The following is a 55,087-nucleotide window of genomic DNA, read 5'->3' as shown; positions in this document are numbered from 1 at the left end:
CGCCGACAAGGCGATGCGGACCTTCGTCGGTCCGCAGGTACAGCTGCACCTGGGCTACATGGAAAGCGAACTGGGCAGGGCGCCGTGGTTCGCCGGCGACCCGTTCAGCGCAGCCGACATCCAGATGAGTTTTCCGGTCGAAGCGGCGGCGGTACGCGCCGGACTGGAGGCCTATCCGAACCTGGCCGGATTCCTGCAGCGCATCCACGCCAGACCGGCCTACCAGCGTGCGCTGGAACAGGGCGGGCCGTTCGACCTGCTGGGCTAGGCGGGATGCAGCATCCCATGCCACCGGGTGGAACCGGATCGCCTGCGTCCCCATGACGATGGCATCGTCATTGCCGGTGTCCCCATGATCCCTTACTCGCTCCTCGACCTCGCACCTGTCTGCGAGGGCAGCGATACCACCCAGGCGTTCGTGCACATGCGCGATCTGGCGCAGCATGCCGAGCGCTGGGGGTATACCCGCTACTGGCTGGCCGAACACCACAACATGCCGGGCATCGCCAGCGCCGCGACGGCGGTGCTGATCGGGCACGTAGCCGGTGCGACATCCACCATCCGCGTGGGGGCCGGCGGCATCATGCTGCCCAACCACTCACCGCTGCAGGTGGCCGAGCAGTTCGGCACGCTGGCGTCGCTGTATCCGGGCCGCATCGATCTGGGCCTGGGCCGTGCGCCGGGCACCGACCAGGCGACGGCGCGCGCGTTGCGGCGCTATTTCGACAGCGCCGAGCAGTTTCCGCAGGACGTACAGGAAGTGCTGCGCTACTTCGAGCCGGTGCAGGAGGGCCAGGCGGTGCGTGCCGTACCCGGTGCGGGCCTCGATGTGCCCGTGTGGCTGTTGGGCTCGAGCCTGTTCGGCGCGCAGCTGGCCGCCGCCCTGGGGCTGCCGTACGCGTTCGCTTCCCATTTCGCGCCCGATGCGATGGACCAGGCGCTGCTGCTGTACCACCGCGACTTCCGCCCGTCGAAGCGGCTGGCCAAGCCGCATGCGATGCTGGCCCTGAATGTCGTGGCGGCCGAGACCGACGAGGAAGCACGGTACCTGTTCACCACCCAGCAGCAGGCGTTCGTCAACCTGCGGCGTGGGCGTGCGGGCCTGGTGCCGCCGCCGATCGACGACATTGAAGCGTTCTGGGAGCCGCACGAGAAGGCCGGCGTGGCCCAGGCACTGGCCTGCGCCGTCGTCGGCAGCCGCGTTACGGTGCGCAAGGGCATCGCCGACTTCATCCAGCGCCACCGTCCGGACGAACTGATGCTGACGGCCAACATCTTCGATCACGGCAAGCGCCTGCGCTCGTTCGAGATCGCGGCGGACGTCATGCCATCGTAGGGTGGGCCCCGGCCCACCGTCGTACGGGGTCGGATGCGACAAGAGGGTGCGCCAAGGCCCACCCTACGCGGTGCCTCGTTGGACGAACGGCACACGCTCGTAGAGCCTGCGCTCGCCGCCGCGTGGATCGTCCTGCATGCCGGATGTGTCGTCGAACACCATCGTCTGCCGCCGAGGCAACGTGTACGGCGCCCATGCGGGCAGGCCGGCGTGGTTCGGATCGCCGTGACGGGCGAGGGCGATCAAGGCTTCGCTCATGCGCGCGGCCATCGCACGCGCCCGTGCGTCATCGCCGGTCTTCGACCCATCGGCCGCCACGTTGTCGAACACCAGCGGGATGTCGAGCGTGTGGAAGGCGCGCAGGCGTCCGTCTTCGGCCGGCGAACGCCAGTCCAGCTGGTAGACCCAGGCAGGCGCTCCCTGCTTCGCCCGCTCCTCGGCCTCGATGATGGCGCCGCGCCAGGAGCGGCCCGCGGTGGTGGCGGCGAAGAACACCTCTGACGGCGTGTAGTCGGGATACAGCCGGCGATACTCGGCGATCACCACGTCCGGCGACAGGTCGACGTACTGCTGCTCGCGCAGCTTCTGCGGCAACTGGTCCCAGGCCAGCGCGAAGTTCGCTTCGTCGTTGCCCAGGAACGCGCGCGTCTCATCGCGCGTGTTGCCGATGACCATCGGGATGCGTGCCGACTGTGCGGGTGCATCCGGATAGAACGGATGCCGCGGCAGGTTGTGCGTGTCCAGAACGGGCCCGAAGTAGAGCGAGGTGTCCTCCACCCGCGACGGATCGCGCACGCGCGTGGCCTCCAGCAGGCGCGCCATCGGCAGCGCCAGCAGCGCGGCGGTGTCGCGCGGGCCCAGCCCCAGTTCGGCGAGAAACAGCGCAGTGCGCTGCGCGGCGGCACGCGGGCCGGCCGCGGTGACCTGCTGGCCGCTCATCGTCATCGCCCTGTGGAACAGGCCATCGGCGCCCGGCATGGCCATCAGCGTGGCGATCTTGGCGCCGCCGCCCGACTGGCCGAACACGGTGACGTTGCCCGCGTCGCCGCCGAACTCGTGCGCATGCTCGCGCACCCAACGCAGGGCGTCGATCAGGTCCAGCTGGCCGACGTTGCCGGCGTCGTGCAGGCGTTCGTCGCCGCTCTCGCCGAGATACAGGTAGCCGAACGCGTTGAGCCGGTGGTTGACGGTGACCACGACGACATCGCCGCGGCGGCACAGGTTCACGCCGTCGTAGAGGGCATGCGAACCGGAGCCGTTGTTGTAGCCGCCGCCGTGGATGTAGAACAGGATCGGGCGCTTGCCGCCGTCGCGCAGGGCAGGCGTATAGACGTTGAGGAACAGGCAGTCCTCGCTGACGGACTGTCCGTCGGCATCGCCGCGCTGGGGGGCCGAGGCGCCGAAACGGGTCGCATCGCGCGTGCCGGTCCAGGCGGCCTCACGCACCGCTCGCTGGAACCGCCGGCGGGCGGTGTCGCCGCCGTACGGGACGCCACGGAAGACGTGGATGCCGCGTTCCACGAACCCGGCGATGCGCCCGCTGCGCGTGGTCGCGAGCGGCGGTCCGGAAGCCGCTCGGGCAGCGTACAGGCCGGGGCCGACCAGGCCCGCCATCGTGGCGGTGCCGGCGAGCTGGCGCAGGAAATCGCGGCGCGGCTGGGAAGAAGGCGGTTGCAGCGGCACGGAACACCTGTGATGACACCGGTTTCCAAAGGCTAGCAAAGGTGGCCCTGCCAGGAACGCCGCACTGCGTCAGACCGCCATGCCTGCCGCGTGACCCGAGGCCCAGGCCCACTGGAAGTTGTAGCCACCCAGCCACCCGGTGACGTCGAGAACTTCGCCCACGAAGAAAAGGCCGGGCACGTGCCTGGACATCATCGTGCTGCTGGACACGCCGTCGGTGTCCACGCCTCCGAGCGTCACCTCCGCCGTCCGGTAGCCTTCGGTGCCGCTGGCGACCAGGGGCCAGCCGGCCAGCAACGCGGCGGCTTCCTTCAGCTGCGGCGCGTTGAACTGCTTCATCGGCCGGTTGGGCAGCCAGACCTCGCACAGGCGCTGGGCGAAGCGGCGCGGCAGCGCGTCGGACAGGACCGTCTTCAGTTCGGCGTCGGGTCGCTGCCTCTGCTGGGCTTCCAGCCAGTCCAGCGCATCGCGGTCGGGCAGCAGGTCCAGTCGCAGGTCGTCGCCCGGCTGCCAGTATGACGAGATCTGCAGGATCGACGGCCCGCTCACGCCCCGGTGGGTCAGCAGCATGAAGTTGCGGAAGCGCACCTTGCCGCAGCGCGCTTCCACCGGGAACGACACGCCGCTCAGGTCGGCCAGCCGCTCATGGTGCTTGCCGCTCAGGGTCAGGGGCACCAGACCGGCGCGGGTCGGCAGCACGTCGTGGCCGAACAGGCGCGCCAGTTCGTAGCCGAAGCCCGTGGCGCCCATGCTGGGGATCGACAGGCCGCCGGTGGCGACCACCAGCGAGGGCGCCGCGAAGCGGCCCAGGCTGGTGTCCAGCCGGAACACGCCGTCGGCCTGTTCGACCTGGTGCACGCTGCAGCCGGTCTCGATGCGCACGCCGGCGGCCTGGCACTCGTCGACCAGCATCTTCACGATCAGCTTGGACGAGACATCGCAGAACAGCTGGCCCAGTTCCTTCTCATGGTAGGCGATGCGGTGGCGCTCGACCATGTCGATGAAGTCGCCGGGCGTGTAGCGCGCCAGCGCCGATTTGCAGAAATGCGGATTGGCCGACAGGAAGTTGGCCGGCGTGGTGCCGGTGTTGGTGAAGTTGCAGCGCCCGCCCCCCGACATCAGGATCTTCTTGCCGACCTTGTTGGCGTGCTCGACGACCAGTACGCGCAGGCCGCGCTGGCCGGCCGTGAGCGCGGTCATGAGACCGGCCGCGCCGCCGCCGATCACCAGGACGTCGTGGGTGGGCCCCATGCGCTCAGGCGGCCCGTGCGAGCCCTGTCTGGCGGATCGCGGGAATGACGCTGACGACACGGTCGTCGGTCATCCACTGCATCTCGCCGTCCTGGACCATCACGTTGAAGCGCATGCTGCGGACCATCAGCGCCGTCAGGGCGTCGATCGCCTCGGGCGCGATGTCGAGCACGGTCAGGTTGCGATGGCGCGCCAGCAGCGCCGCGTTCCTGTCCCACCAGAGATCGGCCGCGCGGCCGCCGTAGTTGACCACCACGACCTCGCGGGCGCGCCCGCAGGCCTTGCGGATCCGCGATTCGTCCGGCTGGCCCAGGTCGATCCACTGCTCGATCAGGCCGGTGTAGTCCTTGCGCCAGAGGTCGGGTTCTTCCTCATTGCTCAGGCCCTTGCCGAACTCCAGCCGGTCCTCGGCCATCAGCGCAAAGGCGATCAGGCGCACCATCAGCCGCTCATCGGTCTCGGAGGGATGCTGGGCCAGCGTCAGGCCGTGGGTGCCGTAGTAGTGGCGGTCCATGTCGCTGATCTGCAGTTCGGCTTTGACGACAGTGGACTTGAGGGCCATGGCGGGGGTTCTGCGAAAGGGGCGCCATCATACGCCGGGAGCGCTGGCCGGCCGGTTGCAGGCGGTTTTGCCGCAGGCCGGGGAGACCCCTGTTCAGCTCCCAGGAGGCCGGGATTCGCTTTTACGCGAAAACCCCGGTAGAGTGCGCCCCACTGTGCTTGCCAGGGTCACCGTGAATCGTGAGCCTGATGCGGTAGATACATCTGCTACATCTTCCCGCTTTACCAACGCCTGCAAACCCAGTCCCGATCCGGTCCATGCCGGCATCGTGGTCCTTTCATCCATGTTTCAGGAGTTAGTAAAGATGTCTGATCGTCAGACCGGTACCGTCAAGTGGTTCAACGACGCCAAGGGCTTCGGCTTCATCACCCCGCAGAGCGGCCCCGACCTGTTCGTGCACTTCCGCTCGATCCAGGGCAATGGCTTCAAGTCGCTGAAGGAAGGCCAGGCGGTCTCCTTCGTCGCCGTGCAGGGCCAGAAGGGCATGCAGGCCGACCAGGTGCAGGCGCTGTAATCCAGCCCTGAACCCTTGGTTCAAGAAAACGCCGGTGCGCAAGCGCCGGCGTTTTTGTTTGTGGGCCATTCGCACAACGTGTAGGAGCGCCCCATGGGCGCGATGCTTTTCCCGGATCAAAACGGCAACGGCATCGCGCCCATGGGCGCTCCTACGCGATGCGGCTCAGATGTCAGAGCTTGCGCACCCGGAAGCTGCGCCCCTTGATCCTGCCGGCGTTGAGCCGCGCCAGTGCCGCGCCGGCCTTGTCGCGCACGACGGCCACGTAGGTCCGCGTGGCGAAGACGTTGATCTTGCCGATCGCGGACGCGGACAGGCCGGCCTCGCCGGTCAGGGCGCCGAGCACGTCGCCGGGGCGTAGCTTGTCGGTCTTGCCCGCGTCGATGCGCAGCGTGGTCATGGTGGCCGGTGGCGCGGTGTTGGCCTTGGGCGCTGACGGGACGTTGCGGTCCCATAGCAGCGGCGCGCCCAGGCGTTCTTCGATCACCGCAGCCCGCGGCAGCTCGCGCGGCGTGCACAGGCTGATCGCCACGCCTTCGCGGCCCGCACGGCCGGTGCGGCCGATCCGGTGCACGTAGGTGTCGGCGTCGCTGGGCATGTCGTAGTTCACGACCAGCGCCAGGTCCTCGATGTCCAGTCCGCGCGCCGCCACGTCGCTGGCGACCAGCACGTTGCAGCTGCGGTTGGCAAAACGCACCAGCACCTCGTCGCGGTCCCGCTGCTCCATGTCGCCGTGCAGCGCGAGTGCGGAAAAGCCGAAGTGCTGCAGCGAGCCCGCCACCTCGTCCACGTCCTTGCGCATGTTGCAGAACACCACGCACGATTCCACGCCGCGCTGCGCCAGCAGCCCGGCCAGCGCGGTCTGCTTGCGTTCCGGCTCCACGCGCACGAAGCGCTGCTCGATGACGGCCTGCTGCTGCGGCGCGTCCACCGTGACTTCAAGCGGGTCGCGCAGGGTATTTCGGGCGATGTCGCGGATGGCATCGGTGAAGGTGGCCGAGAACAGCAGGCTCTGGCGGTCCTTCGGCGTCTTGCCGGTGATCTCGCGGATCGGCTCCTCGAAGCCCATGTCCAGCATGCGGTCGGCCTCGTCCAGCACCAGCGTGCGCACGCCAGCCAGATGCAACACCTTCTTGCGCAGCAGTTCCTGGATGCGGCCCGGCGTGCCGACCACTACGTGCGGGTCGTGCGCTTCCAGCGAACGGATCTGCGGCTCCAGCGGCAGGCCGCCGCACAGTGTCAGGACCTTGAGGTTGGGCAGGCCCACCGCCAGCCTGCGCAGCTGCTGCGCCACCTGGTCGGCCAGTTCGCGCGTGGGGCAAAGCACCAGCGCCTGGGTGCGCACGGTGGCCAGGTCCAACCGATGCAGCAGGCCCAGGCCGAACGCGGCGGTTTTGCCGCTGCCGGTCGGTGCCTGCGCGATGACGTCGCGGCCGTCGAGGATGGCGGGCAGGCTCTGCGCCTGGATGGGGGTCGGTTGCGTGTAGCCGAGCGCGTCGACGCCCTGCTGCAGGCCGGGCGCCAGCGGGAGATGTTTGAAATCGAGCATGCGGCATTTTCGCAGATCGGCGCCACCGCCGCCCGTCGCCTTACTGCAGGTCGGGGAACTCCTCGTCCGGCAGGGCGATGAAGGCCCAGAACGGCACCTCGTCCGCCGCCCACGCCTGCGAGGCTTCGTCCAGGATGTCGAGCAGGGTGTCGAAGTCGGTCTCGTTGCGCTCGCGCAGCGCGTGGGCTTCCTCGAACAGCAGCACGTAGCCCGGCGCGGGCAGCCAGGACAGATCGCGCAGGCTGTCCGACAAGGCGTCCCAGTTGCGACCGGAGGTGTCCGGGAAGTCCAGCACCGTGGCGATGCGCAGCAGCAGCGCGGCCTTGCCGTCGCAGCCGGACAGGTCGATGCGCCGTGCCAGCAGGCCGGCATCGCGACCGACGGCGGCCAGCGGGCCCAGGTCGTCTTCGGTGACGAAGAACACGCCCGCGTGCGCGGGGTCGGCCAGGCCGGGGTCGAAGCCGGAGTCGCTCATGGCGTGGTGCCCTGGCCGATCTCGAACCGGCGGAAGCTCTCGTAGTGATCGTCGGTGTAGTAGTACTCGCGGGGCGGATCGCCGCCGGTGACGATGCGGCGCGCGCCACGATGCGTCAGTCCGGGCGTGCCCACGGTGTACTCGCGGTAGTAGCCGCGCCCCTGGCGAGGCAGGCGCCCTTCGCGGTTCTGGAAGACGGCGCCGTCCTGCCGGTGCGGGTAGGGACCGCCGCGGGCGATGAGCGTCAGCGTCGCACGCGCCTCGGGCGGCAGGAAGGCGGGCAGGGCGCGGGTGGGCGGTGCGCTGGCCGGCGGCGTGGGCACGTCCCCGGCAAGGCCGCCGGGTCGCGTGTCCTCGACCGGAGGCAGCGAGAGTGTTTCCTTGATGCGCTGCGGATCACCGGCTTCGCGCGCGGCGACGGCCGGCGTCGTATCGGGCGCGTCGTCGCGCTGCGACCACCACCAGGCGCCGCCGATCAGCAGCAGCGCCACGAAGGCGATCAGGGGCAGGCGCAGGCCAGAGGACGGGCGGCGGCGGGAGCGTCGACTCATGCGGGCCTCATTCGGTCAGGAAGCGGCCGCAGCCACGGTAGGTCCTGCCGCCCACCGTAAGCGTCACCGACGCCGGATAGGTGTTGTCGCTCATGCCGTCGTTGCACGCTTCCCGCTGGGTGGTCAGCGAAACGGCGATGCCCTCGGCGGTGCTGCCGACGTAACCCGCCCCGGTCCGGTTCGCCTGCGCCACTTCGATCCTGCGTTGGCCGTAGTCCAACTCGGCCAGCAGGCGCGGCGTCGGGCCGGCCCCGATCTCCACGGTCCAGCCCGGCTCGGTACCCAGGCCGCGGAACACACTGCCCCGTGCCTTGGCGACATCCCAAGGGGAGTCCTGGCCTGCCTGGCGACAGGTGACGGCGGCGCGTCCGGCGAGGGCCAACGTGGCCTCATCCCCTCTGTTCCAGAACGTATTGCCGGCGTCGTCGGCATAGCGCGCGCCCGAGGCGGCAGGCGACTCCGGCAGGGTCACGGTGTTTCCGTCGATCTCAAGCGCCACGCTGCGTGCTGCCGTATCGAAACGCGCGTCGATGCGGCGATCCCCGCACTGCCACGAGGTCGAAGTGCCGGGCTCGCGGGTGGCCCGGACCATGCGGAATTCGACAGGGGTGTCCGCACTGGGCGTGATGGGTACCTGGGTATCGGTGACGAACCACAGGCGCCCCTGCGCATCGCGCAATCCGGCGTGCAGTCCGTATCGTCCGTTCGCTCTGAGCTTCGATGGATCGTAGGGCAGGGTGAAGGCGAAAGGAGGCCCCTGGAGGTCCCGGACGTCGGCGCTGGCGATCACGGCGGCGGGCGTGTCCGCCAGCTGCAGGTCCACCAGCTGGACGCTCAGGATCGCGCCAGGTGGTGGCGCGATACGCTCGAGATAGGAGGCCCGGCCCTGGATCTGCGCGGCCGGTCGTGGCGTCGATGGCGGGTCGGCAGGCGGTGGCGCGGTGATCGGGGACTGGCATGCCGCCAGCCCGAGCAGGCAGGCCGTGGTGAGCAGGGGGCGTAGCATCGCGCAGGCTCCTTGGGGGGCGGTGGACGCGGCCAGCTTAACGGCGTTTCCTGTAATGAAGCGTCAACATGCGCTGGGTGCAGGCGCGACTGCGCGCAGCAGGGAGGGTGCAGCCGCAGCTTGCCGGGTTGACCCGGTCGCGGGGACTGCGCACCCTGCACTGCACTCGGACGGAGCAGGGACATGGCGCAGACGCTGACGGTCATCGGCAACTACCTCTCGCCGTACGTGCGCAAGGTGCTGGTCTGCCTCGAACTGAAAGGCGTTCCCTATCGCATCGATCCCATCGCGCCGTTCGTGGGCGACGAGAACTTCAGCAAGCTCAGCCCGCTACGCCGCATTCCCGTGTTGATCGAAGGCGACCTGGTGCTCAACGACTCCACCGTCATCTGCGAATACCTGCAGGACCGCTTCCCCACGCCCTCGCTGTATCCCGCCGATCCCGTGGAGCGCGCGAAGGCGCGCTGGCTGGAGGAGTACGCGGATTCCTATCTCGGCGATGTGGTGATCTGGCGGATGTTCTTCCAGAAAGGCGTGCGCCGCTTCCTGTTCAACCAAGGTACGGACGAAGAAGTGGTGCGCAAGGCGCGCGAGGAGGAGCTGCCGGTCGCGCTGGACTATCTGGAACCGCGATTGCCCGGGGACGGCTGGATCTTCGGCGAGCTGTCCATCGCCGACATCAGCATCGCCAGCTTCTTCCGCAATGCGGCGTTCGTGAGGTATCAGGTCGATCCGACAAGGTGGCCGCGGACGGCGGCCTTCGTGGAGCGAACGCTGGCCTTGCCGGCCTTCGCAGGACTGGCGGCGTTCGAGGACCGCACGCTGCGCACGCCATTGGCGGAACAACGCGCCGTGCTCGCGCAGATGGGGGCGCCGCTGACCGAGACGACGTACGGCGACGCCGCCCCACGCTACGGCGTCATGCGCTTGGGGTGATGGGGCCTTCGAGCGCTTCCACGGGAACGGCGTCGGTCGCGATCCACGCCGCTCCCATGGCGCCGAGATCGGTCAGGGCAACGTGTCCAGACGCAGCACCGGGTACAGCTGGTAGCGCTCGTCCCACGAGGGATGACGGCGGTAGAAGAACTCCAGGCGTGCGGCAGGACTGTCCGCGAACGCCGTGTCTTCGCGCAGCCGGCGCTCGAACTCGGCCTTCACCGCCGGGTCGCGCAGCATCTCGCGTGCGACGGCTTCGGCCACGTAGTCCTCCATGTACTCCTTGCGTTCGAAGGCGTTGTTGAACCGCCCCCACGCCAGCAGCGAGTCCGGCGCCTTGGGCTCCAGCAGGGCCATCAGCAGGCGCGCCTTGGGCTGGGCGATCGGGACGAACAGTGCGCCCGCGGACGTGGCGCGGGATTCGCGCGTCCAGTCGCCCTCGACCGTCAGGCGCTGGTGGGTTTCCACCGACGCACTCCCGAAGCTGCTCTTCGTCGCACGGAATACCTGTGCGTCCCCTCGCCAGGGTTTGCCCAGCAGGCGGTACTCCACGCCATGCGTCTTCAGCACGGCCGCCACCCAGGAGGCTTCAGCGGCTGGCACCAGGTAGCCCGCGCCGGGCGCTTGGACCACGATGCCCGGACGGATCTCGTCCTTCAGCGGCACCTTCCAGACCTGTGGCGTGGTCTCGTCGTAACGCGTCATCAGGGCGCCGGACACGTCCGACGTCGTGCGCGTGTAGGCGTAGCCACGGAACTCCACGGTGCGCGCGTCAGGAGCTGCGACGTAGGTCAGCGGTTCCTGCCGACCGCCCAGGCGGGCCGCGGCGATATCCGCCTGCTTCGCCGTGCTCAGCCATGACGCTCCATCGCGGGCGACGTGCTCCAGCACGGACACCACCGTGTGGCGGGTGATGCGCACGCGCACCGGATACTCCTTCCAGGAGTGGGTTTCCACCAGCATCGCGATGCGGTTGCGCAGCAGGAAGTAGCCATGCGAGAAGCGCGGTGGCGGCACACCGTCCTCGAAGCCCGAGGTGGGATCGTCCTGCACCACGAAGGAGGGGTAGTAGGGCAGGGGTAGAGATCCCTGCCTGGCCAGATCGTCGATGACGCCTGTGCGCAACGCCAGGCCGGCCTCGCGCAGTCCCTGATCGCCGGCATGCACGGGTTCGACCTGGATCGAGATGTCGTGTTCGAACTGGGCGCCATTGGTCGCGTGCAGGTCCACGGTCACCAGCGGATCCCACCGCTGCACCAGCTGCAGCATCGCCTGCATCTCGGGCGTGTCGGCCTTCAGGTAGTCGCGGTTGAGGTTGTAGTTCTGCGCGGTGGTGCGCCAGCCCATTTCCTTCGGCCCGCGCTGGTTGGGGCGGTTCCACGCGCCGAACCGCTCGTGGCCGTCCACGTTGAACACGGGGACGAACACCCAGACCAGCTTGTCGAGCGCATCCGCCGCCGCCTTGCCTTCCAGTACTTCGCGCAGGGCGAGGAAGCCCGCGTCCTTGCCATCGATCTCACCGGCGTGGATGCCGCCCTGGATCAACACCACCGGCAGGCCACGCCGCTGCGCCTGTTCCGGTGTCAAGGCGCCGCTGGTGGAGGCGACCAGGGCCTTCATCGGGCGTCCTTCGGGCGTGGTGCCGAAGGTGGTGCAGCGCACGGCCTTCGGATACTGGCGGGCGAAGGCGTCGCACAAGGCCACGACTTCCTCGTAGCGGCCTGTCTCGACGAAACCCGAGCGCTCCGACACCGTGGTCAATGCGGACTGGGCATGCGTCAGGGGTGCCAGGGCCAGCAGCAGGATGGCGCAGAGGGATCGCATCGTGGGGAAATCCTGAACAGGGCAGGGGCGCATGATGCCCGGCAATCGCGGTCAGTCCCAGTCCCCGTTCGCCAGCGCGAGGCGTTCCGGCGGTTCGACCCTGCGCGGGCGGATACGGTAACCTTCCGGGACTTTTTCGCCGGAAGATCGGATGAGCACGACCGCAGAAGCCAGCCAGGGCCGCATGCCCCGCCAGATCCCCTACATCATCGGCAACGAGGCCTGCGAGCGGTTCAGCTTCTACGGGATGCGCAACATCCTGGTGCCGTTCCTGATCAGTTCGGTGCTGCTGGCGTACCTGCCGGAAGCGGACAGGGACGGCAAGGCGAAGGACATCTTCCACACGTTCGTGATCGGCGTTTATTTCTTCCCGCTGCTCGGCGGTTGGTTGTCGGACAGGTTCTTCGGCAAGTACAACACGGTCCTGTGGTTGTCCTTGGTCTACTGCGCCGGTCATGCGTGCCTGGCGATTTTCGAGGAGAACCGGACCGGCTTTTACACTGGATTGTTTCTCATCGCGCTGGGCTCGGGGGGCATCAAGCCCCTGGTGTCCGCATTCGTCGGGGACCAGTTCGACCAGAGCAACAAGGACAAGGCGAAGGTGGTGTACGACGCCTTCTACTGGACGATAAATTTCGGTTCGTTCTTTGCATCGCTCCTGATGCCCATCTTCCTCAGGAACCATGGGCCCAGCATCGCATTCGGCATCCCCGGCATCCTGATGTTCGTGGCAACGGTGATCTTCTGGGCCGGACGCAAGAAGTACGTCCATGTGCCGCCTTCGCCCCCCGACCCGGATTCCTTCCTCAATGTGGTGCGCAGCGCCCTCATCGGCCCGGCACCCGGAAAGGGCGCGGGGACGATGTTGGCTGCGGCAGGTGTGGTGCTGGCAGTTGCGTCACTCGCGCTCATTCCCTCGATGGGATTCGTGAAGGCGGTACTGATCGGTTTGGGAGTCCTGATGGGCCTGGTGGGCGTAGGCGCCTCGATGCAGTTGGATCGCGCACGTGCGCGCCATCCTGATGTAGCGATCGAGGGCGTGCGGTCCGTCCTCAGGATCCTGATCGTGTTCGCGCTGGTCACGCCGTTCTGGTCGCTGTTCGACCAAAAGGCGTCCACGTGGGTGCTGCAGGGCCAGGCGATGCATATCCCGCATGAAGCCTGGTGGTGGCCGAGCTGGCTGGTGGTAACCGCGGGCCAGATGCAGGCCTTGAATCCCATCATGGTGATGCTGCTGATTCCATTCAACAATCTGGTGCTGTATCCGTTGCTCCGCAGGATGGGCTATGAGCCGACGGCGCTCCGGCGGATGGGCTTCGGCATCGCGTTCTCCGGCCTTGCGTGGATCGTCGCTGGCGTGATCCAGTTGTGGCTGGACGGTGGCGACCCTGTGACGCTTGCCTGGCAGATCCTGCCCTACCTGCTGTTGACCTTCGGCGAAGTGCTGGTGTCGGCGACAGGTCTCGAATTCGCCTACAGCCAGGCGCCGAGGGCCATGAAGGGCGTAATCATGAGTTTCTGGTTGCTGTCGGTGTCGTACGGCAACCTGTGGGTCCTGATGACCAACGCTGCCATCCGCAACGAATCGGTGATCGGGCAGATCGCCAGCACCGGATTGAGCGAGAACGCATTCCTGATGTTCTTCTTCGCCGGGTTCGCGTTCGTGGCGGCGTTGGCGTTCGCGCTGTACGCCAGGACCTACCCGATGCAGGACAACTACCGCACCGCGGCCTGAGGATCACGCATGAGCGCGCCCATCACCCTGCTGCTGATCGCCGCCACCTGCGTGGTCAGCCTGGTCGCCTTCCGCACGCCCTCGCTGCTGATGCGACTGATCCTGTGGCCACCGGCGATCGACCGCCACCGCCAGTACGACCGGCTGGTGACGTACGGCTTCATCCACGCCGATATCTGGCACCTGTTCTTCAACATGTTCACGCTGTTCTTCTTCGGTCGCCAGATCGAGGGCTGGATGGCGGCGCAGAAGGGGCCGTGGGTATTCCCGCTGTTCTATTTCTCGGCGCTCGTGGTGTCGATCCTTCCCACCTACCTGAAGCACCAGAAGGATCCCAACTACCGCAGCCTGGGCGCGTCCGGCGCGGTGTCCGCAGTACTGTTCGCCTTCATCCTGCTGGCGCCCTGGGCCACGATCGGCGTTTTCTTCATCCCGATGCCGGCCATCGTGTTCGCCGTGCTGTACATCGCCTACAGCATCTGGATGGACAAGCGCGGCGGAGACAACATCAATCATGGCGCACACCTGGCCGGCGCGGCTTACGGCGTGCTGTTCCTGGTGGTGATGGATGCCGGCGTGATCGGCCATTTCCTGGAAGAACTGTCGCAGCCCTCATTCGGTTAAGCGGTCCTTGTGGTTTCGCTCACCTGCGCTGAAGGTGAGCCATGCTATCCCGACGCCATGTCCCGTCCCAGGAGCAGCGCATGGCAACGGCACGCAAGGCGGTCCGCAGTCCCCAGGGCAAGAAGGCCGCCAGCAAGGCGGTGAAGAAGACCACGAAGAACGCCGTCCGCAAGACGGCGACGACGACCTCCAAGGGCACGCCGAAGGCGGCCGGTACCGCGGCCAGGAAAGCCGTGAAGAAGGCGACGGCCGGCAAGGTCGCGAAGAAGACAGCCGCGAAGAAAACAGCCACGAAGAAGACGGCTGCGAAGACGACGGTGAGGAAGACCACCGCCTCGCGAGATGATGCGCTGAAAGCCACGGGCACCCGGGTCGCCGGGAAGACTGCCCGCAAGGCGGCGAAGAAGGCGACAGGCAGCGCCTCCCGGGCGCCGGTCGCGAAAGCGAAGAAGAAAACGGCGAGCAAAGCCTCGTCCGCGGCCCGCAAGACCGCAGCGCGCAAGCAAGCAGCGAAGAAGATCACGCCCGCGCGGGCGCTGGCGACTGCGCGGGCGTTGCTGGAACAGAAGCAGGAGCACGACCGGCAGCCCGCGCCCTGGCAGCAACTCGACGACCACGATCACGGGACTGTGCAGGGCGCTGGCTTCGCATCACCGGAGGCGGCGGGCAAGGCATTGGAGCTGCACGCGGCCGAGAGTCGGATGAAGGCCATCCAGGGCAGCCTGGGAACGCAGGACCGGCGCAACCAGGGCAAGCGCGATCATCGGGGCGAATGAGAGGCGTACCCAGAAGGACGCCCATGGACCCTCCGGCGTGGCCAGGAAGGGACGGGACTCCGGCGCGGCAGTCGCGCCCTAAGGCGGACCCCTGCGCCGCGCCGGAGCACCCGATGGGAGGAGGTGTCTTGCGGCTCAGTCCACCAGCGTGTGCACGGCGTGCACGCTGCCGACTTCGGCACTGGAATAGGTGGACATCAAGCGCTCGTACACGGCGTTGTTCAGGCGCTCGAACTCCCAGTCGCTGGTATGGCCGGTGACGGTCAGCTGGTACAGGCCTTCCAGCAGGGTGAAATCGCTGGCGCTGGCGACGTCGGGCAGTGCTTCGATCAGGCTCATGGTGGAACTCCCAAGTGAAGTCTATGAGCCTGCAGACGCAGCAATCGTGCCAACCCGTATTTCGCGAAACCCATCACGTTTCAGGTCCGCGTAGAATCCCTTCACAAGCATGAATGTGACGCGCAGCGTCAGTTTTGCCCGGTCCGCCCTGGGCATTGGGTCACAATGCCCATGAGCCCCCTGCCACGGAGATCCCATGACCCACGACGCGCCCGCCCTGGATGTGCATCACGACCCTGCCGCCCGCCGTTTCCATACCCGGCTGGAAGGTCGTGAGGCTGAACTCCTCTACTCGCTGCGTGACGGTCGGATGGTCATCGACCACACCGGTGTGCCTGACGCGATCGGAGGCCGGGGCATTGCCGGCCTTCTGGTAAAGGCCGCGCTGGACCTGGCGCGCGCCCGGGGCTGGCGGGTGATACCGGCATGCTCGTATTCCGCCGCCTACGTCCAGCGGCATCCGGAGTACGCCGATCTGATCGAGGGCTGATCCCGCTGGAGGAGGTCAGTGGGGCGGCCTAGAATGACAGCCATCACACGCGGAAGGAGCCCGAAGTGTCCCCCAGCAAGTCCCCCCCCATCCTGCGAACCGCCTGCCTGGCCCTGGTGGTCGCCAGTTCGCTTGCGGCATGCAAGCGCGAATCCGCCCCTGGCGCGCCGCCGACGCAGGCCCCCGCCGCATCGTCACCCGCGGCCGACGCGCCGGCCGATCCGGTAGCCCTGAAGGACGTCATCGAAACGACCGACCGCTACGTGGTGGGCATCAGTTTTCCGGCTTCGGCCAATCGCTACCCTGGGCTGGCGAAGGCGCTGTCCGACTACGCCGCCACCGAACGGGCCGAGTTGATGCAGGCGGTCGAAGCCTTCGGCAACGACAAGCCCAGCGCACCGTACGAGCTGTCGCTGGCCTTCGAGCAGGTGGTGGATACGCCGCATATCGTCGCCATCGCCGCCGATGGCAGCCGCTACACCGGGGGCGCGCATGGCCAACCGCTGATCGCACGGTTCGTGTGGCTGCCGCAGCAGGACGCACGCCTGACGTCGGCCGCGCTGGTGCCCGACGCCAAGGGGTGGCAGGCCATCAGCGATTACGTGCGCGAGCAGCTGCATACGGCCGTGGTGACGCGGGCGGACGAGGACGAACTGCCCGCGGCCGATCGGGCGGCGCTGATCAAGAGCACGTTCCGGATGATCGACGAGGGCACCAAGCCGGAAGCGGGCAACTTCAGCGAGTTCGTGCCCGTGCTGGACACCGCAGGCCGCATCAGCGCGCTGCGCTTCGTGTTCCCGCCTTACCAGGTGGGCCCTTACGCGGATGGCACGCAGACCGTCGACGTGCCAGCGGCCATCCTGCTGCCCCACATCGCGCCGGAGTACGCGGGGCTGTTCGCCCGCTGAGTCCGCCATGCCGCACGTCCGCTTCGAGCACAGGATGCGATCCCTGTTGGCCGAAGCGGATGTGCGGATCGGTGGCGACCGGCCGTGGGACTTCCAGGTCCGCGATCCTCGCGTGTACGCACGCGTGCTCGGTCAGGGCTCGCTGGGTCTGGGCGAGAGCTACATGGACGGATGGTGGGACGCCGAGGCGCTGGACGGCCTGCTGACCCGCCTGCTCGATGCGCATCTGGACGAGCGGGTGCATGGGGCCGGCGAACTGTTCGATGCGCTCCGCGCCCGCCTGACCAACCTGCAGTCGCGCCGTCGCAGTGGCGAGGTGGGACGGCGCCATTACGACCTGGGCAACGACCTGTATGCGGCCATGCTGGGCCGCCGTCTGGTGTACAGCTGCGCCTATTGGCGGAATGCGCAGGATCTGGATGCCGCACAACAAGCCAAGCTGGACCTGGTGTGCAGGAAGCTGCGGCTGGCCCCGGGCATGCGGGTGGTCGACGTGGGATGCGGCTGGGGCGAAGCGCTGAAGTTCGCCGCCGAACGTTACGGGATCACCGGCGTCGGCGTGACCATCTCGGTCGAGCAGGCCGACTACGCGCGTCGCCTGTGCGCGGGGCTGCCCATCGAGATCCGCCTGCAGGACTACCGCGATCTGGACGAGCGGTTCGACGCCGCGTTCTCGTTGGGCATGTTCGAACACGTGGGGGTGAAGAACTACCCGACCTTCTTCGACGTCGTCCGCCGCTGCCTGCCGGCCGATGGCCTGTTCCTGCTGCACACCATCGGCACGAACCGCTCGGTGCAGCGGACCGATCCCTGGATCGCGCGCTACATCTTCCCCAACTCGATGCTGCCGTCTGCGGCGCAGATCAGCCATGCGCTGGAAGGGCGGTTCGTGCTGGAGGATTGGCACGGTTTCGGTGCCGACTACGACCGCACGCTGCAGGCCTGGCGCCACAACGTGGAGGCCGCCTGGGAGCATCTGGATGCGCGCTACGACGCGCGCTTCCGCCGCATGTGGCGGTTCTACCTGTGCGCGTCGATGGCCACGTTCCGCAGCCGTCGTTCGCAGCTGTGGCAACTGGTGCTGTCGCCGTGCGGCGTGCGGGGCGGCTACATTGCGCCGCGCTGAGGGGCTGGAAACGGAAAGAGCAGGCCAAGGCCTGCTCTTCGTACGTACTGCGCGGCCTTCCTGTCAGGCTGCGGGCGGCGAGGGCAGTTCGCGGGCGTTGAAGATGCGTTCGATGACTTCGGCCAGCTCGTCTTCCGAGAACGGCTTGGTCAGGTAGGCCTTGGCGCCCTGGCGCAGGCCCCACATGCGGTCGGTGTCCTGGTCCTTGGTGGTCACCAGGATCACCGGGATGTGCTTGGTGGTGGCCTCGCGGCTCAAGGTGCGGGTGGCCTGGAAGCCGTTGAGGTTGGGCATCACCACGTCCATCAGGACCATGTCCGGCAGCTCGCGCTTGGCGACTTCCACGCCCGCGGCGCCGTCCTCGGCGGTGATGGATTCGTGCCCCAGTTTCTCGACGATGCGCTGGATGCCCAGCAACTGCGAGGGTGAGTCGTCGACGATCAGAATCTTTGCCATGGAGTTCCCCAGTTGTCCCCGGCGTCGATTGTAGAACGTGTTCGGGACAAGACAAATGGCCAAGGCGGTCAGGCGGTGACGCCTGTCGTGCCGCGACCGCCGTTCATCCCATTCGCACGAGGGTGCGACCGAAGGAGCCACCGGCCAGCATGGTCCGGAACACCTCAGGCAGCCCTTCCAACGTGGTTTCCCGGGTGCAGATGGTGTCCAGGTGCGCGGGCTTCCAGTCGCTGGCCAGCCGTTGCCACACCGTGTCGCGGATGTCGCGGGCGGTGCCGGCCGACGCCACGCCCAGCAGGGAGACCCCGCGGATGATGAAGGGCATCACCGTGGTCGCCAGGTCCGCGCTGGCGGCCAGTCCGGCGGTGGCCACGTTGCCGTAGGGAACGGTCTGCGCCAGCAGGCTGGCCAGCATGGGGCCCCCGACGTTGTCCAGGCCGCCGCCGAAACGGGCGGTTTCCATCGGGCGGCTGGTGGCCAGCGCGTCGCGCGGCAGGACCTTGCGCGCGCCGATGGCAGTCAGATAGCCGGCATTCTCCGGTTTACCGCTGATGGCATGCACCTCGAACCCGGCCTTGCTGAAGATGTCCACCGCCAGCGACCCCACGCCACCGGTCGCCCCGGTGACCGCCAGTGGCCCGAGGTCCGGGGTCTGCCGGTTCTCGCACATGCGGAACAGGGCCAGCGCCGCGGTGAAGCCGGCCGTGCCCAGGATCATGCTCTCGCGCAGGGTGAGGCCGGACGGGAGCGGGATGATCCACTTGGCCTCCAGCCGCGCGTACTCCGCGTACCCGCCGTCACGGGTCTCGCTGAGGCCGCAGCCCGTGACGAGCACGGCGTCGCCTTCCTTGAAGGCGGGATCGGTGGAAGCCACCACATGCCCTGCGACATCGATGCCACCCACCAGCGGGAACCGTCGCAGGATCTTGCCTTCGCCCGTGCCGGCCAGCGCGTCCTTGTAGTTGACGGACGAGTAGGCGGTCTTGACGACCACTTCGCCGGGGTTCAATCCGTCGAGCGTGAGCGTTTCGATGCCAGCACGGTAGCCGGCGTCGTCGTTGTGGATGCGGAAGGCGTTGAAGGGGGTGGATAGGGTCATGAAATGGCTCGTTCAATCAAAGAATGTCGGGATATAGATCGCGCCATATCGGGCTCGCATCCTCGATGAGTCGGATCTTCCAGACCCGTTTCCATGCTTTCAGGGCCTTCTCGCGCAGGATCGCAGAATCCATCACGGCGTGGACCTCATACCAGACCAAAGTATGGACGTGGTAGCGCCGCGTAAAGCCATCCACATAGCCCTGCCTGTGCTGCCAGACCCGCCCCGGTAGATCAGACGTGACGCCAATGTAGAGGGTGCCTCTTGGCTGGCTCGCCAGCATGTAGACACAGGGAATCCTTTCCCGACGCATTGCAGGCTCTCCGTGGCCCATCGTGTTTCCTGCCGGGCACTATAAACCGATTCTGTTGGGCACCACCCGGCTCGTCATTCCAGCGCATGCTGGAATCCATGGTCCTTGAGTGCCGCAATCTGCCGGCAAGAGCAAGATGGGTCCCAGCTTTCGCTGGGACGACGGTGATGGTTACACGGGTGGAGATGCCCCGGCGGGTCATTCCAGCGCATGCAATGGAATCCATTGCCTTTGAGTGCCGCAATCTGCCGGCAAGAGCAAGATGGGTCCCAGCTTTCGCTGGGACGACGGTGATGGTTACACGGGTGGAGATGCCCCGGCTGGTCATTCCAGCGCATGCTGGAATCCATTGCCTTTGAGTGCCGCAATCTGCCGGCAAGAGCAAGATGGGTCCCAGCTTTCGCTGGGACGACGGTGATGGTTACACGGGTGGAGATGCCCCGGCTGGTCATTCCAGCGCATGCTGGAATCCATTGCCTTTGAGTGCCGCAATCTGCCGGCAAGAGCAGGCTGGATCCCAGCTATCGCTGGGACGACGGTGATGGCTACACGGGTGGGGCGTGCCTCGGCTCGTCATTCCAGCGCATGCTGGAATCCATTGCCATGAATGCCGTGATCTACCTGCAAGAGGACAATGGTTTCCGGCTCTCGTCGGGACGAGGGCGCCATTACCGCAACGACTTCCGCCGCTTCTCATCCATCCACTTGTCCGCCTGGGCCGGGGTGTAGGCGCTCATCCAAGCGACCATGGCATCGAGATCGTCGCCATGCCACAGGTCGTTGCGCTGTTCCGGGTGCAGGAAGCGTTCTTCGACCATGCGGTCGATCATGCCCATCAGCGGCGTATAGAAGCCTTCGACATCGAGGAAGGCGCAGGGCTTGTCGCCGATGCCGAGCTGGCGCCAGGTCAGCATCTCGAACATCTCGTCCAGCGTGCCGAAACCGCCGGGCAGGGCGACGAAGGCGTCTGACAGGTCGAACATGCGCTGCTTGCGCTCGTGCATGTTGGCGACGACTTCCAGCCTGGTCACGCCCTTGTGCGCGACTTCCCAATTGACCAGTTGCTCGGGAATCACGCCGACCACTTCGCCGCCTGCGGCGAGCACCGCATCGGCGACGATGCCCATCAGTCCGACGTTGCCGCCGCCATAGACCAGTTGCAGGCCTTCCTTCGCGATGCGGTCGCCCAGGGCGATCGCGCGTTCGGTGTAGGCGGGCTTGCTGCCGGCGTTGGAGCCGCAGTAGACGCAGATGCTCTTCATGGTCGGGGTCCTGTGTTGCCTGTTGTCTGAAACGCAAAACGCCAGGCTTGGCCTGGCGCATGCGGATCACGGCGGCGGCCTCGCCGCCGTGCGGGCCTCAATTGGCCTTGTGGATCGCGCGCTTGTGCACGGCCATCGCGGCGTCGTGCACCGCTTCCGACAGCGACGGGTGCGCATGGCAGATGCGGGCCAGGTCGTCGGCGGAGCCCTTGAACTCCATCGTGAGCACGCCTTCGTGCACCAGCTCCGACACGTTGGCGCCGACCAGGTGCATGCCCAGCACGCGATCGGTTTCGGCGTCGGCGATGACCTTCACGAAGCCTGCGGGCTCGGCCATCGCCACGGCACGGCCCACCGCGGCGAACGGGAAGGAGCCCGCCTTGTAGGCCACGCCTTCGGCCTTGAGCTGCTGCTCGGTCTTGCCGACCCAGGCGATCTCGGGCGAGGTGTAGATGACCCACGGAATGGTGTCGAAGTTGACGTGTCCCGGCAGGCCGGCGATCAGCTCGGCGACCGCGATGCCTTCCTCGAAGCCCTTGTGCGCCAGCATCGGCCCACGTACGCAGTCGCCGATCGCCCACACGCCGTCGACGCCGGTGTGGCAGTGCGCGTCCACTTCCACCTGGCCACGCTCGTTGAGCTTGACGCCGGTGCCGTCGGCCAGGAGGCCCTTGCTCGCGGCGCGGCGGCCCACGGCGACCAGCAGCTTGTCCACGGTCAGCGTCTTCTCGCCTTCGGCGTCGCTGTAGGTGACCACGACTTCCTTTTTCTTGCCCTTGCCCGTGACTTCGGTCTTCGACACCTTGGCGCCAAGGCGGATGTCGAGGCCCTGCTTCTTGAACTCGCGCGCGGCGACCTTCGCCACTTCACTGTCGGCGACGGCAAGGAAATCGGGCAGGGCCTCGAGGATGGTGACCTCGGCGCCGAGGCGCTTCCATACGCTGCCCAGTTCCAGCCCGATCACGCCTGCGCCGATCACCGCCAGGCGCTTGGGAACCTCGGTGAAGTCCAGTGCCCCCACGTTGTCGACGATGTACTCGTTGTCGAACTTGGCGAACGGCAGTTCGATGGATTCCGAACCGGCGGCGAGGATGACGTTGGTGCCCTTCAGTTCGACGTCGCTGCCGTCGTGCTGCTTCACCTTGACGAGGTTGCCCGGCTGCAACTGTCCGAAGCCGTAGTAGGCGGTCACCTTGTTGGCCTTGAACAGCTGCGCGATGCCGCCGGTGAACTGCTTCACGATGGCGTCCTTGCGGCCGACCATGGTGCCCACGTCGATCTTCGCGTCCTTGACGCTGATCCCGTGCTGTTCGAACTGGTGGGTCAGGTTGTGGTACTGGTGCGAGGAATCCAGCAGCGCCTTGGACGGGATGCAGCCGACGCGCAGGCAGGTGCCGCCCAGCGCGGGCTTGCCGTCCTTGCCCAGCGCCGCATCGATGCACGCGACCTTCATGCCCAGCTGCGCGGCGCGGATGGCGGCGTGGTAGCCGGCCGGACCGGCACCGATGACGACGACGTCGAATTGTTCGGTCATTTCATTCGCTCAAAAATAGAAGTGAGTGGAGAGAAGTGAGGAGTGAGGAAGAACAAGAGCCATCGCTCTCACTCCTCACTCCCGATCACTCGCTCCTCGCTCTTACATGCCAAGCAGCATGCGGTGCGGATTTTCCAGCTGGTTCTTGATGTCCACCAGGAACAGCACCGCGTCCTTGCCGTCGATGATGCGGTGGTCGTAGGACAGCGCGATGTACATCATCGGCGCGGCGACGACCTGGCCGTTCTCGACGATGGCGCGGTCCTTGATGGCGTGCATGCCCAGGATGGCGCTCTGCGGCGGGTTGACGATCGGTGTGGACATCAGCGAACCGAAAGTGCCGCCGTTGGTGATGGTGAAGGTGCCGCCCTGCAGGTCTTCCAGGCCCAGCTTGCCGTCGCGCGCCTTCTTGGCGTACTCGGCGATGCCCTTCTCGATGTCGCCGAAGCCCATGCGCTCGACGTTGCGCAGCACCGGCGTCACCAGGCCTTTGTCCGTGGACACGGCGATCGAGATGTCGGCGTAGCCGTGATAGATGATGTCGTTGCCGTCGACCGAGGCGTTGATGATCGGATGGCGCTGCAGCGCGTTGGCGGCGGCCTTGGCGAAGAAGCTCATGAAGCCCAGCTTGATGCCGTTGGCCTTCACGAAGTCGTCCTGCAGCTCCTTGCGCATCTCCATGACCTTGGCCAGGTTGACCTCGTTGAACGAGGTCAGCATGGCGATGGAGTTCTTGGACTGCATCAGGCGCTCGGCGATGCGGGTGCGGATGCGGGTCATCGGCACGCGCTCTTCCGGACGCGCGCCGCCGGACACGCCCGCGGTCTTGCCGCTGGCGTAGTTGACCAGGTCTTCCTTGGTCACCGCGCCGCGGCGACCGGTGCCTTCCACGGCGGCCGGATCGATGCCCTGGGTGATGGCAGTGAAGCGGGCGCCCGGGGGCAGCGCGTCGGCGCCGGCCGGTGCGGGCTTGGTGCTGGCCGGGGCGGCCGCGTCGGCCTTGGCGGCGTCGGCCTTCGGCTGCACTTCCTGGGGGCCGGCGGCCGGCTTCTTTTCCTCTGCGGCGGGGGCGGGAGCCGCGGCGGCCGCGCCTTCCTCGATGATCGCAAGCAGCTGCTGGCTGGTCACCGTGTCGCCTTCCTTGAACTTGATCTCCTTCAGCACGCCGTCGACGGGCGAGGGCACTTCCAGCACGACCTTGTCGGTTTCCAGGTCCATCAGGTTCTCGTCGCGCTTGACCGCGTCGCCCACCTTCTTGTGCCAGGCGGCGATGGTGGCGTCGGAGACGGACTCGGGAAGAACCGGAACTTTGACTTCAGTGGCCATGGGATGGGGCGTCCTGGTGATGTTGTTGTTCGTTGTAAAGGGGCGGGCTTATTCGGCGACGTGGTCGGCGCCGAGCTTGTTGACCAGTGCGTCGGCGACCAGCTTCAGCTGCTCTTCCACATGCTCGGCGAAATGGCCGGCGGCGGGCGAGGGCGAGCGCGGACGGCCCGCGTAGTGCAGGGTCTGCTTGTCGGCCAGGCAGGCCTGCAGGTGATGCTTGATCTGGTACCACGCGCCCTGGTTCTGCGGCTCCTCCTGGCACCACACGACCTCGGTGGCCTTGCCGTAGCGCTTCAGTTCCGCGGTCAGCTGCTCGCGCGGGAACGGGTAGAGCTGCTCGACACGCAGCAGGGCCACGTCGTCCTGGCCGCGCTTCTGCGCGTCCTCGAGCAGGTCGTAGTAGACCTTGCCCGAGCACGCGATGACGCGCTTGACCTTCTTCGCATCGGCGGTCGCGTCGGGGATCAGGTGCTGGAATTCGCCGTTGGCGAGTTCGTCCAGCGTGGACACCGCCAGCTTGTGGCGCAGCAGCGACTTCGGCGTCATCACCACCAGCGGCTTGCGGGTGGTCATGCGCATCTGGCGGCGGAGCATGTGGTAGGCCTGGGCCGGCGTGGTCGGGACGCACACCAGCATGTTCTCCAGCGCGCAGAGCTGCAGGAAACGCTCGAGGCGCGCGGAGCTGTGCTCCGGACCCTGGCCTTCGTAGCCGTGCGGCAGCAGCAGGGTCAGGCCGCTGATGCGGCCCCACTTGGCTTCGCCGGCGGCGATGAACTGGTCGATCACCACCTGCGCGCCATTGGCGAAATCGCCGAACTGCGCTTCCCAGATGCACAGGGTGTTGGGATCGGTGGTGGAGAAGCCGTACTCGAACGCCATCACCGCCTCCTCGCTGAGCAGCGAGTCGATGACGGTGGCCTGCTCGGGCTGTTCGACCAACTGGCGCAGCGGCAGGTAGTAACTGTCGGTCTTCTGGTCGTGCAGGATCGCGTGGCGGTGGAAGAACGTGCCACGGCCGGCGTCCTGGCCCACCAGGCGCAGGCCGTGGCCTTCGGCCAGCAGCGTGGCGTAGGCCAGGTTTTCGGCGAAGCCCCAGTCGCCCGGCAGTTCGCCGGCGGCCATCTTCACCCGGTCCTCGTAGATCTTGGCCACGCGCGGATGCAGCGCGACGCCGGCCGGGATGGTGGTGATGATCTTGGCCAGCGAATCCAGCGCCTTGCGCTTGACCTTGGTGTCGACCGGATCGCTGAGCTTGCCGGACACGTAGCGCGACCAGTCGATCGCCAACTCGTCGCTCTTCTGCTTGGCCAGCTCGGTCGTGTAGTCGCCGGAATCGAGCTTGTTGCGGAACGCGTCGGCCAGCGCCTTGCCGCCATCGGCGGGGATCACGCCCGCCTCTTCCAGCTTGGCGGCATACATCTCGCGCGTGGTGGCATGCTTGCGGATGGTCTGGTACATGACCGGCTGGGTCGCGGCCGGCTCGTCGGCTTCGTTGTGGCCGTGGCGGCGGTAGCACACCAGGTCGATCACCACATCCTTCTTGAACTGCTGGCGGAAGTCGTAGGCCAGCTGCGCCACGAAGACCACCGCTTCCGGATCGTCGCCGTTCACGTGGAAGACCGGCGCGCCGACCATCTTGGCCACGTCGGTGCAGTACAGCGTGGAACGCGCGTCTTCCTTGTTGCTGGTGGTGAAGCCGATCTGGTTGTTGATGACGATGTGCAGCGTGCCGCCCACGGCGAAACCGCGCGCCTGCGACATCTGGAACAGTTCCATCACCACGCCCTGGCCCGCGAACGCGGCGTCGCCGTGCATGATGATCGGCAGCACGGCCTGGCGGGCGGCGTCGTTGCGGCGCTCCTGGCGCGAGCGGGCGCTGCCGGCCACCACGGGGTCGACGATTTCCAGGTGCGACGGATTGAAGGCCAGCGCCAGGTGCACCGGACCGCCTGGGGTGGCGATGTCGGCCGAGAAGCCCATGTGGTACTTCACGTCGCCGGCGTGCGCCAGGCTGTTGTCGTGCTCGAACTTGCCCTCGAACTCGTCGAACAGCTTGCGCGGGTTCTTGCCCAGCGTGTTGACCAGCACGTTCAGGCGGCCACGGTGGGCCATGCCGATCACGATGTCCTTCACCCCGCCTTCGCCGGCGCGCCGGATGGTCGTGTCCAGCAGCGGGATGAGTGCGTCGCCGCCCTCAAGCGAAAAGCGCTTCTGGCCCACGTACTTGGTGTGCAGGTAACGCTCCAGGCCCTCGGCGGCCGTCAGGCGCTCCAGGGTGCGCCGCTTGGCCTCGTCCGACAGGCCGAACTGGCCGCCCGCGGTTTCAAGGCGCTGGTACAGCCACTGGCGCTGCTCGACCTCGGGGATGTGCATGAACTCCACGCCGATCGGGCCGGTGTAGGTGGCCTTCAGGCGGGCCAGCAGATCGCGCAGCTTCATGCGCGAATGACCACCGACGTTGCCGGTGCTGAACTCGCTGTCGAGATCGCGTTCGGACAGGTTGTGGAACGCCAGGTCCAGGTCGGGCGGATTGACCGGCGGGGTCAGGCCCAGCGGGTCGAGCTGCGCGCCCAGGTGGCCGCGCGAGCGGTACGCGGTGATCAGGCGGCCGATGTTGCGCTCGCGCTCGTCGCCGCCGCCGGTCACGACATGGCCGTTGTTGGCGGCCTGGCGGGCGGCGTCGGCGATCTGCTGGATGACCACCGAGTGGGGGACGTCCCCGGCCTCGCGCCCCTTGAAGCCGTCGAAGTAGGCCTTCCACTTGGGACCCACGCTGTCCGGGGCGACGAGGTACTGCTCGTACAGGTCTTCGACGTAGGAGGCGTTGCCGCCATTGAGCTGCGAGGATTGCGCGAACTGCTTCAGGAGATTGTCCACGATGGCGATGGCGTGCTGTGGGGTAGTCGAGGGGCGCTTGCGGTCCATGTCGCGCAATGTCTCGGCGACATGGACGAAAACCGGGAAATTATACCCCCATGCCGGGAAGGGGGCGTAACCGGATTGGACTAAAGGCGCAGGGTGCCCGCGTCGCGGGACCCGCGATCAGAGGCCGAGTGCACGGTATTCGGAGACTGGACGCGCGCGTTCCCACATCGGGGTGAACTCTTCGCGCAGCTGCCGTGCGCGCCCGGCATGTTCCAGGCCGGCCTCGCCATCGAAGCGGTGGCCCAGGGGCCGGTAGTAGTAGCCATGGTCGTCGTTGGCGACAAAGGCCGCGGCATAGGGCAGATCCACCGGGTCCTGCACTTCGCGGAACCCGAAGACACTGGGCAGGCGCTGGGCCAGGCCGATCAGCGGGGCCAATGCGTGCTGGGGCGCGGCCGCGTCCTGCAACAGGACCTGGATCTGCACGCCGGTCCGGTGCGTGGCGAACCGGCGCAGCGCCTCCAGCACCGGGGGGGCGTCCCACAGGCCAGGGTCGAGGGCGCGGCTGTAGATCGCCAGCGCGCGGCGGGCCTGCACGACGATGGCGGTGGTGATGGCGATGGCTTCGACCCGGCGGGCGATGGTGGCCGTGGCGCCCAGTGCCCGGCGCATGCCCTGGTGCTCGATCCCGGCTTCGAAGAAGCGCTCGCCCTCGGGCAGGAACCCGTGGCGGGCGTAGAACCCTTCGGCCTCCACCTGGGCGTGCAGGGACACCGCCGGCCACTGGCGTCGGCGGGCCTCGGCCAGCAGGGCGAGCAGCAGGGCCTCGCCCACGCCCTGGCCACGCCAGGCGGACAGCACCGCCATGCGGCCGATGCGGTGGTCGGGCGTGAGCCGGGCGGTGCCGATGGGCTGCCCTCCGGCGTCGCGGGCGATCACGTGATGGCACAGCGGATCCAGCGCGTCCCACTCCAGGTCGCGCGGCACGCCCTGCTCCTCGACGAACACGGCATCGCGGACGCGCCGGAGTTCGTCCAGTGCGGCGGCGTAGTCGACCGCCTCGACGCGATAGTCGGCCGTGCTCACGACTGCGAGTCCCCGATGTCCGGCTCGTCATCGTCGAGGGCGAGCTGGTAGTGGCCCTGCTCGGCGAGCGCCATGACGGCATCGCGGCCGGCATCGCTGAGCACGGCGTAGGCCTGGCCGTCAATCGACTCGGCGGCTGCCAGCAGCCGGGCATCCTTCACCGGCATCACATGGTCCACGCCATTGCAGAACAGCGTGGCCTGCGTGCGGCGGCGGCGCCACGCGAACCGGGAAAAGGGGTGCCGGAGCAGGCGGGCGCCCTGTTGAAGGTCCCATTCCAGTTCGATGCGCGAGGGCGCATCCGGGCCAGGCATCACATCGCCCGAGGCCCGGTAGGTGGTGATGAAGCGGCCGAACCAGTCGCCGAGCCGGTCCGGGTCGTTCATCCGAAGGGCATTCAGGGCTTCCACCACGCGTTCCATCGCGCGGGCGTCGATCTCGTAGGGGTCCTGGGGCGGGCTGAGGTCCTCGTCGTGGTAGCGCACGGCTTCGTCGGCGTCGGCGACCAGGGTGTCCAGGTAGTCGGCGATCAGTTCCGCCGACGACGGTGCGCGCATGCCCACCGAGAAGGTCAGGCACGGGTTCTCCGCCACCCCGTGGTGCGGGACCAGTGGCGGCAGGTACAGCATGTCGCCGGGTGCCAGCACCCATTCATGGGTCGGGTCGAACCGCTGCAGCAGCTTGATCGCCACGTCCTCCTGGAAGGCCAGGTCCGGTGCGGGCTTCCCCAACGCCACACTGGCGTCGATCATCCAGCGGCGCTCCCCCTGCGCCTGCAGGAGGAACACGTCGTAATGGTCCACGTGGGCGCCCACCGAGCCGCCGGTGGCCGCAAAGCTGATCATGATGTCGTCCACACGCCAGCGCGGCAGGAAACGGAACTGCGCCAGCAGTTCGCGTACGTCGGCATCCCACTTGTCCACGTCCTGCACCAGGAGGGTCCAGTCGTGGTCGGGCAGACCGGGGAAGTCCTCTTCCTGGAACGGGCCGGTGCGCACGTCCCAGGCCCCGGTGGCGCGATCCAGACTGATCATCCGCGCCAGCACGCCTTCTTCGCAGGCCAGGCCCGCCAGGTCTTCCGGCTGCACGGGCGTTTCGAAGCCGGGAAAGGCGTTCCTGATCAGCAGGGGCCGCTTGTGCCAGTAGTCGCGCAGGAAGCGCTCGGCCGGCATGCCCAGCGGCTGGTCGCGCGTGGCGACGATCTCGAAGGGCAGGGCAGCGGTGCGGGACGGGTTCTTCTTCATGGTGTCGGATCCGCGCAGCGTCACGCCGCGCATGGGAAAGGGAGGCCAGCGTGGCCGGGCAGGCCGCGCAGGGCATTGATGCGCATCAAGGCCGCGCGTCGTCGGAGGGGGAGGTGGCGGCCTCCTCGGCCAGGCGCTTCTCAAGCCGCTGCATCGCACCCTGTGCGTAGCGGCGGCAGGCGGTGGTGTCCATCAGCGGTGCGGCGGCCCTCGGGCCGATCCGGTTCCACAGGTGGCTGGCCGAAGGGTGCGGGGTGACCAGGATGTCGCAGTCGAGCGCTGCGACCCGTGCGAGGGTGTCGCGGAATGCCGCCAGGTAGCCCGGATGCGCGGCGTCGTCGCTGTAGCGGAAGACGTCGTCCGAGATCGCCGTCAGGCTGTCGGCGTAGACCATCTGGCGACAGTCGTCGCCTTCGCAGGCGCGCCAGGTCCAACTGGTGCCACCCGGGGTGTGGCCAGGCGAGGCGACCGCCGTCAGGGCCAGCGGGCCGACGCTCACCACGCCGTCGTCGGCCAGGGGGATGATGTCGGCGACCGGCGCGATGGGTTCGGCCACCTCGAATTGCGGGTCGGTGCGGTCCGGCAGGCCGCGCTTCAACGTGTCGACGGCCGGTGCGCGCGCGTACACCGGTGCACCCGTGGCTTTCTGCAGTTCGGCGAGGCTGCCGGCATGATCGAAATGCTCGTGCGAGAACACGATGGCGCGCACGTCCTCCGGCCTGAAACCGAGCGCGCGGATGTTGGCCAGGATCTGCGGGCCCGCCTGCGGCGTGGCGGCATCGACCAAGATATGGCCCGCGTCGGAAGTGACCAGCAGCGCACTGATGCCGCAGGTGCCGACGTACCAGGTGTTGCCGTACACCTTCAGGGGCGTTGCAGGATCGTTCCAGCCGGCATCGTCGGCGCAGCCCCTGAAGGCAGGCGCATCGGAGGCGAGGGCGGTCGATGAAAGGGCGAGGGCGATCACACTGCCCAGCAGGGTGAAGCGACGTTTCATGTGGCGATCTCGTCGTAGCCGCGATTGACGAACTGCAGCAGGCACCAGCCATGGCCCCAGGGATCGGCCAGGCCGACGATGCGGCCCCAGTCCGTGTCGCGAATGTCGGTTTCCTGCACCAGGCCGGCCTGCAGGGCACGGTCGAGGGCAGGTTCAAGGTGATCCACCACCACATCCAGGTGCACCGGCGTCCAGTGGCGGGCGTAGTCACGGTTTGTGATGGCGGTGGCGCCGGAGCCGGCCGCGTTCTGCAGCAGGTAGATCGGTGCCTGCGCCCCCAGCAGTTCGACGCCACCGTCGCCGAAATGGCGCCCGGTGGTCAGCCCGAAGGCGCGCGTATACAGCGCCTCGGCGGCCGGCAGGTCGGGTACGTCGATGTTGATCAGCAGATGCATCGCCGTACCCGCCTCCGAGGTCAGATGCCGCGTGCGAGACGCTCGGCCAGGCCGGTGTAGCTGCCCGGCGTCATGTCCCGCAGGCGCTGCTTGGCGTCGGCCGGCAGCGCCAGCGATTCGATGAAGGCACGCATCGAATCGGCGGTGATGCCCTGGCCGCGCGTCAGCGCCTTCAGCTGTTCGTACGGATTGGGCAGGCCGTGGCGGCGCATGACGGTTTGCACGGCTTCGGCCAGCACTTCCCAGGCGGCGTCGAGGTCGGCGTCCAGGCGCTGCGGGTTCACTTCCAGCTTGCCCAGGCCCTTGGCCAGGGAATCCAGCGCCACCTGGGTGTGACCGAACGCCGTACCCAGTGCACGCAGCACGGTGGAGTCGGTGAGATCACGCTGCCACCGGCTGATCGGCAGCTTGGCGCTGAAGTGTTCGAACAGGGCATTGGCGATACCGAAGTTGCCTTCGGCGTTCTCGAAGTCGATCGGGTTGACCTTGTGCGGCATGGTCGAGGAACCGACTTCGCCTTCCTTGAGCTTCTGCTTGAAGTAGCCCAGCGAGATGTAGCCCCAGATGTCGCGGGCCAGATCGATCAGGATGGTGTTGGCGCGGCGCGCCGCGTCACCGATTTCGGCGACGTTGTCGTGCGGCTCGATCTGGGTGGTGTACGGGTTGAATACCAGACCCAGCCCTTCGACGAAGCGCTGGGCGAAGGTCGGCCAGTCCACGTCGGGGTAGCTGGCCACGTGGGCGTTGTAGTTGCCGACTGCGCCGTTGATCTTGCCGGTCAGCTCCACCGCGGCGATCTGAGCGCGCTGGCGCTCCAGGCGAGCCACGACATTGGCGATCTCCTTGCCCAGCGTGGTCGGCGAGGCGGTCTGGCCGTGCGTGCGCGACAGCATGGGTTGCGCGGCCTGCGCGTGGGCCAGTGCGCGCAGGGTGGAGGCGACGCCGTCCAGCGAAGGCAGCAGCACTTCGCGGCGCGCCTGTTCCAGCATCAGGCCGTAGGACAGGTTGTTGATGTCTTCGCTGGTGCAGGCGAAATGAACGAACTCCAGCGCGGGCGCGAGCTCGGCGTCGTACTTCAGCTGTTCCTTGATGAAGTACTCCACTGCCTTGACGTCATGGTTGGTGGTGCGCTCGATCTCCTTGACGCGGGCGGCATGGGCCACGCTGAAGCCGTCGGCCAGCGCCCGCAGGCGGGCCTTCGCCCCTTCGGAGAACGTGGCCAGTTCGGTGATGCCCGGCTCAGCGGCCAGCGCCAGCAGCCACTCGACCTCCACCTTCACGCGGGCGCGGATCAGGCCGTATTCGGAAAAGATCGGGCGCAGCGCATCGACCTTGCCGGCATAGCGGCCGTCGAGCGGAGAGAGGGCGAGCAGGGACGAATCCGACATGGGCGGGGCAGGGGGCTGGAAGGGAGCGTTCCATTTTACCCCGGGAAGGCGGCCCTCCGGCCTGGCGTATCCTGTCGGCCCGCCAGCCACCGGCTTCGGCCGGCATGCGAGCCGTGAAGTCCTGCCAGGAGACGCTGATGACCAGCAAGAAGACCGCGGGCCGCACCCGCGTCGAGCACGACAGCATGGGCGAGTTGCAGGTGCCTGCGGATGCCCTGTGGGGCGCGCAGACCCAACGTGCGGTCCAGAACTTCCCCATTTCCGGCCGGCCCATGCCGCGTGGCTTCATCCGCGCCCTGGGTCTGGTGAAGGCGGCGGCCGCGGAGGTCAACGCGGGCCTGGGCCTGCTGCCCAAGGGCGTCGCCAAGGCCGTGCAGACGGCCGCCAACGCGGTCGCGCGCGGCGAACACGACGCGCATTTCCCGATCGACGTCTACCAGACCGGCTCCGGCACCTCGTCCAACATGAACGCCAACGAGGTGATCGCCACCCTGGCTTCTCGCGCAGGCAAGGCGCAGGTGCACCCGAACGACCACGTCAACCTCGGCCAGAGCTCCAACGACGTCATCCCCACGGCGATCCGGGTGGCGGCCCAACTCGCCGCGGTCGAAGACCTGCTGCCGGCCATCGGGCACCTGCGCAAGACCATCGATGCGCGGGGCCGGGCACTGGGCAAGGTGGTGAAGACCGGCCGGACCCATCTGATGGATGCCATGCCGCTGACCTTCGGCCAGGAGTTCTCGGCGTGGTCGGCGCAGCTGGCATCGGCGCAGGCGCGCATCGAGGACACGCTCAAGCGGGTGCGCCGGCTGCCGCTGGGCGGTACCGCCATCGGCACCGGCATCAATGCCGATCCCCGCTTCGGCGCGCGCGTGGCGAAGGCGCTGTCCGCCACCACCGGCACGCGCTTCGAAAGCGCCGCCAACAAGTTCGAGGGGCTGGCGGCGCAGGATGATGCCGTGGAATTGTCCGGCCAGCTCAGCGCGCTGGCCGTCGCCCTCACGAAGATCGCCAACGACCTGCGCTGGATGAACTCCGGACCGCTGGCGGGGCTGGGCGAGGTCGAACTGCCCGCGCTGCAGCCCGGCAGTTCGATCATGCCCGGCAAAGTGAACCCGGTGATTCCCGAAGCCACCGTGATGGTCTGTGCGCAGGTGATGGGCTACCACACGGCGGTGACGGTCGCCGGCCAGACCGGCAATTTCCAGCTCAACGTCACCCTGCCGCTGATCGCACACAACCTGCTGGACGCGATGCAATTGCTGTCGAACGTATCGCGGCTGCTGGCCGACGACTGCATCGCCGGCCTGCAGATACGCCAGGCGCGGGTGAAGGAAGCCCTGGACCGCAACCCGATACTGGTCACCGCGCTCAACCCGGTGATCGGTTACGAAAAGGGCGCCGCCATCGCCAAGCAGGCCTACCGGCAGAACCGGCCGGTGCTCGAGGTCGCCCGCGAGATCACGGGGTTGCCGGAGAAGACGCTCAAACCGCTGCTGGATCCGGCCGTGCTCGCCAAGGGCGGTATCCACGGGAAGCCCGGGGGCGGAGGCGGCTGAGGGGCGCGGTCGCGCCGCTCAGTCGCGCGGAGGCCATTCGCCTGGAACCTTCGTCCCGGACAGCATCGCCAATGCGCCCTCGCACATCTGTTGCTTCTGTTCGGGCGTGCCCGTGTCCAGCCGGCCCAGGCGCTGCGCAAGCGTGCGTTCCCGGTAGGTCGCCAGCGTTTCATCCGGCGCGAACTCGGCGAGCGTCAGCAGTCGGCCGCGCTCGATACGGTCCTGGTGCGTATTGACGTAGCGGAAATACGCAGGCGCTGCACGCTGCAGGTAGGTGGGGTCCGCAGCCGAGCATTTCTCGATCAGCACCGGCATCGCGAACGTGGCCACATAGGCGATGTGGTCCTGGAAGGCGCGTTCGCGAGCGGGCTCCGGCCCGTCGCTCGCGTGGGCCACGGGCGCGGCGAGCGCCAGCGCGATCGCCGTCGCCACAAGGCGGTACTTGCTCATGATGCGCTCCTGTCGAAAAGGGATGGGGCGTGACGGACCGCGCGTGCGCGGCTCGCGGCATCAGGGCGTGGCGGGTTTCGCGGCGGCATCCGCTTCGGCGGCGGCATCCTGGCCGGATGCGCTGCCATTGTCGCCCTTGACCGCCCGGCCGATAGCGCGGCCCAGGTCCTTGCCGGCCTCGTGATTCTTGTTGTGGCTGGTGCGGCAGTCTTCCGCATCGCCTTCGTCCATCGACGCGTACGGCTGGAACGCAGGCAACGCGGCGGCCAGGTCCTGCTGCGCCCTGTACAGGCCGGGCAGACGGTCGCAGATCTTCATCGCCTCGGCTTCGACCTTTTTGGCCTCGGCTTCGATCTGCTTGTCGATCTGATCCGGATTGCCGCTGAAGATGCCCTTTACCGCGGCGCCCACCGCCTTGCCGGCGAGCTTGGCGCCTTCCTTGCCGGTGGCGATGCCCGCATCGGCGATCCCGCCCAGCTCACGGTGGTAGGCGACCAGCAGGGCGCGCTGCGCATCGCTCACCTCCACCTTCTTGCCGCCGACGATGAAGTCGCCCTTGGCCGAGATTTCAGCCTGCGGGTGACCGGTCGCATTGAGCGTGAGGTTCTGGCCCCACAGCGCGCGCGAGACGGCGATACCATCGCCCTCACCGGCGTTGGGCGCCTTGTCCTTGCCGGAGCAGGCGGACAGCAGCACGAGGGACAGCGCAAGAGCGAGCGGTGCGAATCGGGTCATGGTGTTTCCTGCGAACTCAGTGATGTTTCGGGATGTCGATCGCGCCGGTGACGCCTTCGTGGTCGACATCGCCGCTGCCGAGCGAGCGGACGGTCAGTGCGCCGGTGACATTGCGCGCTTCCACGCCGCCGGAGCCGACCGAGCCGACCACCACATCGCCGGTGATGTCGCGAAGCTGAGCGCCGCCGGAGCCGATGGAGTCTATCTCGGCACCGCCACCGCGCGACAGGCTGAAGCTGCCCGAGCCGATGCTGCCGACGTGGGTGCGGCCGTGCACGCGGTCGGCCTCCACGTCGCCCGAACCGATCGACACGACCTTGAGGCTGCCGGCGCCGTGGATGTCGATGTCGCCAGAGCCCACCGAGACGGCGGCCAGCCCGCGGATGTCGCGGCCCACGGCGTGGCCCGAGCCCACGTCGGCGCTGAACACGGGGGCGCCCGTGACCTTGGCCTCGCCCGACCCGACTTTCACCTGCACGGGCAGATGATCCGGCAGGGTCGCCGTCAGGTGCAGGTAAGCGTAGTTGCTGCCGAAGGAGATGCCGCTGAAGCTGCCCTCCTGGTACAGACGCACGATCAGTTTGTCGCCGGCGCGGCGCTGTTCGATCTTCAGCCGCGCCAACCGATCGGCATGGCTGCTGCAGGCGCGGCCGCTCGCTGCGGCGGGGGCACCTGCGCGCGATTCCACCGTCATGTCGTGGGGCCCGACCTCGAATACCACGGCCTTGGCATCGCCGGTGTCCAGCACCAGCTCGCGGGGAGATTCGTGCTTGCAGTACCGGTCGGAGGCCGACGCGGGCGCCGCCAGCGCCAGCGCGGCGAGCAGGGAGGAAGCGATCAGGGCGGTGCGCATTCCGTGTCTCCGGGGGTGATCATAGGTCGGACAGGCCGCGGCTGTCGGCGAAGGTGCGCTATCGGCTCGCGAACTCGCGGCGCAGCTCGTTTTCGCAATCCCCGACATCGTCCGCCTCCAACGTGGCGTAAGGGCGGAACTCGGGAACGGCAGCGGACAGCCGCTGCTCGCGATCCAACAGTGCCGGTAGGCTCCGGCAGATCCGTCGCACGCCGGGTTCGACGGTCTCGCGGACGGTCTTCTCGATGCGTCGCTCCAGACTGCCGGTCATCGCGCCGAACATCAGACTGAAGAGGCCACGGTCCACCGCATCCAGCGCCGCCTGGGCGCTGCGTTCGCCGATGTCGATGCCGGCCTTGGCGATGGCGATGACCTCGCCGCGGTAGAGCAGCAGTTCCTGTCGCTGATGGCGGTCGATGGCGACCGGCTTGCCTTCGATGAGGAAATCACCCTGCGGGGTGATCTCCGCGCGCGGCAACGCGCGATCCGCATGGGCGACGCGCGCATCCGACTTGCCGAAGCGAAGACTGTCGCCCAGTCGCAGGTTGCCGGTGTCGAGTTCGCGACGGGCAGCGGCGAGCTCGGTACGGACTTCACTGCGAGCATCGGCGAGGTCGGCGCTGATCTCGTTGTCGACGCGGGTATCACCGGCGTTAGCCGTCTGTACCGCGAGCGGAAGAAGGCTGGCCAGGAAAATCGTCATCAGCATGCGCGGGTTGCGCGTGGAGTGCATGGCGTGTCCTCTTCGTCGCCTGAATCGATGTCGGTGGCGCTGATACGCGGGCTAACGCGCGGGTTGGGTCGGGAAACCTCAGAAGGTCCAGTTGCCGTCGCCATTGGCGTCGCCGCAGTCGTCCACATCGGCCTGGTCCATCGTGGCGTAGGGCGAGAATTCGGGCAGGGCGGCGGAAAGCGCCTGCTGCGCCGACAACAGGCCGGGCAGGCGCGTGCACAGCTGCGCGACCATAGGCTGGATCTTGGCCTTGGCCTGCTCGCCGACCTGCTTGCCGATCTGGTCGCCGTCCTGGCCCGCGAGGACGCCCTTCAGGGCAGACGCGGCGGCGTCGATGCCGACGCGCGCGCCCTCCATGCCGATCGCCATGCCATCGCCGACCACGCCCAGCAGTTCGCCGCGGTAGGCCAGTACCAGCGCCTTCTGCTCCGGTGTGGTTGCGACCGCCTTGCCTTCGATCAGCAGATCGCCGGCCGGCGTGATCTCGGCCTTGGGCAGGTGCTGCTTGTCGTTGCGGTTGAGCGAAATGTTCTCGCGGGCCAGGCGGTCGCGTGCGGTGGCGATCTCTTCGCGGGCCTTGTCCATCTCCTGGCTGGCCTCGCCCAGTCCCTTGGCCGCTTCGTCCATCGCCTTGGCCACCACGCCCGTGGGGGCCTGGTTCTTGTCGGTCGGCTGGCACGCCGCCAGGGCGATCATGCCGAGCACGATGAGGGGGCGCATCCGTGAAAGAGGGGTGTGCATGTCCGGTTCCTGAAAGGGGCGGGCCGGGGTGGGCCCGCCTGGAAAGGCTGACGGGCGATTACTCGCTTTCGCGCCAACGACGCAGATGGATCGCGCCGACGATCAGGGCCACGCCGATGGCGGCGCCGATCCACATGTCCGCCGTGGCGAAAGCGTGCCAGCTGCGGGTCAGGTCGATGGCATTGGCCAGTTCGTCCGGCGTGTTGATCTCGGTGTGCGGGTTGGCGGCGCCGCCTTCCAGCGTCGGGAACCACGCGCCCGGCACCACGCTCAGCAGACCGCGGTAGACCACCGTGTACCAGACCAGGTCGTGACGGATATCCAAGCCCGGCAGGATGTCGGTCATGCTGACGATCACGCAGGCCAGCACGGGGACCAGCACCGCCCACAGGAACGGCTTGCTGCGCGCCCAGGCCGAGCAGAACATCAACCAGCCGACCGCAGGCAGCGACCACATCATGTACACAGGCAGGGAGCTGATCACGCCGCCGATCACACGCAACGGGTGGGAGTGGGTGAACATCGCGCCGCCGGCCGGCAGGCCGTTGACGGTGATGGTCAGGGCCGAGATCAGCCACATCGCCACGCCGATCAGGATGCCGATACCGATGGCCAGCAGCGGCGCCAGGACCAGCGCCCAGGCCAGCTTGGACAGCACCATGTGGGTGTCCGAGACCGGCAGCGACTTCCAGAACAGCACGCTGCGGTCGCGGCGGTCGTCGTAGAGGGTGCCCAGGGCGTAGAAGAACACCACGAAGGCCAGTACCACGCAGGCCAGGATCACACCGCCCAGCAGCATGCCGTCACCGATGCCGCCGACGATCTGGTGCGCCTTCTCCGGCGCATCGTCGATGACGAAACCGCCACCGTCCATCGACCGCCGTGCGGCGATGCTGCCGATCACGGCCAGGATCAGGTTCAGTACCAGGAAGATGCCGCCGGTGATCACCGGCGCCCAGAAGAAGCCTCCGCGGTTCTCCCAGAACTCGCGCTTGATCAGCCATTTGAACGCGCCCGGCTTGGAGGGCTTGCCCAACGTCGAAGTCACGGCGTTCATGCGTAGGTTCCTTTCATGATGGCGACGAACAGGTCGGCCAGGCCAGGGGTACGGGTTTCGCCCAGCGGGGCGAGTTGCGCCTGCGGCACGCCGTCGAACAGCAGGACGGTCTTGCCGAAGGGCAGGGCGCGCTCGTCGATGGGTTTCAGGGCGCGGGCCTGCTCGACCGCCTCCCCGCTGACGAGCACTTCGGTGTAACGCTCGGCGACTTCGTCCATCTGCGCGGTCAGCGCGATCCTGCCGTCGCGGATGAACATCACGTCGGTGAGGATGTGTTCGATCTCCTCGACCTGGTGGGTGGTGACGATGATGGTCTTCTGTTCGTCGAAGTAGTCCTCCAGCAGGCGCTGGTAGAACTGCTTGCGGTACAGGATGTCCAGGCCCAGCGTGGGCTCGTCCAGCACCAGCAGCTTGGCGTCGATGGCCATCACCAGCGCCAGGTGCAGCTGCACGATCATGCCCTTGGACATCTCGCGCACGCGCAGGTTGGGCTTGAGCTGGGTATTGGCCAGGAAACGTTCGCACTTGGCGCGGTCGAACCGCGGGTGCACGCCGTCGACGAAATCGATGGCTTCCTTGACCTTCATCCAGCGCGGCAGCACGGCCACGTCGGCGATGAAGCACACGTCCTTCATCAGCTCGTCACGATCCTTGCGCGGATCCAGGCCCAGTACCTTCAGCTGGCCTTCGAACGGGATCAGGCCCAGGATGGCCTTCAACGCGGTGGTCTTGCCCGCGCCGTTGGGACCGATCAGGCCGATGATCTTGCCAGCCTCGATCTGGAAGCTGGTGTCGTTCAGCGCAAGCTTGTTCTTGTAGGCCTTGCGCAGGCCGTGGGCCGACACCACGGCATTGGCGATTGCGGCGTTCATCACTTGTTCCCCTTGGATTGCAGCAGATCTTCGATGGACAGGCCCAGGCGTTCGATGCGCTCGGCGACGGCCGGCCATTCTTCGGTCAGGAACCGCTCGCGCTCGCTGCCGCGCAGCTTCTTGGACGCTTCGTCGGTGACGAACATGCCCAGGCCGCGACGCTTCTCCACCAGGGCCTCGTCGGCCAGTTCCTGGTAGGCGCGCGATACGGTGATCGGATTCAACTGGTACTCCGCCGCCACCTGGCGCACGGAGGGCAGGGCGTCACCCGGCTTCAGTATCCCGTCCAGCATCATCGCGATCACGCGATCCTTCAGCTGACGGTAGATGGGAGCGCCGTCGCTCCATTGGATGGACGTCATGGCTCAGCTCCTCGGACGCAGCGATTGGCCAAAGGAGAAATAGGGCATGGCCAGCGAGGCCCGCGCCCGGCGCTTGTGTTGCCGCGCCTGCGGATTGCCGTCATCGCCTGCGACCTCGGCGGCATCGGATTCCAGCGCGCCGACCAGGGCGGTGGATTCCACGTCGGCCGTGCGTGCACCGGTGACGGTCGCCAGCACCCCGATCGCCAGCAGCAGGCCGCCGACGGCCAAGCTGGGCAGTGTGTGGGTCAGTTTCTGGTTCATGGCATCCCCCCCTGCGTTGGGTGAGTGGTGTTGTATTCAACTATAACACCAAAACACAGGCCGTCAACCGGCTGACAAGGTTTTGCCACCCAACTGAAGGCATACTTGTCATGTTCGTACTAGTGGAGCGGGTCATGACGTCCAAGTTGTTGAAATACAGTGCTTTTGTTGCGCTCCTGGGGGCCGCTTCGGCCGTCTTGGCGGCCGGTCTGCTGGATGTCAGCTATCGGCCACTGACCGCGAAAACGCCCGTGAACCTGAAGGAACGTTATGCCGGCCAGGTGCTGCTGGTGGTCAATACCGCCAGCAAATGCGGTTACACGCCGCAGTACGAGGGCCTGGAGGCCCTGCACCAGCGGTACACGCCCAAGGGATTTGCCGTGCTCGGTTTTCCCTCCAACGACTTCAGGGGCCAGGAACCCGGCACCGAGAAAGAGATCCAGGAGTTCTGCACGCTCACCTACGGCGTGAAGTTCCCCATGTTCGAGAAGGTCTCCGTGATCGGCGAAAACGCCACGCCGCTGTACAGGGCACTGACGCGGGCGACCGGCACGGCGCCGGGGTGGAATTTCCACAAGTACCTGATTTCTCGCGACGGGCGTGTGGTCGCCCAGTTCCCCAGCAAGACCAGGCCGGACGATCCCGCGCTGGTGGCCGCGATCGAGCGCGAGCTTGCGGCTCCGCGTGCGGTGCGCTGACGCTGCCGTGCAGGGCGACAGGCGTGCCACAATAGGCGTTTGGCGCCATCTTCCCGGCGCGGGCTCCAGGAGTGAAAGGATGAAGCGGTCGGTCCGCGGCGTAGCCGCGTTGTTGGGAATCTCGTTTTCGATGCTGGGAGGCAGCGTGGCTGCACAGGAAAAGACCGCGCTGGTGACCGAGCGCGACAAGGTCAGCTATGCCATCGGCGTCGATGTCGGCAACTCGCTGCAGCCGGTGGGTCCGTTCATGGACACCGCCGCCTTCGAGCGGGCGATCGTCAATACGTTCGCGGGCAAGCCGGCGCTGATTTCCGAACAGGAGGCGCAGGCCACCGACCAGTTGCTGCGCGTGAACCTGGCGGCGGCCGATGGCCAGCCCATCCCCGGCATGCCGCCGGGCAGCACCCCGCCGCCGGTGGACAAGACCAAGGTGGGCCTGTTTCTGGGCACCTACGTCGTCGGCCCCTCGCTGATGCCGTTCAAGGACGAGATCGATCCCGCCGTCCTCGCGCAGGCCGTGCGCGCCGTGGCCGGCAAGGCCGGCACGCCGCTGCTGACCGTGGAACAGGCGCAGACGGAGATGAAGGCCTATATGACCAAGCGGCAGGCCGGTCTTGCCCAGCGCAACCGTGAAGAGGGCGCCAAGTTCCTTGCCGCAAACAAAGGCAAGCCGGGCGTGATCACCACGCCCTCCGGCCTGCAGTACATGGTGCTGCGGCAGGGCAATGGCCAGCGGCCCATGCCGACCAGCCGCGTACGCGTCAACTACGAAGGAAAGCTGCTGAACGGCGAGGTGTTCGACAGTTCCTACGCCCGTGGCGAGCCGGCCGAATTCCCGCTCAACGGCGTGATCGCGGGCTGGACCGAAGGCGTGTCGCTGATGCCGGTCGGCGCCAAGTACCGTTTCTGGATCCCGTCCAACCTCGCCTACGGCGAGGGCGGCGCGCCGGGCGGCAAGATCGGACCGGACGCCACGCTGACGTTCGACGTGGAACTGATGGGCATCCTGCAATAAGCCTTCGATCCAATCACGGTTCCCAAGGGCAGGAAGTCAGCAGATGCGCGTCGCAATCTTCGGCACGGGTTACGTGGGTCTGGTGACGGGCACCTGCCTGGCGGAGGTCGGTCACGACGTGATCTGCGTCGATATCGATCCGGTCAAGGTGGAAGGACTCAACCAGGGGATCGTGCCGATCTACGAACCTGGCCTGTCGCCCATGGTCAAGGCCAACCATGCCGCGGGACGCTTGCGGTTCACCACCGATGCCGCGTCGGCCATCGCCCATGGCGACGTGATCTTCATCGCGGTGGGGACGCCGCCCGACGAGGATGGCAGCGCCGACCTGCAGTACGTGCTGGCGGTGGCAAGTACGATCGGCCGCCACATCGGGCGCGCGTGCACGGTGGTGAACAAGTCCACCGTGCCGGTGGGGACGGCCGACAAGGTGCGCGCCGCGATCGAGGTCGAACTGGCCGCGCGCGGCGCGGATGTCGCCTTCGACGTGGTGTCCAACCCCGAGTTCCTGAAGGAAGGCGATGCGGTCAACGACTGCATGCGTCCGGACCGTATCGTGATCGGAGCGGCGCACCCGCAGGCGGTCGAGCGGCTGCGGCGCCTGTACGCGCCGTTCAACCGCAACCACGAACGCATCGTGGTCATGGACGTGCGTTCGGCCGAACTGACCAAGTACGCGGCCAACGCGATGCTGGCCACCAAGATCAGTTTCATGAACGAGATCGCCAACATCGCCGAACGCGTGGGGGCGGACGTGGAGCATGTGCGTCAGGGCATCGGTTCCGACCCGCGCATCGGCTGGCATTTCATCTACCCGGGCGCCGGCTACGGCGGTTCCTGCTTCCCGAAGGACGTCCAGGCGCTGGCGCGCACCGCGCAGCAGCACGGCTATGCGCCCGAGCTCCTGCTGGCGGTCGAAGGCGTCAACGATCGCCAGAAGGGCCATCTTTTCGAGCTGCTGCAGCGCCACTACGAGCGCGGCGAGGACGAAGGCGTGCGCGGCAAGACCTTTGCGGTGTGGGGGCTGGCGTTCAAGCCCAATACCGACGACATGCGCGAAGCCAGCAGCCGCAGGCTGCTGTCCGAGCTGTGGGAGGCCGGTGCGCGCGTGCGCGCCTACGACCCCGAAGCCCACGAGGAGGCGTCGCGCATCTTCGGCGAACGCGACGACCTGGTGCTGTGCCGGGATGCGTACGCCGCGCTGGAAGGCGCCGATGCGCTGTTCGTGGTGACCGAGTGGAAACAGTTCCGCAGCCCGGATTTCGTCCGCTTGCGCGATGCGCTGGGCGACGCGGTGATCTTCGATGGCCGCAATCTCTACGACCCGGTCGAGGTGGAGGCCGCGGGCATCGCGTACTACGGGATCGGGCGCGGGAGGTCCGTGCATGCAGGCTGAGCCGACACGACAGGGCGATGCACTGGAACGCCGACTGGTGGAACTGGAAACCCGTCTTGCGTTCCAGGAGCACTCGCTGAACGAACTCAGCGAGGCCCTGGCCGACGCGCGCGCCGAGAACCAGCGTACGGCGCTGCTCTTGCGGCACATGGTGGAAGAGCTGGGCAAGGTGCGGACCTCGCTGTTCGAAGACCCGGCCAGCGAGCCGCCGCCGCCCCATTATTGATACGCTGCCGCCACGGCACGCCCCCACGAACCCGCCATGACCGATTCCCTTCGAGACCAGTTGCTCGGCCTGGGCTTCAAGCCTGCGCCCAAGCCCGAACGCAAGCCGGATGCGCGCAAGCCCGACGTACGCAGGCCCGGTCCGCGTCCGTCCGGCAAGGGTGCCGCTCCCGCCCCGCGCAGCGGCCCGGGCGGCAAGCCCCGATCGTCGCAGGGACAGGCGCGCAAGCCGCGTTCGCAGGAAGAGATCGATCTGGCGAAGGCGTACGCCATCCGCGCCCAGCGCGAGAAGGAGGAGCGGATCGAGGCCGAGCGCGTGAAGCAGGAGGAGGCCCGCCTGCGTCGCGAGGCGAAGGCCAGGCTAGTGGCCTTCCTGAAGGACAAGGCGCTGAACGATGCCGAGGCCGACATCGCCCGGCATTTCCCCTACGGTGGCAAGATCAAGCGCATCTACGTCAACGCCGAGCAGCTGAAAGCCCTCAACGCCGGCGAGCTGGGCGTGGTGCAGCAGAATGGACGCTATCTGCTGGTGACGTCCGCCGTGCTGGCCGAAGCCGAAGCGATCTTCGCAGCGGCGGTGGCGCTGAAGGTCGACCCGAACGCGACCGCCGAGGAAGACCCCTACGCGGATCCGAAATACCAGGTACCCGACGACCTGGTGTGGTGACCCGGCCGGGCGACGGCATGCGCCTGTGCCTTTTGCCGGGGCTGGATGGCACCGGTCGTCTGTATGCGCCGTTGATTCAGGCGTTTGGCGATGCGGTCGAGGTCGAGCCATGGACGTACGACAGCGGCCATTTCCACAGCTATGCCGCGCTGGCCGATGCGTTCGGGCCCACAATGCAGCGCCATGCGGATGTCGTGCTGGTGGCCGAGTCCTTCGCCGGACCGCTGGCGGTGATGCTGGCGCACCGGCACCCTGCGCGGGTAAGGGCCGTCGTGCTGGCGGCCAGCTTCGTGCACAACCCGCTTCCGGTCAGCGCCCTGTTGGCCAACGTGCTGCAGCGGATGCCGGCCATCGCGCCACCGGCATTCGCGCTTGAGCGCCTGCTGGCAGGCGAAGGCATGCCGCCGGACCTGCGTAAAGAACTGGACCTTATCCTCGACGCGATACCGGTGGATGTGCTGCGGCGTCGCGCGCTGGCTGCCCTGCGGGTGGACGTACGTGATGAACTCGCCGGCCTGACCATGCCGCTGCTCTATCTGCAGGCCGGGCACGACCGGTTGATCCGGCCCCGTGCGGGATGCGACATCGTGCGTCTGGCGCGCCGCGCACGGTGGCAGACGATCCCGGCCCCCCACTTCCTGTTTCAGCTCGCTCCCGTAGAAGCCGCGGCGGCGATCCGACGCTTCCTCAGTCAGCTCCGATGAATCGACCGATCCACTTGCGTCAGGCGATGCGGGGAGGCGCCTGACGCACCAGCCACCGCCACACGATGACCGCGGCAAGCAGGGCGATGGCCGACGAGGCCATGAAGGCGGTCTCGCCGCTGAAGCGCCACAGCTGCCCCGCCAGCAGTGCACCGCACACGCCGCCGACGCCGGACGACAGTCCATAGAACACGCCTTGGCCATGGCCGTTGAGGCGACCCGGGAAGAACCGCACCAGCAGCTGCATGGCGGCCGCGAAGAACGCGCCGAAATTCAGCGCATGGGTCAGCTGGGCCAACACCATCAGCGGCGTGTGGTCGGGAAACAGCGCCGTCATCAGCCAACGGACGGATGCGCTGAGCAGGGCGAACATCAGCACGCGCGAAGCGTCCCAGCGACGGAAGATGCGGCTGGAGAGGAAGAACACTGCGATCTCGGCCAGCACGCCCACGGTCCACAGCACGCCCTGCGTTCCGGTGCTGTAGCCGTGTTCGGAAAGATAGATCGAGAAGAACGTGTAGAACGGACCGAACGATACCTGGGTGAGGAATGCGGCGACGAAGAACGTGATGACGCGGGGTTGACGCAGGCGCGCGCGGAAGCCTTCGTCCGCTGCCGTCCGCGGCGCGTCCGGGTCGTGCGCGTACCGGTTGATCAGCGCCGAACCCAGCACGGCCGCCAGCACGGGCAGCATCAGCCAGGGCAGGGCGCCGATGCCGAGCCGCCTTGCATCGATCAGCCAGCCGAACGAGGCCACGACCACGATGAAGCCGATCGATCCCCATACGCGGATCAGGCCGTAGCGATCGCTGCGCGCCGCCAGGTGCGACATGGTGATCGACTCGAACTGCGGCATGACGGCGTTGTAGGCGAAGCAGAACGCCGTCATCACGACGAACAGGCCCACGTAATTCCAGGGCAGCAGGAACAGCGCAAAGCTGCCCACGGCCAGCGCGCACCCCAGGTGCAGCCAGCGGATCGGATGCGGCGAGCGCGCGGCCAGCGTCGTCCACAACGAGGGCGAGAGGATGCGCGTGGCGTACCACAGGCTCATCAACACGCTGATGGCGGTGACGCCCAGCCCGCGCGATTCCAGGTACAGGCTCCAGTACGGGGTGAACGCACCCAGTACGGCGTAGTAGAAGAAATAGAAGCTGGACAGCCGCACGGCGGGATAGCCCGACATGCCAGTCGTCGCGTTCATGGTGCCCCGTCCGCGGACGCCGCTGCGGACGTCATCCGGAGGGGGCGGCGGGGGAGAGGCGACGGCATGGCGGGACGACCACGGAGAAGGTGGCGCATTCTAGCCGGACGCGCGCCGCCTCATTCCGGATCGTAGTCCAGGTTCGAGGCCAGCCAGCGCTCCACGTGCGCGACCTCCACGCCCTTGCGCCTGGCATAGTCCGCCACCTGCTCCTTCGACACCCGACCCACCACGAAGTATTGGCTCTGCGGATGGCTGAAGTAATAGCCGGACACGGCGGCGGTGGGCAGCATCGCGAAGCTTTCCGTCAACGACATGCCGGCATGACTGCCCGCATCCAGCAGGCGGAACAGCGTGGCCTTCTCGCTGTGCTCCGGGCAGGCCGGATAGCCGGGTGCCGGGCGGATGCCGATGTACTTCTCTGCGATCAGTGCTTCGTTGTCGAGTGCTTCGTCGGCGACGTAGCCCCAGAACTCGGTGCGCACGCGCTGGTGCAGGCGTTCGGCCAGGGCCTCAGCCAGGCGGTCGGCCAGGGCCTTGAGCAGGATGGCGTTGTAGTCGTCGTGGTCGGCCTCGAAGCGGGCCACGTGCGCGTCGATGCCGATGCCGGCGGTGACGGCGAACATGCCGATCCAGTCCTGCCGGCCGGAGTCCTTCGGGGCGATGAAGTCGGCCAGGCAGAAGTCCGGGCGTTCGACCGGTTTGTCGACCTGCTGGCGCAGGAAGTGCAGGCGCTCGCTGCGTCCGTCGACCGCCAGTTCGACGTCGTCGCCGATGCTTTGGGCCGGCCACAGGCCGAACACCGCCTTCGCCGTCAGCCATCGTTCGTCGACGATCTTCGCCAGCATCGCCCTCGCATCCCGGTACAGCTCGCTGGCCTGCGCGCCGACCACGTCGTCGGTCAGGATCGCCGGATACTTGCCGAACAGTTCCCAGGCATTGAAGAACGGCGTCCAGTCGATGCAGTCCACCAGTTCGCCGAGCGGGTAGTCGTCGAACACGTGCAGCCCGGGCTGGCGCGGCGCGGGCGGCGTGTAGTCGGACCAGCCGCCATCGAACTTCTGCCCACGCGCCTTTTCCAGCGACACCAGCCGCTTGGCGTCGCCGCGGTTCCTGTGGCGTTCGCGGATCTCGGCGTAGTCGGCGTCGTTGGCGGCCACGAAGGCGGCGCGCATGTCGCGCGAGATCAGCGATTGGGCCACGCCGACCGCGCGCGAGGCGTCCTTCACCCAGACGGTGGGCGCTTGGTAGTGGGGGTCGATCTTCAGCGCCGTGTGCGCGCGCGAGGTGGTCGCGCCACCGATCAGCAGCGGCATATCGAAGCCCTGGCGCTGCATCTCGCGCGCGACATGGGTCATTTCCTCCAGCGACGGCGTGATCAGTCCGGACAGGCCGATCAGGTCGGCATTCTCGGCGCGTGCGGTATCCAGGATCTTCTGCGTGGGCACCATGACGCCCAGGTCGACGACGTCGAAGTTGTTGCAGGCCAGCACCACGCCGACGATGTTCTTGCCGATGTCGTGCACGTCGCCCTTGACCGTGGCCATGACGATCTTGCCGTTGGACTTGCCCACATCGCCGGTCCGCAGCTTCTCGGCCTCGATGAAGGGCAGCAGGTAGGCGACCGCCTTCTTCATCACGCGCGCGGACTTCACCACCTGCGGCAGGAACATCTTGCCGGCGCCGAACAGATCGCCGACCACGTTCATGCCGTCCATCAGCGGACCTTCGATGACGTCCAGCGGACGCGCGGCCTGTCGGCGTGCTTCCTCGGTGTCTTCGTCGACGAAGGCATCGATGCCGTGCACCAGTGCGTGCGCCAGGCGCTCGCGCACCGGCTTCTCGCGCCAGGCCAGGTTCTCGACCGGCGCCTCGCCCTTCCTGCCCTTGTAGCGGTCGGCGATCTCCAACAGCCGTTCGGTGGCGTCCTTGCGGCGGTTGAGGATCACGTCTTCGACCCGCTCGCGCAGTTCCGGGTCCAGATCGTCGTAGACAGGCAGGCCGCCGGCATTGACGATGCCCATGTCCATGCCCGCCTGGATGGCGTGGTACAGGAATACCGAGTGGATCGCCGCGCGGACCGGCTCGTTGCCCCGGAAGGAGAACGACACGTTCGAGACGCCGCCGGACACATGGCAGTGCGGCAGCGTCCGCTTGATGATGCGCGTGGCTTCGATGAAGTCCACGGCGTAGTTGTCGTGCTCCTCGATGCCGGTGGCGACGGCGAAGATGTTGGGGTCGAAGATGATGTCTTCCGGCGGGAAGCCCACCTCTTCGGTGAGGATGCGGTAAGCGCGCGTGCAGATCTCGACCTTGCGTGCGCAAGTGTCCGCCTGGCCGGTCTCGTCGAAGGCCATGACCACGGCCGCAGCGCCGTAGCGCAGTACCTTGCGGGCTTGTTCGATGAAGGCTTCTTGGCCTTCCTTCAGCGAGATCGAATTGACCACGCCCTTGCCCTGCAGGCACTTCAGGCCGGCCTCGATCACGCTCCACTTGGAGGAGTCCACCATCACCGGGATGCGCGCGATGTCCGGCTCGGAGGCGATCAGGTTGAGGAAGCGGACCATCGCCTTCTCGGAATCGATCAGGCCCTCGTCCATGTTCACATCGAGGATCTGGGCGCCGTTGGCGACCTGCTGGCGGGCGACCTCGACGGCTTCCTCGTAGCGTTCTTCCTTGATCAACTTGCGGAACTGCGCGCTGCCGGTGACGTTGGTGCGCTCACCCACGTTGACGAACAGCACGTCCGGCGTGATGACCAGCGGCTCCAGGCCCGACAGCCGCGTGTGGCGTGTGGCCGCGCTCATGCGGCCTGCTCCACGCGGGCGGGCAGTCGCCGCGGCGGCAGGCCAGCGACGGCTTCGGCGATGGCCCGGATGTGGGCGGGCGTGGTGCCGCAGCAGCCTCCGACCAGGTTGAGCAGGCCGGACTGGGCAAACTCTTTCAGCGTGGCCGCCATCTCTTCCGGCGTCTCGTCGTACTCGCCGAAAGCGTTGGGCAGGCCGGCGTTGGGATGCGCGCTGACGTAGGCATCGGCCACCGTGGCCAGCGTCTCCACGTGCTCGCGCAGATCCCTGGCGCCCAGCGCGCAGTTCAGCCCCACCGACAGGGGGCGGCCGTGCGCCACAGACGTGTAGAACGCCTCGGCGGTCTGGCCCGAGAGTGTGCGTCCCGACGCGTCGGTGATGGTGCCGGAAATCATCACCGGCAGGCGCCCACCGCGCGCCTCGAACACTTCCTCGATGGCATACAGCGCGGCTTTCGCGTTGAGCGTGTCGAAGATCGTCTCGACCATCAGGGTGTCGGCGCCGCCGTCGATCAGGCCTTCGATGGCCTCGCGGTAGGTGCCGCGCAGTTCGTCGAAACTGGTGTTGCGGAAACCGGGGTCGTTGACGTCCGGGCTGATCGACGCGGTACGGCTGGTCGGGCCCAGCACGCCGATCACGAAGCGCGGCTTGTCGGGGGTCGTGGCCTCGACGGCGTCGCAGCACGCCCGTGCGACCTGTGCGCCGGCCTTGTTCAGCTCGTACACCAGGTGTTCGAGGTGGTAGTCGGCCTGGCTGATGGACGTTGCGTTGAAGGTGTTGGTCTCCACCAGGTCCGCGCCCGCCTCGAGGTAGGCGGTGTGCACGCCGGCGATGACGTCCGGCTTGGTGAGCAGCAGCAGGTCGTTGTTGCCCTTGAGGTCGTGGTCGCAACCCGGGCCGTGTGCATGCGCATGTTGCGCATCGCAGCCGTTGGCGAAGCGCTCGCCGCGGTAATCGGCTTCCTGCAGGCCGTGGCGCTGGATCATCGTGCCCATGGCGCCGTCGATGACCAGGATGCGTTCTTGCAGGGCGTCGAGCAGCAGTCCGGCGCGGTCGGGGTGCAACCAGGGGAGGGTCTTCATGGCTTCACCGCGGTCAACGAAAGCACTTCGAAATGGGGCGGACGGCGCTCACGGGTGACGGTTTCGGCGTTGGCGATCTCCAGCCCCGCCTTCTCGGCGAACTTGCGCAGTTCCTTCTCCGTGAAACCCAGGTTGACGTGGCCGTAGGCTTCCACGACCGAGCGGTGCTCATGCTTGGCCAGGCTGCTCAGCAGCAGGCGGCCACCCCGGCGCAGCACGCGCGCGGCTTCCGCCACGGCCTGCGCCGGTTTGGTCGAATAGGTGAGCGCATGCATCAGCACGACCAGATCGAAACTGGCGTCCTTGAACGGCAAGGCATGCATGTCCCCCTCGCGGACTTCCACGTTGGGGAAACGACGCAGCCGCTCGCCGGCGGCCGCGACGACGCGGGCGCTGGTGTCGATGCAGATGTAGCGCTTGGCATGCGGCGACAGCAGCTCGGCCAGCACGCCGTCGCCGGAGGCGATGTCCAGCACGTCGCCGGTCTCCAGCAAGGGCAGGGCGGTGCGCGCCAGTGCCTCCCAGGTGCGCCCCGGGGAGTAGTGGCGTTCCATGTCCCCGGCCACGCTGTCGGCCCAGTTCTGGTCGGCGGCGCGGTTGGCCAGCACGCCGGCCACGCGTTCGGCATCCTGGCGCAGCAGCGGATCGTCGCTGCCGTCGCGCAGGCTGCGCCAGAGCTCGCGCTGGACCGTGTCCAGGTTGTCCTCGTCGAAGCGATAGTAAGCCGAGACCCCCGCACGGCGATCACGCACCAGACCCGCTTCCTTGAGCTTGGCCAGATGGGTGGAGACGCGCGGCTGCGCCAGCTGGGTGATGGCGGACAGTTCGGCCACCGTCAGCTCTTCGCGGGCCAGCAGGGCCAGCAGGCGGACGCGGGTGGCGTCGGCGAACACCTTCAGCCGGGTCGACCAGGCTTCCAGATCCATAAATATCTTCCTATCGCGATATAGAGATATTTTGACGGTCTGCCCCCGGCCGGGTCAACCCACGGCATACGGCCACGCATGGTGGCGGGTTACAATTGGTATTCAATGTTTGTCTGTCGAGGGGTAGCCGTGGATTTCGCGTTTAACGAAGAGCAGTTGATGATCCAGGACGTCGCGCGCCGGATCGCCCAGGAGAAGATCGGTCCCAGCGCCGAGCACCACGACAGGACCGGCGAGTTCCCGCTGGAGAACATCCGCCTGCTGGGCGAAAACGGCCTGATGGGCATCGAAGTCCCCGCCGAATACGGTGGCGCGGGCATGGATCCGATCGCCTACGTGCTGGCCATGATCGAGATCGCCGCGGGCGATGCCGCGCACTCGACCATCATGTCGGTCAACAACTCGCTGTTCTGCAACGGCATCCTGACCTTCGGTACCGAGGAGCAGAAGCAGAAGTACGTGCGCGCCATCGCCGAGGGCCGCGAGATCGGCGCTTTCGCGCTGACCGAACCGCAGTCGGGCTCCGACGCCACCGCGATGCGTTGCCGCGCCATCAAACAGGCCGACGGCAGCTTCGTCGTCAACGGCAAGAAGAGCTGGATCACCTCCGGCCCGGTGGCCAAGTACATCGTGCTGTTCGCCATGAGCGAACCCGACAAGGGCGCGCGCGGCATCACCGCGTTCATGATCGACACCGAGAAGGCCGGCTTTCATCGCGGCAAGACCGAGCCGAAGCTGGGCATCCGTGCTTCGGCGACGTGCGAGATCGAGTTCACCGACTACGTGGTGGGCCCGGAAGACGTGCTGGGCAAGGAAGGCGAGGGCTTCAAGATCGCCATGGGCGTGCTGGATGCCGGCCGTATCGGCATCGCCAGCCAGGCCATCGGTATCGCGCGGGCCGCCTACGAGGCCACGATCGCCTACGTGAAGGAGCGCAAGGCGTTCGGTGCGCCGATCGGTACGTTCCAGATGACCCAGGCGAAGATCGCCGACATGAAGTGCAGGCTGGACGCCGCCACCCTGCTGACGCTGCGTGCGGCGTGGGTGAAGGGCCAGGGCCAGCGCTTCAGCAATGAAGCGGCCATCGCCAAGCTCACCGCCTCCGAGGCGGCCATGTGGATCACCCATCAGGCGCTGCAGATCCACGGCGGCATGGGCTACTCGAAGGAAATGCCGATCGAGCGCTATTTCCGCGATGCCAAGATCACCGAGATCTACGAGGGCACCAGCGAGATCCAGCGCCTGGTGATCGCCCGCAACGAGACCGGCCTGCGCTGAGGTCCACCCCGCAACCGCCGAAGAAGGACGCCGCCCCAGGGCGGCGTTCTTCGTTCCGGGACACATCCACATGCGACCCCCGTCTTTGGTCATGGGACCACGGGGCCGACCGTCCGCTAGAGTGGCCCGATGCGGGGGTGCGTCCCCCGTTTTCCTCCTGGAGACCCCGATGCGCAAAACCCTGATCGTCTGTGCCCTCACCCTGGCGCTCGCCGCCTGCGACAAGGGCAATGCCCCGGCCGCCGGCGCTGCCGACACCGCGGCCCCGGTGGCCTCTGCGGCCGATATCGCCGCCGAGAGCAAGCGGCTGAACGAGTGGTTCGACAAGAAGTACGAGGAACAGTTGAAGTTCAGCCCGATCCAGCTGACCTTCCAGGGCCGCAAGGACCTGTACGACCAGGTCGACGACATGTCCGAGCAGGCCCAGCGCGACCAGGTCGCCTGGCAAAAGGCCAGCGTCGAAGAGATGGAGAAGACCTTCGATTATGCCAAGCTCGACGACGAGGCCAAGCTGTCCTACGACCTGTGGAAGCTGCAGTACGAGAACGCGCGCGACGGCCTGCCGTTCATGGTGGACGGTTACGCCTTCGACCAGATGAACGGCGCGCAGGGCTTCTGGCCCACGTTCCTGATCAGCTTCCACAAGGTGGAAGAGGAATCCGACTACACCGCCTACATCGCCCGCCTGAACGCCACCAGCCGCGCGTTCGACCAGTTGCTGGAACGTGCGCGCGCCTCGGCCGCGCAGGGGATCCGTCCGCCCAAGTTCGCCTACGAGGGCGTCATCGACCAGGCGAAGAAGGTCATCACCGGCGCACCGTTCTCGCCGGGCAAGGACGCGGCGATCTGGGCCGACGCCCAGGCCAAGGTGGATGCGCTGGTCAAGGCCGGCAAGATCGATGCCGCCCGCGCCACCGCGCTGAAGGACGAGGCCCGCAAGGCGCTGCTCGAGCAGTTCAAGCCCGCCTATGATCGCGTGATCGCATGGAGCGAAGAGGAGCTGCCGAAGGCTGCGGTCAACGCGAGCGGTGTGGGCAGCACGCACCCCAACGGCAAGGCCTACTACGAGTACCAGCTGCGCCAGATGACCACCACCGGCATGACGGCCGAGGAGATCCATGCGCTGGGCCTGAAGGAAGTGGAGCGCATCAAGGGCGAGATGACGGCACTGAAGGACAAGGTGGGCTTCAAGGGCGACCTGGATGCCTTCTTCGCCTTCATCGACAGCGACAAGCAGTTCAAGTATCCCAACACCGATGCGGGCCGTCAGGCCTATATCGACGACGCCACGCGCGCCATCGACAACATCAAGAAGGTGCTGCCGGAGTACTTCGGCCTGCTGCCGAAGGCGGACCTGGTGGTGAAGCGCGTGGAGGCGTTCCGCGAACAGGACGGCGCCGCGCAGCACTATTACCCCGGCACGCCGGACGGTTCGCGCCCGGGCATCTACTACGCCCACCTGTCCGACATGAATGCGATGCCGAAGCCCGAGCTGGAAGTCATCGCCTACCACGAGGGTCTGCCGGGCCACCACATGCAGATCTCCATTGCCCAGGAGCTGACGGGCGTGCCGAAGTTCCGCACCCAGTACAACACTACGGCCTACGCCGAGGGCTGGGGCCTGTACGCGGAATGGCTGGCCAAGGAAATGCCGGGCACCTACCAGGATCCGTATTCGGAATTCGGCCGCCTGAGTTCGGAGATGTGGCGTGCCATCCGCCTGGTGGTGGATACGGGCCTGCATGCCAAGGGCTGGACCGAGCAGCAGGCGGTGGAGTACTTCGACGCCAACAGCGCGGTGCCGCGTGCCGCGATCGAGTCGGAGGTGATGCGTTACCTGACGAATCCTGGCCAGGCCACCGGCTACAAGGTGGGCATGATCAAGATCCAGGAACTGCGCCGGAAGGCGGAAGCCGAGCTGGGCGGGAAGTTCGACATCAAGGGCTTCCACGACACCGTGCTGGGCGGCGGCGCGCTGCCGCTGACGCTGCTGGAGCGGCGCGTGGACCAGTGGATTGCGAAGGAGAAGGCCAAGCAGGCCTGATCCGTTTTCCGTGCAGCCAGACACGAACCCCGGCTTAGGCCGGGGTTCCTGCTTCTGCGGTCAGTGCGCCTTGGTGAGGAGGGCGAGGTTCGCAGGAAGCCATGCATCGAAAGTCGACGGCGCGCGGCCGGTCAGCGTGGCGAAATCATCCGTCACCTCGGCCAGGTCGCCCGCGGCCGTGGCCACATCGAACGAGGTGAAGACGTCCGCCAACGCGGGCGGGAAGCCATGCGCGCGCAGTCCGTCGGCGAGCTGTTCCGCCGTGACGTCGACGACGGTCAGCGGCTTGTCCGTGGCGGCACTGACTTTCGCGGCAATCTCGCGTGCGTTCAGCGCCTGGGTGCCGGTCAGCGTGAAGGTGCGGTTCCCGTTGCTGTCGGAGGCGAGCGCGACGGCGGCAGCAAGGGCCAGGTCTTCGCGTGCGATGTAGGCGACGCCCCCCGCACCGGCGGCGGTGACCCATTCGCCCGATGCCAGCGCCGACGGGAGCGCGTAGGCCAGGTTCTCGGCGTACCAGGCGTTGCGCAGGAACGTCCACCCCAGGCCTGACGCCGCCAGTGCCTGTTCCGTGCCCAGATGGTCGGGCGCAAACGACACGTGCGAGGTGTCCGGCGAGGGCAGCGAGGTGTAGACGACATGCTTCACCCGGGCTTCCACCGCCGCCTGCACGGCCGCGCGGTGCTGCACCAGGCGCTTGCCCGGTTCCAGCAGGGCGTCGGTGCTGACCAGCAGCACTCGGTCCGCGCCGTCGAAGGCGGCGGCCAGCGTGGCCGGCTGGTCGAAATCCGCAGCGCGTACGTCCACGCCCCGAGCAGCGAGCTCGGCGAGCGCCTCAGGCTTGCGGCTGGTGGCGATGACGCGGGCCGGGTCGATGTTCAGGGTGTCCAGCAGGTGGCGCACGACGGCGCGGCCAAGTTGGCCGGAGGCGCCGGTGACGAGCAGGGTGGGGGCGGACATGGGAACTCCTTGGCTTGGTAACGGAAAGGACATTGGTTACCCTATGGTAGTAATGACATTCGCGCCCACAAGCAGGGCGTTGGAAGTAACCCGGTTACTGCGCGGTAACCGACCCCGGAGCCCTTCATGACCCTGCACCGCCAATCGCTGATCCTCGTCGAGAACTGCCCGATCCGCGACGTGCTGGATCGCCTCGGCGACCGCTGGACGGTGCTGGTGCTGCATGAACTCGCGACCGGGACACTGCGCTTCTCCGAAATCCGCAAGCGGGTGGCGGACATATCGCCACGCATGCTCGCACAGACACTGCGCCACCTTGAGCAGGACGGCCTGGTCAGACGCGAAGTGTTCCCTACGGTCCCGCCACGCGTGGACTACGCGCTGACACCGCTGGGCGAGTCCTTCTTCGAGCGCGTGGAGATGCTGGCCCAGTGGGCAGCCGCTCACCACGACGAGGTCCGCGCCGCACGCAAGGCCTACGTGGCGCCGGTGGCGAACGCGCCAAAGTAGGCGGAAAAAAAAGCCCCGGCATGCCGGGGCTTTCTCATTGCATCGACTGCACGACGGGTCAGTGTCCGGGCGCAGCTTCACCCTCCAGGGATGGCGCCGCCTCTTCGGCATCCTTGCGGTCATGCGCATGATCGCGCGCCAGGTACAGGTAGAACGCCGGCAGCACGAACAGGGTGAACATCGTACCGATGGTCATGCCCGAGGCGATCACCACGCCCATCGAGAAGCGGGACGCCGCTCCCGGGCCGCTGGCGATCAGCAGCGGGATCATCGCGAACACCAGCGCCGCGGTGGTCAT

At 67.3% G+C, this 55,087-nt stretch carries 56 protein-coding genes (2 of these 56 running past the window's edge); 20 read left to right on the top strand and 36 right to left on the bottom strand.

What is annotated here, in order from left to right:
• Positions 1-268: the end of a glutathione S-transferase gene (locus tag V8246_RS15740; RefSeq protein WP_336190051.1), read on the top strand. Its footprint begins 404 nt before the window's first position; the window shows 268 of its 672 coding nt (coding positions 405-672); its start codon lies off the left edge, out of view; the stop codon is at positions 266-268.
• A gap of 84 nt (positions 269-352) precedes the next feature.
• Entirely contained in the window at positions 353-1,336 is a 984-nt protein-coding gene (locus tag V8246_RS15735) for an LLM class flavin-dependent oxidoreductase (RefSeq protein ID WP_336190050.1), read from the top strand.
• Between the two features lie 63 nt (positions 1,337-1,399).
• On the opposite strand, the gene V8246_RS15730 is transcribed toward V8246_RS15735, so the two are convergent.
• From V8246_RS15730 to V8246_RS15720, 3 genes are all read right to left on the bottom strand, one after another.
• The gene (locus V8246_RS15730) at positions 1,400-2,950 is read right to left on the bottom strand and encodes a carboxylesterase family protein (RefSeq protein ID WP_336190098.1); all 1,551 of its coding nucleotides are present in this window, start codon (positions 2,948-2,950) and stop codon (positions 1,400-1,402) included.
• Between the two features lie 138 nt (positions 2,951-3,088).
• Positions 3,089-4,270, bottom strand: coding sequence for an NAD(P)/FAD-dependent oxidoreductase (locus V8246_RS15725; protein ID WP_336190049.1), 1,182 nt, complete (start codon positions 4,268-4,270; stop codon positions 3,089-3,091).
• 4 nt (positions 4,271-4,274) lie between these two features.
• Positions 4,275-4,832: a YaeQ family protein gene (locus V8246_RS15720; RefSeq protein WP_336190048.1), complete on the bottom strand. Its 558-nt coding sequence runs from the start codon at positions 4,830-4,832 to the stop codon at positions 4,275-4,277.
• Positions 4,833-5,136: 304 nt separating this feature from the next.
• Between V8246_RS15720 and V8246_RS15715 the strand changes: the two genes are divergently transcribed.
• Entirely contained in the window at positions 5,137-5,346 is a 210-nt protein-coding gene (locus tag V8246_RS15715) for a cold-shock protein (protein WP_162110978.1), read from the top strand.
• A 172-nt stretch (positions 5,347-5,518) separates the two neighbouring features.
• Here V8246_RS15715 and dbpA read toward each other — a convergent pair whose 3' ends face one another.
• The 4 genes from dbpA to V8246_RS15695 are packed head-to-tail and all read right to left on the bottom strand — an operon-like array spanning position 5,519 to position 8,927.
• Positions 5,519-6,895, bottom strand: coding sequence for an ATP-dependent RNA helicase DbpA (gene dbpA, locus V8246_RS15710; protein WP_336190047.1), 1,377 nt, complete (start codon positions 6,893-6,895; stop codon positions 5,519-5,521).
• A 40-nt stretch (positions 6,896-6,935) separates the two neighbouring features.
• A complete protein-coding gene (locus tag V8246_RS15705; protein WP_336190045.1) occupies positions 6,936-7,370 on the bottom strand; it encodes a barstar family protein in 435 nt (144 codons plus the stop codon).
• Positions 7,367-7,921 (bottom strand): ribonuclease domain-containing protein, encoded by a 555-nt coding sequence (locus V8246_RS15700; protein WP_336190044.1) that lies wholly within the window; start codon positions 7,919-7,921, stop codon positions 7,367-7,369. The genes V8246_RS15705 and V8246_RS15700 overlap by 4 nt, the downstream gene beginning before the upstream one ends.
• 7 nt (positions 7,922-7,928) lie before the next feature.
• A complete protein-coding gene (locus V8246_RS15695; RefSeq protein WP_336190043.1) occupies positions 7,929-8,927 on the bottom strand; it encodes a YbaY family lipoprotein in 999 nt (332 codons plus the stop codon).
• Between the two features lie 183 nt (positions 8,928-9,110).
• Here V8246_RS15695 and V8246_RS15690 point away from each other — a divergent pair, with 183 nt between their 5' ends.
• Complete coding sequence (locus V8246_RS15690) at positions 9,111-9,863, top strand: glutathione S-transferase family protein (protein WP_336190042.1); 753 nt, start codon at positions 9,111-9,113, stop codon at positions 9,861-9,863.
• A gap of 72 nt (positions 9,864-9,935) precedes the next feature.
• On the opposite strand, the gene V8246_RS15685 is transcribed toward V8246_RS15690, so the two are convergent.
• Positions 9,936-11,687, bottom strand: a complete 1,752-nt coding sequence (locus tag V8246_RS15685; RefSeq protein ID WP_336190040.1) for a M14 family metallopeptidase — start codon at positions 11,685-11,687, stop codon at positions 9,936-9,938.
• 151 nt (positions 11,688-11,838) lie between these two features.
• On the opposite strand from V8246_RS15685, the gene V8246_RS15680 reads away from it, so the two are divergent.
• The 3 genes from V8246_RS15680 to V8246_RS15670 all read left to right on the top strand — a co-directional run bounded on the left by V8246_RS15680 (position 11,839) and on the right by V8246_RS15670 (position 14,822).
• Positions 11,839-13,422 (top strand): oligopeptide:H+ symporter, encoded by a 1,584-nt coding sequence (locus V8246_RS15680; protein WP_336190039.1) that lies wholly within the window; start codon positions 11,839-11,841, stop codon positions 13,420-13,422.
• A gap of 9 nt (positions 13,423-13,431) precedes the next feature.
• Positions 13,432-14,046 (top strand): rhomboid family intramembrane serine protease, encoded by a 615-nt coding sequence (locus V8246_RS15675; RefSeq protein ID WP_336190038.1) that lies wholly within the window; start codon positions 13,432-13,434, stop codon positions 14,044-14,046.
• A gap of 80 nt (positions 14,047-14,126) precedes the next feature.
• Complete coding sequence (locus tag V8246_RS15670) at positions 14,127-14,822, top strand: hypothetical protein (protein WP_336190037.1); 696 nt, start codon at positions 14,127-14,129, stop codon at positions 14,820-14,822.
• 135 nt (positions 14,823-14,957) lie between these two features.
• Here V8246_RS15670 and V8246_RS15665 read toward each other — a convergent pair whose 3' ends face one another.
• Positions 14,958-15,161, bottom strand: coding sequence for a hypothetical protein (locus tag V8246_RS15665; RefSeq protein ID WP_336190036.1), 204 nt, complete (start codon positions 15,159-15,161; stop codon positions 14,958-14,960).
• A 196-nt stretch (positions 15,162-15,357) separates the two neighbouring features.
• On the opposite strand from V8246_RS15665, the gene V8246_RS15660 reads away from it, so the two are divergent.
• The 3 genes from V8246_RS15660 (at position 15,358) to cfa (ending at position 17,685) form a co-directional block, all read left to right on the top strand.
• Positions 15,358-15,651, top strand: a complete 294-nt coding sequence (locus V8246_RS15660) for a GNAT family N-acetyltransferase (RefSeq protein ID WP_336190035.1) — start codon at positions 15,358-15,360, stop codon at positions 15,649-15,651.
• 65 nt (positions 15,652-15,716) lie between these two features.
• Positions 15,717-16,559: a DUF3298 and DUF4163 domain-containing protein gene (locus V8246_RS15655; protein ID WP_336190033.1), complete on the top strand. Its 843-nt coding sequence runs from the start codon at positions 15,717-15,719 to the stop codon at positions 16,557-16,559.
• Between the two features lie 7 nt (positions 16,560-16,566).
• Positions 16,567-17,685 carry a cyclopropane fatty acyl phospholipid synthase gene (cfa, locus tag V8246_RS15650; RefSeq protein WP_336190032.1) on the top strand — a complete coding sequence of 373 codons (1,119 nt, stop codon included), beginning with the start codon at positions 16,567-16,569 and terminating at the stop codon, positions 17,683-17,685.
• Between the two features lie 63 nt (positions 17,686-17,748).
• Here the strand turns inward: cfa and pilH are convergent, their stop codons facing one another.
• The 12 genes from pilH to purB form a co-directional block, all read right to left on the bottom strand.
• Positions 17,749-18,141: a twitching motility response regulator PilH gene (gene pilH, locus V8246_RS15645; protein ID WP_162108793.1), complete on the bottom strand. Its 393-nt coding sequence runs from the start codon at positions 18,139-18,141 to the stop codon at positions 17,749-17,751.
• Between the two features lie 103 nt (positions 18,142-18,244).
• On the bottom strand, positions 18,245-19,240 hold the full coding sequence (locus V8246_RS15640) for a YhdH/YhfP family quinone oxidoreductase (RefSeq protein ID WP_336190031.1): 996 nt from the start codon (positions 19,238-19,240) through the stop codon (positions 18,245-18,247).
• Between the two features lie 16 nt (positions 19,241-19,256).
• Complete coding sequence (locus V8246_RS15635) at positions 19,257-19,523, bottom strand: GIY-YIG nuclease family protein (protein WP_336190030.1); 267 nt, start codon at positions 19,521-19,523, stop codon at positions 19,257-19,259.
• 698 nt (positions 19,524-20,221) lie between these two features.
• Positions 20,222-20,815: a TIGR00730 family Rossman fold protein gene (locus V8246_RS15630; protein ID WP_336190028.1), complete on the bottom strand. Its 594-nt coding sequence runs from the start codon at positions 20,813-20,815 to the stop codon at positions 20,222-20,224.
• A 97-nt stretch (positions 20,816-20,912) separates the two neighbouring features.
• The gene (lpdA, locus tag V8246_RS15625; RefSeq protein ID WP_336190027.1) at positions 20,913-22,349 is read right to left on the bottom strand and encodes a dihydrolipoyl dehydrogenase; all 1,437 of its coding nucleotides are present in this window, start codon (positions 22,347-22,349) and stop codon (positions 20,913-20,915) included.
• Positions 22,350-22,451: 102 nt separating this feature from the next.
• Positions 22,452-23,675: a dihydrolipoyllysine-residue succinyltransferase gene (sucB, locus tag V8246_RS15620; protein ID WP_336190026.1), complete on the bottom strand. Its 1,224-nt coding sequence runs from the start codon at positions 23,673-23,675 to the stop codon at positions 22,452-22,454.
• Between the two features lie 48 nt (positions 23,676-23,723).
• The gene (locus V8246_RS15615) at positions 23,724-26,552 is read right to left on the bottom strand and encodes a 2-oxoglutarate dehydrogenase E1 component (protein ID WP_336190097.1); all 2,829 of its coding nucleotides are present in this window, start codon (positions 26,550-26,552) and stop codon (positions 23,724-23,726) included.
• A 165-nt stretch (positions 26,553-26,717) separates the two neighbouring features.
• Positions 26,718-27,626, bottom strand: a complete 909-nt coding sequence (locus tag V8246_RS15610) for a GNAT family N-acetyltransferase (protein WP_336190025.1) — start codon at positions 27,624-27,626, stop codon at positions 26,718-26,720.
• A complete protein-coding gene (locus tag V8246_RS15605) occupies positions 27,623-28,870 on the bottom strand; it encodes a cupin domain-containing protein (RefSeq protein WP_336190024.1) in 1,248 nt (415 codons plus the stop codon). Before V8246_RS15605 ends, V8246_RS15610 begins: the two co-directional genes overlap by 4 nt.
• 85 nt (positions 28,871-28,955) lie before the next feature.
• Entirely contained in the window at positions 28,956-29,867 is a 912-nt protein-coding gene (gene blaAIM, locus V8246_RS15600; RefSeq protein WP_336190023.1) for an AIM family subclass B3 metallo-beta-lactamase, read from the bottom strand.
• Positions 29,864-30,262, bottom strand: coding sequence for a VOC family protein (locus V8246_RS15595; protein WP_336190022.1), 399 nt, complete (start codon positions 30,260-30,262; stop codon positions 29,864-29,866). The genes blaAIM and V8246_RS15595 overlap by 4 nt, the downstream gene beginning before the upstream one ends.
• A gap of 20 nt (positions 30,263-30,282) precedes the next feature.
• On the bottom strand, positions 30,283-31,650 hold the full coding sequence (gene purB / locus V8246_RS15590; RefSeq protein ID WP_336190021.1) for an adenylosuccinate lyase: 1,368 nt from the start codon (positions 31,648-31,650) through the stop codon (positions 30,283-30,285).
• A gap of 137 nt (positions 31,651-31,787) precedes the next feature.
• Here purB and V8246_RS15585 point away from each other — a divergent pair, with 137 nt between their 5' ends.
• Positions 31,788-33,209: a class II fumarate hydratase gene (locus V8246_RS15585; protein ID WP_336190020.1), complete on the top strand. Its 1,422-nt coding sequence runs from the start codon at positions 31,788-31,790 to the stop codon at positions 33,207-33,209.
• 18 nt (positions 33,210-33,227) lie between these two features.
• On the opposite strand, the gene V8246_RS15580 is transcribed toward V8246_RS15585, so the two are convergent.
• The 9 genes from V8246_RS15580 to V8246_RS15540 all read right to left on the bottom strand — a co-directional run bounded on the left by V8246_RS15580 (position 33,228) and on the right by V8246_RS15540 (position 39,276).
• Positions 33,228-33,659, bottom strand: coding sequence for a hypothetical protein (locus V8246_RS15580; RefSeq protein ID WP_336190018.1), 432 nt, complete (start codon positions 33,657-33,659; stop codon positions 33,228-33,230).
• Between the two features lie 60 nt (positions 33,660-33,719).
• Complete coding sequence (locus V8246_RS15575) at positions 33,720-34,394, bottom strand: hypothetical protein (RefSeq protein WP_336190017.1); 675 nt, start codon at positions 34,392-34,394, stop codon at positions 33,720-33,722.
• A gap of 16 nt (positions 34,395-34,410) precedes the next feature.
• Positions 34,411-35,247 (bottom strand): hypothetical protein, encoded by an 837-nt coding sequence (locus V8246_RS15570; protein ID WP_336190016.1) that lies wholly within the window; start codon positions 35,245-35,247, stop codon positions 34,411-34,413.
• Positions 35,248-35,305: 58 nt separating this feature from the next.
• Positions 35,306-35,980, bottom strand: coding sequence for a hypothetical protein (locus tag V8246_RS15565; RefSeq protein ID WP_336190015.1), 675 nt, complete (start codon positions 35,978-35,980; stop codon positions 35,306-35,308).
• A 78-nt stretch (positions 35,981-36,058) separates the two neighbouring features.
• Positions 36,059-36,721, bottom strand: a complete 663-nt coding sequence (locus tag V8246_RS15560) for a hypothetical protein (protein WP_336190014.1) — start codon at positions 36,719-36,721, stop codon at positions 36,059-36,061.
• Between the two features lie 58 nt (positions 36,722-36,779).
• Entirely contained in the window at positions 36,780-37,778 is a 999-nt protein-coding gene (locus tag V8246_RS15555; protein ID WP_336190013.1) for an ABC transporter permease, read from the bottom strand.
• The gene (locus V8246_RS15550; protein ID WP_162108809.1) at positions 37,775-38,650 is read right to left on the bottom strand and encodes an ABC transporter ATP-binding protein; all 876 of its coding nucleotides are present in this window, start codon (positions 38,648-38,650) and stop codon (positions 37,775-37,777) included. Before V8246_RS15550 ends, V8246_RS15555 begins: the two co-directional genes overlap by 4 nt.
• The gene (locus V8246_RS15545; RefSeq protein ID WP_162108810.1) at positions 38,650-39,012 is read right to left on the bottom strand and encodes a GntR family transcriptional regulator; all 363 of its coding nucleotides are present in this window, start codon (positions 39,010-39,012) and stop codon (positions 38,650-38,652) included. The genes V8246_RS15550 and V8246_RS15545 overlap by 1 nt, the downstream gene beginning before the upstream one ends.
• Before the next feature lie 3 nt (positions 39,013-39,015).
• Positions 39,016-39,276 carry a hypothetical protein gene (locus V8246_RS15540; protein WP_185895993.1) on the bottom strand — a complete coding sequence of 87 codons (261 nt, stop codon included), beginning with the start codon at positions 39,274-39,276 and terminating at the stop codon, positions 39,016-39,018.
• Between the two features lie 134 nt (positions 39,277-39,410).
• On the opposite strand from V8246_RS15540, the gene V8246_RS15535 reads away from it, so the two are divergent.
• From V8246_RS15535 to V8246_RS15510, 6 genes are all read left to right on the top strand, one after another.
• A complete protein-coding gene (locus V8246_RS15535; protein WP_336190012.1) occupies positions 39,411-39,974 on the top strand; it encodes a glutathione peroxidase in 564 nt (187 codons plus the stop codon).
• A 79-nt stretch (positions 39,975-40,053) separates the two neighbouring features.
• Positions 40,054-40,989 carry an FKBP-type peptidyl-prolyl cis-trans isomerase gene (locus V8246_RS15530; RefSeq protein WP_336190011.1) on the top strand — a complete coding sequence of 312 codons (936 nt, stop codon included), beginning with the start codon at positions 40,054-40,056 and terminating at the stop codon, positions 40,987-40,989.
• 43 nt (positions 40,990-41,032) lie between these two features.
• Positions 41,033-42,385, top strand: a complete 1,353-nt coding sequence (locus tag V8246_RS15525) for a UDP-glucose/GDP-mannose dehydrogenase family protein (protein WP_336190010.1) — start codon at positions 41,033-41,035, stop codon at positions 42,383-42,385.
• Positions 42,375-42,611 (top strand): SlyX family protein, encoded by a 237-nt coding sequence (locus V8246_RS15520; protein WP_162108815.1) that lies wholly within the window; start codon positions 42,375-42,377, stop codon positions 42,609-42,611. Before V8246_RS15525 ends, V8246_RS15520 begins: the two co-directional genes overlap by 11 nt.
• A gap of 36 nt (positions 42,612-42,647) precedes the next feature.
• Positions 42,648-43,277, top strand: a complete 630-nt coding sequence (locus V8246_RS15515) for a DUF2058 family protein (protein WP_336190009.1) — start codon at positions 42,648-42,650, stop codon at positions 43,275-43,277.
• A gap of 17 nt (positions 43,278-43,294) precedes the next feature.
• Positions 43,295-43,981, top strand: a complete 687-nt coding sequence (locus tag V8246_RS15510) for an alpha/beta fold hydrolase (protein ID WP_336190008.1) — start codon at positions 43,295-43,297, stop codon at positions 43,979-43,981.
• A gap of 19 nt (positions 43,982-44,000) precedes the next feature.
• Here the strand turns inward: V8246_RS15510 and V8246_RS15505 are convergent, their stop codons facing one another.
• The 4 genes from V8246_RS15505 to V8246_RS15490 form a co-directional block, all read right to left on the bottom strand.
• Positions 44,001-45,185, bottom strand: a complete 1,185-nt coding sequence (locus tag V8246_RS15505) for an MFS transporter (RefSeq protein ID WP_336190007.1) — start codon at positions 45,183-45,185, stop codon at positions 44,001-44,003.
• Positions 45,186-45,304: 119 nt separating this feature from the next.
• Positions 45,305-47,992 (bottom strand): methionine synthase, encoded by a 2,688-nt coding sequence (gene metH, locus V8246_RS15500; RefSeq protein ID WP_336190006.1) that lies wholly within the window; start codon positions 47,990-47,992, stop codon positions 45,305-45,307.
• Positions 47,989-49,074, bottom strand: a complete 1,086-nt coding sequence (locus tag V8246_RS15495; RefSeq protein ID WP_336190005.1) for a homocysteine S-methyltransferase family protein — start codon at positions 49,072-49,074, stop codon at positions 47,989-47,991. Before V8246_RS15495 ends, metH begins: the two co-directional genes overlap by 4 nt.
• Positions 49,071-50,000, bottom strand: coding sequence for a metalloregulator ArsR/SmtB family transcription factor (locus tag V8246_RS15490; protein WP_336190004.1), 930 nt, complete (start codon positions 49,998-50,000; stop codon positions 49,071-49,073). The genes V8246_RS15495 and V8246_RS15490 overlap by 4 nt, the downstream gene beginning before the upstream one ends.
• Positions 50,001-50,129: 129 nt before the next feature.
• Between V8246_RS15490 and V8246_RS15485 the strand changes: the two genes are divergently transcribed.
• Together V8246_RS15485 and V8246_RS15480 are read left to right on the top strand one after the other, a co-directional pair.
• Positions 50,130-51,278, top strand: a complete 1,149-nt coding sequence (locus V8246_RS15485; RefSeq protein WP_336190003.1) for an acyl-CoA dehydrogenase family protein — start codon at positions 50,130-50,132, stop codon at positions 51,276-51,278.
• A gap of 169 nt (positions 51,279-51,447) precedes the next feature.
• Positions 51,448-53,322 (top strand): DUF885 domain-containing protein, encoded by a 1,875-nt coding sequence (locus V8246_RS15480; protein ID WP_336190002.1) that lies wholly within the window; start codon positions 51,448-51,450, stop codon positions 53,320-53,322.
• Positions 53,323-53,382: 60 nt separating this feature from the next.
• Here the strand turns inward: V8246_RS15480 and V8246_RS15475 are convergent, their stop codons facing one another.
• The gene (locus tag V8246_RS15475) at positions 53,383-54,279 is read right to left on the bottom strand and encodes an SDR family oxidoreductase (protein ID WP_336190001.1); all 897 of its coding nucleotides are present in this window, start codon (positions 54,277-54,279) and stop codon (positions 53,383-53,385) included.
• 126 nt (positions 54,280-54,405) lie between these two features.
• On the opposite strand from V8246_RS15475, the gene V8246_RS15470 reads away from it, so the two are divergent.
• Positions 54,406-54,789, top strand: coding sequence for a helix-turn-helix domain-containing protein (locus V8246_RS15470; protein ID WP_336190000.1), 384 nt, complete (start codon positions 54,406-54,408; stop codon positions 54,787-54,789).
• Between the two features lie 58 nt (positions 54,790-54,847).
• On the opposite strand, the gene V8246_RS15465 is transcribed toward V8246_RS15470, so the two are convergent.
• On the bottom strand, positions 54,848-55,087 hold the final stretch of the coding sequence (locus V8246_RS15465) for an efflux RND transporter permease subunit (protein WP_336189999.1). Its footprint extends 2,934 nt past the window's final position; 240 of the gene's 3,174 nt are visible here — the last part of the coding sequence; the start codon falls outside the window, past its right edge; its stop codon occupies positions 54,848-54,850.

The sequence above is a fragment of the Pseudoxanthomonas sp. F11 genome (assembly GCF_037046485.1).
Classification (GTDB): domain Bacteria; phylum Pseudomonadota; class Gammaproteobacteria; order Xanthomonadales; family Xanthomonadaceae; genus Pseudoxanthomonas_A.
The sequence above is the reverse complement of the archived record's forward strand: the minus strand, read 5'-3'. Positions and strand labels throughout refer to the sequence as shown.

Excerpts from the sequence above, each read along its gene's own strand:
- V8246_RS15660 (WP_336190035.1), top strand. The coding sequence starts at position 15,358 with ATGACCCACGACGCGCCCGCCCTGGATGTGCATCACGACCCTGCCGCC.
- cfa (WP_336190032.1), top strand. The coding sequence starts at position 16,567 with ATGCCGCACGTCCGCTTCGAGCACAGGATGCGATCCCTGTTGGCCGAA.
- V8246_RS15470 (WP_336190000.1), top strand. The coding sequence starts at position 54,406 with ATGACCCTGCACCGCCAATCGCTGATCCTCGTCGAGAACTGCCCGATC.
- V8246_RS15490 (WP_336190004.1), bottom strand. The coding sequence starts at position 50,000 with ATGGATCTGGAAGCCTGGTCGACCCGGCTGAAGGTGTTCGCCGACGCC.
- V8246_RS15580 (WP_336190018.1), bottom strand. The coding sequence starts at position 33,659 with ATGAGCAAGTACCGCCTTGTGGCGACGGCGATCGCGCTGGCGCTCGCC.
- V8246_RS15540 (WP_185895993.1), bottom strand. The coding sequence starts at position 39,276 with ATGAACCAGAAACTGACCCACACACTGCCCAGCTTGGCCGTCGGCGGC.
- V8246_RS15545 (WP_162108810.1), bottom strand. The coding sequence starts at position 39,012 with ATGACGTCCATCCAATGGAGCGACGGCGCTCCCATCTACCGTCAGCTG.
- V8246_RS15550 (WP_162108809.1), bottom strand. The coding sequence starts at position 38,650 with ATGAACGCCGCAATCGCCAATGCCGTGGTGTCGGCCCACGGCCTGCGC.
- V8246_RS15595 (WP_336190022.1), bottom strand. The coding sequence starts at position 30,262 with ATGCATCTGCTGATCAACATCGACGTACCCGACCTGCCGGCCGCCGAG.
- V8246_RS15670 (WP_336190037.1), top strand. The coding sequence starts at position 14,127 with ATGGCAACGGCACGCAAGGCGGTCCGCAGTCCCCAGGGCAAGAAGGCC.
- V8246_RS15530 (WP_336190011.1), top strand. The coding sequence starts at position 40,054 with ATGAAGCGGTCGGTCCGCGGCGTAGCCGCGTTGTTGGGAATCTCGTTT.
- V8246_RS15680 (WP_336190039.1), top strand. The coding sequence starts at position 11,839 with ATGAGCACGACCGCAGAAGCCAGCCAGGGCCGCATGCCCCGCCAGATC.
- V8246_RS15630 (WP_336190028.1), bottom strand. The coding sequence starts at position 20,815 with ATGAAGAGCATCTGCGTCTACTGCGGCTCCAACGCCGGCAGCAAGCCC.
- V8246_RS15720 (WP_336190048.1), bottom strand. The coding sequence starts at position 4,832 with ATGGCCCTCAAGTCCACTGTCGTCAAAGCCGAACTGCAGATCAGCGAC.
- V8246_RS15605 (WP_336190024.1), bottom strand. The coding sequence starts at position 28,870 with ATGAAGAAGAACCCGTCCCGCACCGCTGCCCTGCCCTTCGAGATCGTC.
- metH (WP_336190006.1), bottom strand. The coding sequence starts at position 47,992 with ATGAGCGCGGCCACACGCCACACGCGGCTGTCGGGCCTGGAGCCGCTG.
- V8246_RS15730 (WP_336190098.1), bottom strand. The coding sequence starts at position 2,950 with ATGGCGGGCCTGGTCGGCCCCGGCCTGTACGCTGCCCGAGCGGCTTCC.
- V8246_RS15480 (WP_336190002.1), top strand. The coding sequence starts at position 51,448 with ATGCGCAAAACCCTGATCGTCTGTGCCCTCACCCTGGCGCTCGCCGCC.
- V8246_RS15705 (WP_336190045.1), bottom strand. The coding sequence starts at position 7,370 with ATGAGCGACTCCGGCTTCGACCCCGGCCTGGCCGACCCCGCGCACGCG.
- V8246_RS15510 (WP_336190008.1), top strand. The coding sequence starts at position 43,295 with ATGCGCCTGTGCCTTTTGCCGGGGCTGGATGGCACCGGTCGTCTGTAT.
- pilH (WP_162108793.1), bottom strand. The coding sequence starts at position 18,141 with ATGGCAAAGATTCTGATCGTCGACGACTCACCCTCGCAGTTGCTGGGC.
- V8246_RS15520 (WP_162108815.1), top strand. The coding sequence starts at position 42,375 with ATGCAGGCTGAGCCGACACGACAGGGCGATGCACTGGAACGCCGACTG.
- V8246_RS15635 (WP_336190030.1), bottom strand. The coding sequence starts at position 19,523 with ATGCTGGCGAGCCAGCCAAGAGGCACCCTCTACATTGGCGTCACGTCT.
- V8246_RS15675 (WP_336190038.1), top strand. The coding sequence starts at position 13,432 with ATGAGCGCGCCCATCACCCTGCTGCTGATCGCCGCCACCTGCGTGGTC.
- V8246_RS15695 (WP_336190043.1), bottom strand. The coding sequence starts at position 8,927 with ATGCTACGCCCCCTGCTCACCACGGCCTGCCTGCTCGGGCTGGCGGCA.
- V8246_RS15555 (WP_336190013.1), bottom strand. The coding sequence starts at position 37,778 with ATGAACGCCGTGACTTCGACGTTGGGCAAGCCCTCCAAGCCGGGCGCG.
- V8246_RS15475 (WP_336190001.1), bottom strand. The coding sequence starts at position 54,279 with ATGTCCGCCCCCACCCTGCTCGTCACCGGCGCCTCCGGCCAACTTGGC.
- V8246_RS15715 (WP_162110978.1), top strand. The coding sequence starts at position 5,137 with ATGTCTGATCGTCAGACCGGTACCGTCAAGTGGTTCAACGACGCCAAG.
- sucB (WP_336190026.1), bottom strand. The coding sequence starts at position 23,675 with ATGGCCACTGAAGTCAAAGTTCCGGTTCTTCCCGAGTCCGTCTCCGAC.
- V8246_RS15565 (WP_336190015.1), bottom strand. The coding sequence starts at position 35,980 with ATGCACTCCACGCGCAACCCGCGCATGCTGATGACGATTTTCCTGGCC.
- lpdA (WP_336190027.1), bottom strand. The coding sequence starts at position 22,349 with ATGACCGAACAATTCGACGTCGTCGTCATCGGTGCCGGTCCGGCCGGC.
- V8246_RS15665 (WP_336190036.1), bottom strand. The coding sequence starts at position 15,161 with ATGAGCCTGATCGAAGCACTGCCCGACGTCGCCAGCGCCAGCGATTTC.
- blaAIM (WP_336190023.1), bottom strand. The coding sequence starts at position 29,867 with ATGAAACGTCGCTTCACCCTGCTGGGCAGTGTGATCGCCCTCGCCCTT.
- V8246_RS15640 (WP_336190031.1), bottom strand. The coding sequence starts at position 19,240 with ATGACCCTATCCACCCCCTTCAACGCCTTCCGCATCCACAACGACGAC.
- V8246_RS15515 (WP_336190009.1), top strand. The coding sequence starts at position 42,648 with ATGACCGATTCCCTTCGAGACCAGTTGCTCGGCCTGGGCTTCAAGCCT.
- V8246_RS15535 (WP_336190012.1), top strand. The coding sequence starts at position 39,411 with ATGACGTCCAAGTTGTTGAAATACAGTGCTTTTGTTGCGCTCCTGGGG.
- V8246_RS15735 (WP_336190050.1), top strand. The coding sequence starts at position 353 with ATGATCCCTTACTCGCTCCTCGACCTCGCACCTGTCTGCGAGGGCAGC.
- V8246_RS15585 (WP_336190020.1), top strand. The coding sequence starts at position 31,788 with ATGACCAGCAAGAAGACCGCGGGCCGCACCCGCGTCGAGCACGACAGC.
- V8246_RS15525 (WP_336190010.1), top strand. The coding sequence starts at position 41,033 with ATGCGCGTCGCAATCTTCGGCACGGGTTACGTGGGTCTGGTGACGGGC.
- V8246_RS15495 (WP_336190005.1), bottom strand. The coding sequence starts at position 49,074 with ATGAAGACCCTCCCCTGGTTGCACCCCGACCGCGCCGGACTGCTGCTC.
- V8246_RS15700 (WP_336190044.1), bottom strand. The coding sequence starts at position 7,921 with ATGAGTCGACGCTCCCGCCGCCGCCCGTCCTCTGGCCTGCGCCTGCCC.
- V8246_RS15685 (WP_336190040.1), bottom strand. The coding sequence starts at position 11,687 with ATGCGATCCCTCTGCGCCATCCTGCTGCTGGCCCTGGCACCCCTGACG.
- dbpA (WP_336190047.1), bottom strand. The coding sequence starts at position 6,895 with ATGCTCGATTTCAAACATCTCCCGCTGGCGCCCGGCCTGCAGCAGGGC.
- V8246_RS15570 (WP_336190016.1), bottom strand. The coding sequence starts at position 35,247 with ATGCGCACCGCCCTGATCGCTTCCTCCCTGCTCGCCGCGCTGGCGCTG.
- purB (WP_336190021.1), bottom strand. The coding sequence starts at position 31,650 with ATGTCGGATTCGTCCCTGCTCGCCCTCTCTCCGCTCGACGGCCGCTAT.
- V8246_RS15505 (WP_336190007.1), bottom strand. The coding sequence starts at position 45,185 with ATGAACGCGACGACTGGCATGTCGGGCTATCCCGCCGTGCGGCTGTCC.
- V8246_RS15560 (WP_336190014.1), bottom strand. The coding sequence starts at position 36,721 with ATGCACACCCCTCTTTCACGGATGCGCCCCCTCATCGTGCTCGGCATG.
- V8246_RS15575 (WP_336190017.1), bottom strand. The coding sequence starts at position 34,394 with ATGACCCGATTCGCACCGCTCGCTCTTGCGCTGTCCCTCGTGCTGCTG.
- V8246_RS15725 (WP_336190049.1), bottom strand. The coding sequence starts at position 4,270 with ATGGGGCCCACCCACGACGTCCTGGTGATCGGCGGCGGCGCGGCCGGT.
- V8246_RS15690 (WP_336190042.1), top strand. The coding sequence starts at position 9,111 with ATGGCGCAGACGCTGACGGTCATCGGCAACTACCTCTCGCCGTACGTG.